Genomic DNA, 56,618 nt, shown 5'->3' with positions numbered 1-56,618 from the left:
CGGAACTGTTCGTAGATCTCACTGGAATCCTGCAGGCCGCGAGCGACGGTCGAGCGGTTCTCCTCCACCAGCCGCAGGCCTAAAAGGGTGGCATCCTCCCCTCGCTCCATCCAGACCCCCCGGCAAGAGAGGTCCAGTTCGACCTGTACCCTCTCCCCCAGGTAGACGTGGAACGGGAACTGCCGACAGTAGTGTGGGCGGTTGGGATAGACCGAGCATCTCCCTCCCTCCAAGAAAGTGCATGGACCTCCCCCTTTCTTCAGTGCCAGGGCGGTGTGCTTGTGCGGGGTCCGCCGGACCACCAATCTCTCAGGGAAGTGGTTCTTGAAGAAGGGGACTTCTGACGAGAGCAGTTCAGGTTGGCATAGGCAACATAGCTGGCACTGATCGACACAAACGAACTTCCTTCCCTGCAGTTCGGAAAGGTCAAGGGGTAGCTCGCGGTCTTGCAACAACCACATCCCTGCCTGTACGCTCGCCCACTATGGAGCAGTCCTCGGTGAGCAGCATGCCCCTCAAAAAGGTTGCCTTGGGGAATATCGCCTCCATCCCTTCGTAGGGGGTCCAGGCGCACTTGCTGTGCAGCCTGCGCTTGCTGATCTGACATACGTTTCGGGGATCGAACACCACCAGGTCGGCGTCGCGGCCCTCCTCGATCCTCCCCTTGTTCAGCCCAAATACTTCAGCCGGCCGCTCGCAGGCCGCGCGGACGAGAGCGCTCAATGGCAGAGTGTCCCTTTTCACGGACAACATCATCAATGGCAATGAGGTCTCCACCCCTGGCACCCCGGAAGGGGCGATGTCGAACTCCTGCTCCTTGTCCTCGATGGTGTGCGGTGCATGGTCGGAGGCCAGCATGTCCACCTGTCCTTGAGCGAAGGCCGCCAGAAGGGCTTTCTTCTCCTGCTTCGCCCGCAGGGGCGGATTGACCTTCAGATAGGCGTTCCGGCCACTGGAGGTGTCCAGGAGCATGTGATGGGTGGTGACCTCGCAGGTGAACCCCGCTGCCTTGGCCGCATCCAGACCGGCCTTCGATGTCACATGACATATGTTCACCTTGGCGCCCTTGGCCAGTTTGGAAAGGCGCTCGATGGCCGACACCTCCGCTTGGATCGGCCGGCGCTCATCGTGGTCCTTGAGGCTCCTCTCCTCCTTCTTCTCGATGAGGTGCTGGTCCTCGGCGTGCACGCTCACGACCTTGCCTAGCTTCATGGCCGTTTCCAGCACGCGAGCGATGTCCCGGTCCTCCGCCAGCAGGATATCCCCAGTGGTAGAGGACATGAATACCTTGAACCCCACCACCTCCAACCCTATGCGGAGCAGGTTGGAGGATCCGGTGCATCCTCCGAACAGGCCGTAGTCCACCCAAGCCTTGTGCCTGGCGATCGATTTCTTTTCCAGCAGGTCCTCCCTTTGAACCGTGGGCGGCGAGGTGTTCGGCATGTCGAAAATGCAGGTCACCCCTCCGCAAGCGGCGGACGCGGTACCGGTGGAGAAGTCCTCCTTCTTGGTCAGGCCCGGATCGCGCATATGCGTGTGCACATCGATCGCTCCTGGAAGGATGATCATGTCGTTGTAGTCGATGCGCTTGTCCCCGCCCCGAATGAACTTCTTCACCTTGACGATCTTGCCATCGTCGATGCCGATGCTCAATGGTTCCAGCTTGCCCTTGTAGTATGCTCGGCCCTCAATGACCAGGTCCATCGTATCACTTGAGCTCCTTGCGCATTGTCTTGCCCCGAGGGACTTCCTCAGTGAATATCTCCGCCTGGAAACCATAGACCTTGGAGCGCTTGTCCAGCCAACAGTCCGGGGTCAGGCCGGCCTTGACGCAGGTCTGGGCCAGGAAGGTCTCTGCGTCCCAGCCCCATTCCGAGGCCACCTGAGGCAGGAGCAGGCCACGGAAGTAGCCCATCTCCACGATGAGCCCGTCCCGTCCCACCTGCACCTTCGACGGAAGCTCCTTCCTGCTCTCCACCTTTATCTCCTCCGGTACGGTAAGGATGCTCACCTCTACTATGATATGCTCGAGCTCCTCTCTCCTCAGGTAAGGGAAACGGGGATCGTGGCAAGCACCTTGGGCCGCCTTGATCAATGCCTTCCCGAGCGAGAACACGGGTTCAGGATATCCAATACAGCCGCGAAGGTCCATCTGAGGATGGGTGTGGATAGTGACGAACACCCCCCGCTTCTGGCGGAAACTATCCGGGGCATCCAACCGCCCAGGTTCCTCATCGCTCGCCTCCGCTTCGATCGTCTTCCGCGCGATCCCGACCGCCGTCTCGCCCTCGCTATCGTTCATTGGGACCAACTTCGTCCAGCTATAGACCAGATTGCGGCCCGCCGGACGAGCTAGGCCGCCATCGACGCAGTGAAGTAGATTCGGGGAGGACAGTTTTAAAGGTTCGGATAGAACGTGCGCCAGCCCCAGGCCGTGCTTCACCTTGTGCATCTTGGGTGCTCTAGCAATCCCCGGGAGCCCCTTCGCAACTGAATCGCCCTCAAGAGCTGTGTAATGGTAGAATATTCCCCGGTACTGTAATTTATCCTTTGCCCCTCGGATGCGGTTTTCGGTTCTGATGCCCCATATCTCTCTTTGGACAATGATGCCAGTATCCCGTTAAGACAGAAAAGACTTAAGCCAGGGCGTCGCTAGTGACAACCATGAGAGAGAAGGCCAAGGACATCTACGTTGAGGAGGTCATGACCAAGGCCCCCAAGACCGGGAGGCCGGAGATGAGCGCTCAGGCCGCCGCCAAGCTGATGCGGGAGGAGAAGGTGGGCAGCCTGGTTATCATCGAGGACGGCTCCGCCGTCGGCATCCTGACGGAGAAGGACCTCATGGAGAAGATCGTGGCCGAGGGCAAGGGCCCAGCCAAGGTCAAGGTGCAGAACGTGATGTCCAGCCCTGTGGTCACCGTCGGACCGAAGGAGAGCGTGGCCGCCGCCGCTAAGAAGATGTCCAGCATGAAACTGCGTCGTCTGCCGGTGGTGGAGCGAGGGCGGCTGATCGGCATTCTCACGGAGAACGATATTCTAAGACTCTCTCCCGCGCTCATCGAGCTCACCCGGGAATACGCCCGCCTGGGAGCCTGCGGTCCGATCGGGGGCGCGCCCTCCTTCAAACCAGGATATTGCGAAAACTGCGGTGCCTACTCGGAAGAGCTCATGCTCCAGGACGGCGAGATGCTCTGCCGCGACTGTCGTGAGCAGAGGTGAGCGGTGGAAGATAGCTAAGGCTTCAAATAGCCACTAGTAAGAGCTATGGAAATCACTCAACTTTGATCTTCTTCAGACCGCCCGAAGAGCCCTTGGACCCTCCTTCCTCATAACCCTCTAGCTTGGCGTCTATGAGAGCGCGCACCATGAGCAGTATCTCCTTCTTGGCCGCTATGGCGTGCTCCTTGGCCTCCTCAGGCATCTTGCTCTTGGGGATCAGGGTGTCAAGGGCTATGGCCAGTTCGGTGCCCGCCTTGAACAGGTGCATTTGCGTATCCTTGGAGAGCATATGGTCCATCGAGCCCATGCTAGTTCTCCTCCTCCCCATCGGGGAGTCCTCCTCTGGCTTTTTTCTTTCTCCGGACTTTCTCTTTGCCGCCATGATTCTCGCCCCCTTCGAACCTGATCAGCAGGCGACCATCCTTGAACTCCGCTTTGGTGGCCTCTTTCTTGCCCAGGGTATATGGCAAGGTCACCGAGCGCTTGTACCAGCCTACCTGCACTATTAATGTATCGTTCGTCTTATATAATTCTACCTGCTCCTTTTGGCTGAATGGTAGTTTGATGGACAGCGTGTCCACGCCGTCGTCCTCGTAGATCGCCATGGCCTTTTCGGTGGAGTACACGACCGTCGGGTCAGTGTCCCCGAACAGCATGTCCGCCAGCTTCTCCAGGCTCGCCCGTCCCACCAGCTCCGTGTTGAACTGGGTGGCCTTCAGCATCTTCAAGGGGCTGAAGCTCTCCTCGATGACCTTCATGTAGAACTTCTGCTCCTCCAGCTTCTCTTTGAAATAGCCCCCCGTATCTTCCTCTGGAAGCAATCGATTGATGATCAACGCCTCCACGGTCAGATTGTAGAGGCTAAGGTAAGTGAACGCACGCTTGGTCTCGTTGATTACCATGCGCTCTGGATTCACCACTAGACGCACGCTGGTGATCTTCGGATCATCGAGGATGTTCTTCACCATCTTCAGTCGCTGGCGTATCTCATCGATGTCATTGAAAAGGTCATCGGAGGGCAAGGGGGCGCTCATCACCCTGCCCACCGTGGCCCGGGCCAGCTTGATTGTGTTCTTGAGCACTCGGTACATCTTGTCGAAGTACCAGTCGGATATGTCCGGGAAGGACAGCAGGCGCAGCGTCTCGCCCGTCGGGGCCGTGTCGAGGATGACCACGTCGTACTGCTTCGTCTGGTGATACTCCCATATGTAGAACAGGGCGGAGAGCAGTTCCATGCCCGGCCAGACCGCCATCTCTTTGGCTGTAACGCCTTCTATGCCCTGGGAGGAAAGGAAATCGGCTAGGTACTTGTCGATCTCCTTCCATCGGTGCTCCATTTCGTACAAGACATCGACCTCGAGCGCATCCAGGTTGGGCGCGATGTTCTTCGGTTGACCGGTCAGGGCGATCTCCAGGGAGTCTGCCAGCGAGTGAGCCTGGTCCGTGCTGATGGCGATGGTACGATAGCCGAGCTCGGCGGCCCGGAGAGCGGTGGCAGCGGCAACAGAGGTCTTTCCCACTCCGCCCTTACCAGTGTAGATGATCACGCGGATGATAGCACCAACCCGTGATGACGGGCGAGCCCCTACAAATAGGATGCGGGTTGAGTTCGAGCCCGTTCAGAACCGATCATCAAGCTAGTGGCTGAGAAACGAAGAGGGTAGGTGCCGGGGACGGGGTTCGAACCCGTGACCTTCGGATTTCCCTGGATGGGGTCTGGTCGACGAATCCCTATGAGTCCGACGCTCCACCAGGCTGAGCCACCCCGGCGCCGTGAGTCTCACTGCTCGCCGGTTTCCTCTTTCTCCTCTTCCAGTTCTTCTTCCTCGGAGACCTCTTCCTCGGTCTTGGCGATCTCCTCGGTCTCCTCTGGCTGCGGGACCTTCGGCACGGCTCCCTCGCCCTCGATGGGTTTGGGCTCCTCGGCCGGAACCTCGATGATGCTCTGGTCCTGCGCCGACCGGCTGCCCATCTCCAGCACCTCGGTCTTGCGGATCTCCACGCGCTTGATGGGGACGATGACCTTGGACACGGTGGACAGCCTCTTGGCCAGATCTCCGGAGATGACGGCCTTCACGAGTTCGGAGATGGTCATGTCCGCTCCGATCTTCTGCATCTCGTTGGTCATGAGGTTGCGCACGGCCGTCTCCTGCGACGCCTGGATGCGCTTGTCCGTGATGCTCATGGGTTTGATCCGGACCTTGTAGCCGTCCTTGGTGACGACGTCGATGACATGGTCGGTCTTGGTCTTCTTGCGCCTGGTGAGGCGGCGGATGTAGTCGCTGGTGAGGTCCTGGCCGACGAAGATGGTGTGGGCCTCGAACCCGCGAACGTCATCGACCTTGAACTTCAGCTTGACGTGCATCTTGGAGAAATCGCCCGTCAGGTCGTGGACCGTGACCTCGGTCATCCTTCCGATGAGGCTGGCGGCATCCGCGCTAGGTGTCTCTCCCAGGAGGGCCTGGTTGAACATCATCGGGGCGTGGATCTTGTACCACTCTTTTGCCTTCCACCTGTCCTTGACCTTGCGCGCCGTGGTCTTGGGCGCCGCCTTCTTCTTCTCAGCCAAATGAATTGCCTCCGTGTCTCAGGCACATTCGGAAACTCATCTACCTATTAAAGCTTTATCTGAGCAGGCCCGGGCCATTGTTCCTGCAATTCCCCACTTGCCAGATTCCCAGGCGCTCGCGTCGATGATTCCCGCCTCTTGACGACCGATGATGATTCTGAGATACTAGAAGGTATGTGCGAGAACCATGATGTTCCAGGCTACCCTGGCTCTGCGGACCGAGCATGTGGTCAGGACCAAGTGAAGCGCTGCATCTGCTTGACGCCCAATGCCCGATGATATCATCGGTCAAGTAAAGGAAACAACGCGAAATGAGATTGGGTCGAAGCAGAATTGGCGAGGGGGAAAGAGACAGTGGGCTACTTCCTGTGTCCTTTCAGCACCCTTTCCAAGGACCGACGGGATACTGGATTCAGTTCGCACTCCTGCTGCTTCAGGCGCTCCTCCAACTCCTCCACCGATCGCAGGGATTCAAGGAATGCGACGACATAGGAGGATGTGCCTTCGACCTGCAGCGCGGCGAACCGGTCGTTGAGCTTCAGCTCCCTCCGCTCGTGTTTCGCCTGGATATTGAGAAAAGGGCGCAGCTCCTCCGGTGTCTCCGCTACCGCGTACACGCCGACGAGCTGCGCTTTGTACAAGTCCAGTCCTCAGAGGTTGAACTTGACCTCGTGCGCTTCCAGGCCCAGCGATTCCCTCGGCATCCCGAAGGCCATGCCATAGAGCTGGGACAGGTGGATGACCGGAATGTCGAAGCCGGGCAGGTCTTTCTGTGATCTATCGTACTGCAAGTGGCAGAACGGGCACACATCGATGATCATCTGGCCGCCGACCTTCTTGATATTCTCCAGTTTCTCTTCGGTCATCTTGAGCGCGGTGGCGGAGTTGCGGGAGCGCACGCCGCCTCCAGCGCCGCAGCACATGATCTTGTCCTTGTAGTTGATGCTCTTGGCGCCCGTGGCCTCGACGAGGTCATCCAAGATGTGTGGCCTCTCTGAGTCATCCAGGTGCTTGACCCTCGAGGGTTTGATGAAGTGGCAGCCGTAGTGGACGGCCACGTTATAGTTCAAGGGGTTCTTCACCTGGGCTTTGATCTTCTCAATGCCGATGTCCTTGTATAAGACCTCGGCGAAGTGCCGGACCTTCGCGGTGCCGTTGTACTTCATGCCCACCTTGGCCAGGATCTCGTTGACCTCCTTGAGCTTCTCCGGGTGGTGCTGCACCACGTAGTTCGCCTCGAAGAGCGATCCGTAGCAGCCGTTGCAGATGGTCATGATGTCCGCGCCCTTCTTCTCGGCCAGGACGAGGTTTCTTGCCGCGAGCGCCAACCAGGTCGCCTGGTCGAATGAGCGAATGACGCCTGGAGCGGGGCAGCAGCCTGCGCCGTCTAGTTCCACCAGCTCGACGTCCAGAGCCTTGAAGACGTCGCGGGTGGCCTTCTCGATGCCCGGGTACCTATACGGTGCGACGCACCCCAGGAACAACGCGAATTTGGCGGACATCACTTCTTCCCTCCCTTCATGATCTTGTCAAAGCCAGTGGTCTCCATCACCTTGCGGAACTCCTCCATGGCCTTCTTGTCCGCCACGGTGGTCGGGGGCTCGGCTGGCAATCCCATCTTCACCCTCATCTTCTTCATGTCGTCCGGGAAAGGCACGGTGGAGCCGATCTTCATCATGGTCTCGCCGATCTTCTTGTGCTGCTCGGACATGAATCCCTCGCGCACGGCTATGTTCCTCAAAATGAACATGAGGTCGGTGATCTCCACCTCACGCGGACAGCGCTCCACGCACTGGTAGCAGGTGGTGCACATCCACAGCTCCTCAGTGGGCAGTATCTCATCCTTCAGGCCCAGCTGGGCCCTCCTGATCAACTGCCTGGTCCTGAACGCCGTCAGCCTTCCGGACGGGCAGGAAGCAGTACAGGTCCCGCACTGGTAGCAGGCCATCAAGGTCTCGCCACCAGGCCAACCTTTCTGAATCATCTTCGCGAACTCGGGATTGGGCTCCACGATCTTGGCCATAGGTCTACACCTGAGCCTTGAAAGGCAGGGGCGTTATTTAAATGTGTAACACGAGACCACCGTAGTATTACCTAAAATAGTAATACTATCATCCCAGCCGCTCTTTTCTCAGCTCTCGAAGGAGCCATTCGACCTCGGGGGATGTTCTCCCGAACAACGCCAGTATCCTGTGCTTGAGGAGCACCGGATCGGTGGCGCTGGTGAGCTTGAGCCCCTTTCTCAGGGCCAAGCTCTCGTTGATGAAGAAGCTCCGGTTCCCGCGCATGAGGGAGCCGATCGAGCGTGCTGTTCCCTCCACGGAGTATTTGAAACCAATGGAGTCAAGATGCCGGAATCCGATCCGCTGGGCACCATATCTGAAACGGACGAAGGCGGGGCCGCGGTCCACGTGCAGCAAGCGGTCCTCGGCCACCTCCTCGAACTGCACATCCTCCATCTCGTAGGCGGCCAATGGGTCGTCGAGAAGGACGACATCCATCATTCCTGCCCTATAGTCCTTAAGGTTGCGCCCGTCGTCGGAGATAATGAGATCATAGTTCGCCTCGTTGTCAAGGCGGGAGAGGACGTTCAACAGCAGTTCCTCCGTGACCATCGTTCCGCCCACGACCACCGACCCGCCCGTTCTCATGCGTTCCAGAAGGGCCGAATATTCACGCGCCAGCAGCAGGCCGTCCTGATTCAGCTTCGTGCCCGAGGACGAAGTGGTCAGCAGCTTGGTGCGGCACTTGGCCTCGATCTGCGCCAGGTAGCGATGAACCACCGGAACCGCCAGATGGAGTCTCTCCGCCGCCTTGCGCTGGCTGCCCTCCTTGTAAACGGCGAAGAGCACCTCAAGCTGATGAGGGGTCAGGGCAACCCCATTTACCCTTAATGATACAACCGGTTCCACATCCACGGAGACGAATCTGTTCTTGTCCTATTTTATGCATGCTTCTTGAAGCCTTTCCTCTTCTCCGATCCGAAGTAGCGGTTCAACCGATTCCAGTAGTGCTCGTGCCAGCCCTGGTCGTAATCATCCGCTTGCTCTTCCGGCACCTGCGAATGCATCATCACCAGTTCCGTGCCTTCCGGGTTGGCTTTGAGGCCTATCTCCAGCCTGGAAGACGGATAGCCCTCGGGCCACTCGGAGGTGGACCATTCCTGCACAATCCTCTTCCCCCGCTCCAATTCAATGTTCTTGGCGGTGATGTACCCGCCTCAGGCGATGAACTCGCCGCCCACCTCGGAGCTTCCGCTCGCCTCGTCCCCAGTGAACGCGGCATGCTTCTTCGGGTCCATGAGAGCATCGTACACCTCCCCCGGGTTGCGTTGATGATCACTTTCTGCCTGATCGTCCTGGTCTTGCGTGACATTCAAGGGTGTACTTTGGACGTTCCAGTATTTCATGGATACCTTGACCCCCCATTTATTGCATCGTAGGCTCCCAAGACAAGGCGTTTGAAGTTCTTCCGCTTCCTGAAACGATGGGATTTGAGAAGAATGACCCTCATCCAGAATCGTCCCTTACGGTCCATCGCCTCAAAAGGCTTTTATTCCCTGCCTTCTTCCTCCTGCCGATATGACAGAGAAGCGCGACCACCTGGTCATCGGTATCGGCAGCCCGGTCATCAGCGACGACGCCATCGGCATCCGCGTGGCCGAGGCGATAATGTCGATGAACCTGCCCAACGTCGACGTGGAAGAGGCGAGCATCAGCGGCTTGGACCTGATCGAGGTCATGCTCGACTACAAGCGCGTGGTGGTTGTGGATGCTATAGTCACCAGGGAGAACGAGCCTGGTACGGTGATGGTTCTCACTCCCGATGACATCTCTTCGACGGTCCACGGGGTCAACCCCCACGAAACCAATATCGCCACCGCCCTGGAGCTAGGAAGAACGCTCGAACCGCAGCGCTTCCCCAAGGAGATCTTCTTCGTGGCCATCGAGGCGCTGAACACCTACGACATCAGCGAGGAGATGACGCCGCCCGTCAAGGCGGCCCTTCCCGTGGCGGTCAAGAAGGTCCTGGAACTCCTGGAGTGATGGCTTAGAAGTCAAGCGTCTGCAAGCGCTCCACGATGCCTTTCCCTTCTTTCCCGTTGCCGTGCAGGACCAGTCCCATGTTCTTCCGCTGCAGCAATTCCCCGGCGGACCTGGCTAGGTCCTCTTCCTTCACCGCTTCGACCCGCTTGAGCACCTGCTCCACCGTAAGCGGCTTGCCCACCTGCAGGTAGGCCTCCCCTAGGAAGAACATGCGGTGCTCGGGGGAGGACTCCAAGCGCCGCACGATCATGCCCTTGGTCCAGCGCTTGGCCCGCTCCAGTTCACCTTTCTCCAGTCCATCTTCCTTGAGAGCCCTCAGCTCGGAGGCGATGACCCGCATGACCTTCTCTGTGTTCTCAGAAGAGGTGGAGAAGAAGAAACCGGTCGCGCCCACGTCGGTGTGGGCGTAGGTCATCGAGTATATGGAATAGACGAGGCCGTTCTCCTCTCGCACTTTCTGGTAGAGTCTGGAGGAGGTGCCGGCCCCCAGCACCCCGCCGACCAGGCTGTTGACGTAGCGGTCCGCGTGCGAGGCGTTGACCCCGGGAAAGGCCATGGCCACGTACACCTGGTCCCCTTCGCGCGGAAAGAGCTCGATGCCTGGGCGGAAGACAGGCGTGATGCGTTCTTTCCTCGGTCTGGCTCTCGGAAGCTCGTCGAAACGCTGGGTAGTCCATTCCACCACCTGCTCCACCTCCACCTGACCGGTCGCCACCACCACCATGTTCGGAGGACGATAGTTGCCCTCGAAGAAGACCTTGACCTTGGCCCGGTCCAACGTGTTGACACATTTGACGTAGCCAGCCTCCGGGTCGGCCATGGGATTGCCTTTCCAGACCGCCTTCATCAATAGATCGTGGCTGTAGGTGTCCGGATCGTCCTCGGACATCCGGATCTCCTGCGTCACCACCTTTTTCTCCGTCTCAATATCCTTGGCATCGATTGACGGCTCGCAGATGATCTCAGCCAACATCTCCTGAGCCACGGGGAAGGTCTCTTCCAGGGTGGAGACGTAGTAGGAGGTGATCTCCTTGGTGGTGTAGCCGTTCATCTCACCCCCCGCCGCCTCGATCTCTTGCGACATCTGCCTTGAAGATCGCTTAGCCGTGCCCTTGAAAAGGAGATGCTCGAGAAGGTGGGCTATGCCGTGCTGCCTCTCCGGCTCGTCCCTCGATCCCACGGCCACGTCCACGGCCACCGCCGACGCCTTGGACCAGGGGAGCACATCCACCAGGACCGGGATCCCTCCAGGGGTCGTCTCCACCCGCATCTCCTCCACCCTCTTCGTCGTGTCCCTTCCTCGGGCGTAGTTACACAAGGTGCGCGATTTGAAGCTATGGGTTTGCCTGCCCAGGCTGAAGAAGAACCCATCCAGGAGGCTCCGGGAAGGGTATTTGTATCTCTGACGCTCAATGGTCCACGGAGGCGAGAGTATGGAGAACGGAATGCTGCTGCATGAGTACAAGAAGATCAGCTTTCGGAGGCCGATGGTCATCGTGGGATTCCCGAGCGTGGGGCTGGTGAGCTCCATAGCCGCGAACTTCGTGGTGAGGAGCATGAAGTTGGAGAGGATCGCCACCATCCTCTCACCGGATTTCCCACCCTATGCCATAGTGCACGAGGGCGTGGCTTTGCCCCCGGTACGCATCTATGCCGGGCAGAGACAATGTGACGACCGGGGGGAGGAATGCGAGGAGCTCATCGTCGTCACCTCGGAGTTCATGCCTGCGCCCAACCTCATCCTGCCCCTGGTCGGGACCATACTGGACTGGTGCAAGAGCAATGAGGCGAACACCATCGTGGTCTTGGAAGGCAGGAACGTGGGGGACGCTCCGGAGAAGCATGAGATCGCGGCCGTGGCCACAGGAGAGAAATGCCGCAAGATGCTGGAAACCTATGGGCTGAAAGAATTCAAAGAGGGAATGGTGAGCGGTCTGTCCGGCGTCCTGCTTTACGAAGGGGAGAGGGCCGGCATGGACGTCATCTGCTTGCTCGGGCCGGCCCGATTGGACTATCCGGATGCTCGCGGCGCAGCTCGGCTGATCGAGCACGTGGCGAAGATGTTGCCCGAGCTGAAGCTCGATCCGGAGCCGTTGTTCAAGGAGGCAGAAGGCATCGAGAAGGAGATGAAGGCGGCCATGGAGAGCATGCGGCAGCAGGCCCGTCGGCCGGACGAATCGGTGCTCTATGGCTAAGTGCCATATGGAACACCAGCCAAGCGTTAAATAGCGCACACAGGGATACTTCGAACCAGCATGGAGCGGAAGCGTTACATCAGGAAGGTCTGCCTGCTCGGGGACGGCGGAGTGGGAAAGACCAGCCTGGTGCATAGGTTCGTGGAGGACGTCTTCAACGACAAATACATCGTCTCCTTCGGCACCAAGGTGTCGAAGAAGGTGCTGGTTTTCGAGGACGTCGAACTGACCCTGATGATCTGGGACGTGCTCGGCCAGAAGGGAGATGACTCGCTGCACGCCGCCTACTACAAAGGAGCGAACGGCGCCCTGCTGGTGGGGGACATGACCCGACCAGAGACGATGGAGCATCTAAAGGGATGGAGGGACGATTTCCTCAAAGTGGAGAAGGACGCCCGACTGGTCTTGGCCGGCAACAAGGCCGACCTGGAGGCCAGACTGACCGAGGATGAACTGGGTTCTCTGGCACAGGAACTGGGAGCGGACCTGGTCCGCACCAGCGCTTTGACGGGCGAGGGCGTGCAGGAGACTTTCGATAGATTGGGAAGGAAGCTCATGGGAGGTGCCTGAGGTGCCGACGTACAACCCGTTCTTCGTCATGCCCGGGTCAGCGTTGCTGGACCTGAGGGAGGAACTGGAGCTCATCGAGGACAAGGAGGCCGCCCAGACCCTGGCCCGCTATGGCTACCGGGCGGGAGTGGGGCTGATCAAGGCCTTGGGCGTGGAGACGAGGTCCACGGATGAGCTCAAGGACATGCTCCCCCAAATATGGTCGGAGACCGGGTTGAGCAGGATGAGGGTGGAGAGCGCCTCGGAGGACGAGATCAGGATCGCCTTCGAGGAATCGATAGAGGCGACGAAGGGAAGGAAGTGCGATTTCACCCGCGGCTATCTGTCCGGAGTGGTATCCACGCTGCTCAGGAGAAGATTCTCTTCCACCGAGAGCGAATGCATCGCCCAAGGAAAGGAGAGATGTGTGCATGTCCTGCTTCCGGTGGAGGAGGGGACGCAAGCGGCCGAGAAGCCTGTGCGAACCCCTTCGAAGTTCGAACTGGAGCGAGGGTATTCCTATCTGATCGAGTCCGAGGACCCCTACGCCGGCTTCGATGTCTTTGTGGACCTGGTCTCTCACGGAGCCACGGGAATGAGCATCGTGCGCGAATATCCAGAGAAGCTCAAGAAGCGCTTCGACCTCGGCCCCCCCTACATCTGGCTGTCCTACGAACGCGACATCAAGTACGCCCGGGAGCCGACGAACGTCCCGCTCATCTACTCGGAGGTGAAGAGCTTCCTCGATGAGGCGGAGGGGGGTGTGGTCCTGATCTCCGGACTGGAGTACCTCGTCAGCCAGAACACGTTCATCAAGGTGCTCAAATTCCTGCAGCTACTGAACGAGAATGTGGCCGTTAAGGATGCGGTGCTGCTATTGCCCCTCAGTCCCCAGGCGTTGAACACACACGAGGTCAAGATGCTAGAACGGGAGATGCGCATCTTCCGGTCGGACGGCGAAAAATAGTCCACCCTAGGGATAGACTTAAATTTCGCAATGGATTTACTTGGCCACTATGAACCTAGTCCCCAAGAAGTTCTTCATCACTTCTGGTTGCGCCGTGAGCAAGATCTCTGACCTCAACGCGTTCGATGAGGCTTTGAAGTGCGCAAGGATCGGAGAGCAGAACCTGGTCTCGGTTTCATCCGTGCTGCCCATCGGTGCCAAGCAGGTACCGGCCCGGGAAATGCCCATGGGCACGGTCACCTTCTGTGTACTGGCCCAGATGCGAGGGGGCGAAGGTGAGATGATCTCCGCCGGCATCGCCTACGCCTTCTGCAAGGACGGCAAAGGAGGATACGTCGCGGAAGGACATATGCACGGCACGAAGAAAGCCCTCAAGGAAGTCCTGGAGTGGAAGATGAGCGAGATGGCCAAGCTGCGCGGCATCGAGCTGCGCACCATCCACTATGCCATCGAGGAATTGTCCGTCCCCATGGACCATTACGGTGCTTGCATAGGCGCCTGCGTCTTCGTCGAGTATTGATGTTCGGCGTGGTGGTCTGCCCCAAGTGCCAGCGGGCTCGGGGCGTGAGACTGGGTTCGGCCCGAGCGAAGTGCGTGCACTGTGGTCATTCCATCGACCTCTCCAAGGCGAGGGTTTTCTACCGCACGGACTCCGAGCAGGAGCTGGCCGCCGCGGTCAAGAAGATGATGGAGAAGCTCGCCCAAGGCGTGGAAGGCATGCAGACGGAGAAGAAGAGGCGCCGCTCCCCCCCTCCGAAGGAGGATAGGGTGCATTTGGTCGAGGAGGAGCTGAGGGCCATCGCTCAGGAGCTGACCGAGAAGCAAGGCCTCTTCACACCGGAACAGTTCATGAGGCGCGTCGGTCTGAAGAGCGCGGAGGACGCGCAGGACCTCCTGGAGACGATGCTCTCCGAAGGAGTGATCCTGGAACCTAGGCCGGAACGGTATCGGACCGCCTGATCTCGGCCATGGCCATATTCTGGAACGGGTTCAGGTCGACGAGCCGTATGAACTCCGAGGAGTCGTGGTGCATCAGGCTCACGTAGCTCTCGCTGTAGATCGGCCCATCACCGATAGAATAGGTGCCCGGCTCGTATGAACAGTAGAAGGAGAAATAGTAGTCGCGCAGGTGCTCCCCGTTACCGTCGTCCGTGTAGTCCACGTACCGATTGGGGGACCATATCAAGAACTCCCTGTTCACGGTGTCGATGGTGACATATTCCCCGCTGCCGCCTTTGAGCGGGATGTATGTCTGGACCCAGCCATGCCCGCCCCATTTGTTGCCGGAACTGCTGTATAGAGCCCCCAGCTGCACCCAGGCCGGGATTCCGGATGCCCTGGCAAGGGCGCAGAAAAGCATGGCCTGGTCGTCGCAATCGCCCACCTTGCTCGCCAGGGTGTCGACGCTGCTCTGGGAATCGCGGTCCGCCGAGCCTTGCGGGTAGCGGATGTTGCCTATGACCCATCGATAGATCGATTCCAGGGCGTGGTGCACGTTCTGCTCCCCCTGGACTAGGTCCTGTGCCTGGGTCTGGATGCCTGGATCGTTCACCACGATCATCCATTCGTCTCCCGAGTACCTAGACACCAGCGGGGCAGGTATGTCAGAGATGTTGAGCGATTCCGTGCTGGCACATGACCAGACCTTGGCCTCCACCCGAAGATCGAAGGTGACCCTGACGGTGGATCTCTGCGAGCCTTGAAGGACGTCATGCTCCCAAACGGCCCATTCCATTCCTGCCTTTGACAAGAAGGTGGGAGCGGGATCATAGACCACATTCGAAACGAACTGCACTTGCCCGGTCCGGTTGACATCGGACAGGACCGGCACGTCGATGGTGAAGTTGTTCACCGTACCTCCATTCGCATCCACGATCAGGTCCCTCTGCACCCGGTACTCACTGTAGGTGGGAATGCGTTTCTGGAAGAACATTGCCAGCAGGTTCTGCATCACAGGGATCAGCAAGATGGCCACTACGACCAGGATGGCCACCGCCGCCACGATCGCGATCTTCCCCCGTTTGTTCATCTGACCGCCAACACTGGCCAAGCTAGGCCTTGTTCAGCTTTCTTGCTTTCTTCTGATATCGCGCCACTTCGTTCGCCACCATGTCCGGGATGAGCCGATCGTGCACGTACCAGTAGTAGTAGGCAACGATACCCGTGGCAGCGGCGAGGAAGAGGTAGTTGAGGCCTGTGCCTATCCAGAAGTACCCGATCATGACCAGGTTGAAAGCGATGTGGACCATGGTAGCCTGAGAGAAGTAGCCGAAGGGCAGACCTCGGGCCACCCCGGCACCGATGGTGGCCCCGGTCGAACCGTGCAGCAGGGAGAATTGCACCGCTATGAGGATGAGGATGAGATAGTCCAACGCATTGAGCTTGCCCACTTGGTTGCTCAAGACGAAGAATACGTTCCCAAAAGCCAACGTGCCTCCCATTCCGAGCCCTAGGGTGAGGCCGTAGAACTGCGTGTCCAGTTTTTTCTGGAATGACTTGTAGTTCAAGATGACCAGCTTGACGAGCTCTTCGATGACTGCGAAGAGCAAAGCGACCAGCACGAAGGAGAGGTCGAACATCATCTCCACGAAGAAGAGCACGGCACCTAGCACCAGCCCTACCGCCAGGATGAAGAAGACCCGGCGGTCATCGAAGAACGGCTTCTCCACCGCCGGATAGGTGTAGTCCTTGAGGGTCCAATACATAAGCGCCAGTGCCGGCCCCAGGCCGATGGCCCCGGCGATGAGCATGTCGAAGTTCATTTCTCGCCCCTCTCAGCGCGTTTCCCTACTTAATCCTGCTCTTTTGCGCGATGCCCCTTGGATCAGGTGACCAGCTTGTCGTAATAGTGGGCGACGACACAGGCCTCGGTGCACTTGCCGCACTGCGAGCAGAGCTCCTCATCCACCAATGGACCATCCTTCAAGGTGATGGCCCTTCGTTTGCAGTTCTTGACACAGATGCCGCACATGGTGCATAGCTCCGCCCGCAAGAAGGCCTTCACTCCCGCTTCGAAGGCATTCGCCGCCTTCTCCGGCGTCGCCCCTGTGGCCACGACCTGTCCTCCTCCGAACGCCTTGATCGTGGCCTCGTTCCCTTTGGTCAGGGCGATCTCGTACTCCTCCGAGCATCTGGTCTTGCCCACCGTCTTAAGCACCTCAGCCACCCGAAGGAAAGGCCGCCTTCGAGGCACGGCTATGACCCCTTCTATCGAGTAGCCACCAGTGATGCAAGGACTGATCCCCTTGACCATGGTCAGCTTGAGGCGGTCCGCCCGCTGCTTCGGCACCTGTAGCTTGAGGTTCTCTGCCAGCAGTCGCATCTTCGCCGGGAGCACCTTCCAGCGCCAAAAGCCGTACCTGACGAAATCATCCGAACCCCCGCTCTCCTTCGCCCAGGCCCGCAGGTGCTCGGTCCACTGCCTATGCAGATCGGGATGGATGTCCTTGGTCGTGCGCCACTCGCTCGCAAGGCATGAGGGGCAGAGGTAGCAGCCGATGCGTTCGAAATCCTGCTCGTAGAGGGGGTTGTACTCCAATCCCTTCCACCAGATGTAGGCCCAGACGTCCGCCGCTATCCAGCCTCGAATGGGATTGAGCACCACCTGGTTAGGGACGAAGGGGTTCCGCTCCACGAACTCCATGCCTGAGCGGGCGAAGGACTCGAGGGCGCGGTTCCCCTCTATCGTGATCGTGCCTTCCGCATAGGTCCGCTCGATGATATCGGTGAGGGGCGCAAGCTTGCACACCTTGCAGCACCAGCGGAAGTCCTTCGCCGGAGGTCCGAATGCCTCCACCTGCTCCCAGAAGATCGATCCTGCGTTGGCTTCCAGCAACTTGTCGCCGTGAGCCAAGGCGAACTCGTGCACGTATCGGATGGTCTCCGGGAACTCCAGCCCGGTGTTGACGAAGACGAGGGTCAGGTCCTTGACCGCTTTCTTGGCCAGCCCGTAGCAGGCCAGTGAATCCTTGCCCCCGCTGAAGGAAAGGGTCACGGGCAGCTTCTGCTGGCTGACGAAGGACTTGATGTCACTGACGCCTTTGGATTCCATGACCTTCAGATGTTCGATGTTCGCTTCGACGAAGGCCCGCGCCTTGCTCTTGCCTGCTTCCCAAGCACCCTCGGCGTTGGCGGCGCCGGCGATGTGCACCGTCTTCTCTGCCGTCCTCAGCTGCGAGGAAGAGACGCGGGCGCTCGCCGCGCATACGAGATTGCCAGTGAGCGCGATAAGGGGGTCTCCGGCGGAGAAGTCGCCGTTCGCCTCCAGCACTTGGTCACCGGCTAGATTCTTCCCTTGTAAGTGTCCTCCCAGGGGCTTGAGCTTGACGATGCCTTTCTTGGCATGCTTGAACAGCAGCAGCGCCCCGTCCTCTTTCAGATCGAGAAGGAGCTCTTGTCGTTGAACGTCGAAGCGCAGCACGGCGATGGTCCGCCCCTGAACGATGACCTCGTCCACCCGGTCCTCACCGGCGACCTTGTTCAGGAAAATTGCCACGCCGTTCAACCTCTCGCCGCAGCGGAAATGCTTCTCCACCAGCCTTCGGAGTTGATCCGCGCTTCCCGTGAGCGCCGGTCGGATGTCCCCGGGCCTGGAGACACTGAACTCACGCCCAGACGATGAGCAGATGGAACATTTTTGCCCGAGCAATAGGGTGTTGCAGTGATCGCACCAACGGTAGGTGACCTTGCCGTGCCTGGGGTCGCTGTGTGCCATGATATTTTCCGATTAGGCATGCCCCTACTTCAAGCTATGCAGATTCGCATAGTGATGACCTGGCATTGCCGATACGAAGGAGCATAGGGCTAAATAGCGAGGCCCGCCATCAGGCGAAAAAGGTAAGCGGAAAGATGTACGACGAATACGGCGCTCTGCGTGTATCATCGGGCAAAAGCAAGATCAGGTTCGGGCGAGTGGAGATCAGGCACATGGTCATCGCGGTGCTAGCTCTCACCCTGGCATTCACCGTGGTGTATCTTCAAGGCTATGGGCTCTGGGGTTCTCTCCCGGCGATTGTGGAGCTATTCGCGGTCTCGGGCATCGCTGTGGTTACTGGTTTCCTTCTGCACGAGCTGATGCACAAGTTCGTGGCGCAACGATACGGCGCCTGGGCGGAGTTTCGCATCTTCCCCTTCGGTCTGCTGATGGCCATCGTCTTCTCTTTCCTCGGTTTCGTGTTCGCTGCGCCTGGAGCGGTCTACATCCAAGGGAGGCTCACCCGCAGGCAGAACGGTCTGATCAGCCTAGCTGGTCCTGGAACCAACTTGATCATCGGAGGGAGTGCGCTGGCGGCCTGGTACCTGCTTCCAGAGTCGGGGATCGTTTCCTTTGTGCTCTATTTCGTTGGATCGGTGAACGCCATTCTAGCGCTTTTCAACCTGCTGCCAATACCACCCCTCGACGGCTCGAAGGTGCTCAGCTGGAACATCCCCATCTACATCGCCGCCCTGGCGGCGTCGGCAGTCATGTTCGCAGTGTCCTTCCGATTGATCTGATGGCCTAGGCCTGGTATCGTTCGCAGGGATAGCGCAACTTGGTGAGAATGCTCCCCTGCCACTGCATAATCTTGCCCGGGTTCAGGATGTTGTTGGGGTCCAGAGCGTGCTTGATCGCCAGCATCGTCTGCAGGGTGGATGCCCGCTCCTTCTGCATGTACGGTGCCTTGGATATGCCCACGCCATGCTCTCCCGTCACCGTGCCGCCTAGCGAAATGACCGCGTCGAACACCTGTCCCACCGCTTTCTCTCCCCTCTGCCAGTCGTCCGCCGATGTCGGATCGAGGAGCATTTTCGTATGTAGATTGCCATCGGCGGCGTGACCGTAAGTGCCGATGATGACCCCGTTCTCCTTGGCTATCCCCTGGAACGCCACCACCGCCTCCGGGATGCGAGAGATCGGCACCGCCATGTCGTCCGCCAACGAGACCGAGACGAGGCCGGTCCCGTAGCGGCTGAGCGAGGACATGATGCTCTTGCGGCCATAGGTCCACTTGGCCATCTGCTTGGGGTCGGCGGAGAGCTCCACGCTCTTGGCCCCTACCTCCCAGCATAGCTGCTGCACCATCGTCGATTCCTTCTCCACCATCTCCGGTTCCCCGTCCACCTCGATCATGCACAGCGCTTCCACGTCCGGGAAGCCCGCCTTGACGGTCTTGTTCACCGCCTTGATGCAGGTGGAGTCCATGAGCTCGATGGCCGAGGGAATGATAGGCTTGGCGATTATGCTGGAGACGCATCTACCAGCGAGCTCGAGGGTCTCGAAGGCCGCCACGATCATGGCCGCTTTCTTCGGTTTGGGAACGATGCGCAGTGTGGCCTTGGTGATGACGCCCAGCGTTCCTTCGCTTCCCACGAATAATCGTTCCAGCTGATAACCGGAGGCGTTCTTGAGCGTCCTGCCACCAACTTGGATGACCTCGCCGTCCGCCAGCACCACCTCCAATCCAAGAACGTAGTCCCGGATGGCGCCGTACTTGATGGCCCTCATGCCCGAGGCGTTCGTGGCCACCATGCCCCCCATGGTGCAGGCCTCCCCACTGCCTGGTGCCGTGGGAATGGAGAACTTGTGTGGGGCCAGAGCTTCCATCAAACGGTCATAGATTACCCCGGCCTCGCAAACGCATAGCAGATCCTCGACCCTAACCTCGAGGATGCGGTCCATCCTCGTCATGTCCAAGACCATGCCGCCTTCCAATGGCACCGCGCTGCCGCAGAGCCCTGTCCCCGCTCCCCGGGGGACGACTGGCACGCGCTCATCATTGGCGAGATGCAGAAGCTGGGATACCTGTTGCGTGGAGTCCGGTCGCACCACCACCTCGGGCGATCTGTGATGGATGGAAGAGTCGAAACCGTAGGTGTACAGGTCCGCCGATCTGGTGGAGCAATTGCTTTCACCCACGATCTCCGCTATCCGCCCGAGAACCCGCGGCTCCAATGATTCACCTTTTGGCGAATCCACTTCGCTCTATTAAATCCTGGGCAGCGGGTAGTGCATCGCGTCGCGATGTATGCGCAGGAGGACTGGACTAGAAAGCTTTTTAACTAGACGTGCTGAATAGCGGTCCGCTCAATCCGGCCGTGATATCAAATGGAAGAAAGCAGTTCCGAATCCGAAGATGGTGATAGTAGTAAACGACGGCCCGTCACGCGGGCCACTGGTTCTCATGCATGCGTGATTCGGTTCAGGGATGAGTTCTCGCACGACGCACTGCCTGGTGGAGCTACTTCCTGCGAGGGACTGGCGACCGGCCTATGAAGCGAAAGGCCGAGCGTTTCCTCAAGGAGGACGAGATCGTCTCTCTGCCAATGGACGAGTGCACGCACATCGTGAGCGAGAACCATTTCTACAAGAGCGAGGGCTACTACGCCCTGGTCAAGAACGAGGTCAATGGAGTGAACACCTTGCCTCGCAGCAGCGACGTGATCGATGCCTACGTGGTGCCGATATGCCTGGAGAAGGCGAAGCTGGAGGGTATGGACGTCTGCGACTGGGAGATCTCCTATTCCTATGCACCCGCTCCGTGCATCGTTTACGGCATGAACTACTTCTCCACACCGGATGAGTACATGGTGGCCCATGACCCTGAACAGGTCCGAAGGGCGGTCAAGCATACCACCAACAGCGGCCGTTATCCATTCTGCTACCAGCCGCTGTTGCCGGGAGAGGAACCTCTCAAGATCGCGGCGGTCTTCGGTAGACTGGCCACGGAAGGAGATGAGCAACTTGCCGCCTTGGCAAGGAGAACCTACGAGGTCTTCCGCATCCCTTTGGTGAGCATCGTGTACGTGAACCGGGAGGGCAAACCCTTGCTTTCGTCTATGGGCCCGGTCAAATACTCCAAGCTCGGACGACGGGAGCGAGAGGTCCTTGGTCAATATCTGCAGGCCAAGTGGCAACCCTTCCAAGGAGAGGGTGAGAGTGGCTAGTCTGGGAATATTCGTGAACCGACAGACCGTGGCTTCAGGAAATCAGCTGCACTCCCTCATCAAATGCCGCGACGCCGCCGAGGACCTCGGGCACAATGCCGATTTCATCTTCCCTACGGAGATAAAGAAGGTCCTCAAGACCGATGGTCTCTTCATTCGTCACAATACCGACCCTCTGAACATGGCCTTCGTGGCGGCGAAAATGGCTAGTCTGCACAACATCCCGGTCATCGACGATCCGAGCTCGATCCAGATCTGCGCGGACAAGATCAACATGTACTACCATCTGATGAAGAACGGAGTGCCGATCCCGCGCACCGAGTTCATCGGGCGCAAGGACGTCTGCCCTCAGAGGGCCACCGAGCTCTTCGATCGCTGGGGCACCCCCCTGGTGCTCAAGGAGCCGGGCACGAGCTTCTCCGCCCGGGTGGAGAAGGCCAATGACGCCGATGAGTTCGTTCGCCTCGGGAAGCGCTTCTCCCGCCTCTCGGACATCATCGTGGCCCAGGAGTTCATTCGCTCCAGCTACGACTGGCGCATCGGGGTGCTGGACGGACAGCTGCTCTATGCCTGCAAGTATCACATCCCGCCGGAGACGTTCAAGATCCAGGCCTCGGTGAACGGCCACATCGTCTACTGCCGCACGGAGAGCGTGCCGATGGACCATATCCCCTCGTCCGTGCTAGAGACAGGGCTGAAGGCGGCCCGGTCCATCGGCGGCGGCCTGTACGGAGTCGACCTCAAGGAGTCCCAGGGAAAGGTGTACGTGATAGAGGTCAACGACAATCCTTCCCTGGATGACGGAGAGGATGACCATTACCCGGGCATCTATCACCGCATCGTGCGCAAGCTTCTGGAATCGAACTGATCAATCCTGCAGGGGATGCATCTTCCGCCATTCGTTCCTGAGGATCGACATCACGACGTCGTCGGTGAACCTGCCGTCCTTGAAGCGGTTGTGGCGGAGCACCCCTTCCTTGCGGAAGCCACACTTGCGGTAGCACTTCTGCGCTCGCTCGTTGTCCCCATCGGCGTAGAGCCAGATCCTCTCCGTGTTCAGTTCGTCGAACATGTAACCAAGGATGACGACGAGGGCGTCGGTGCCATACCCCTTGCTCCAGTAGTCCTTCTCGCCGATGACGATGCCGATGTCGGCCTTGCGATTCGTATGGTCGATGTGGATGATGCCCAGGTTGCCGATCAGCTTGCCCTCCAAGGTCTCGATGCTGAATACCTTCCCCTCAGCGGTCAGCAGGGAAGAGAACCAGCGTTCCTCTTCCTCCATGCCCATGGGCGGGCTGCGCAGCAGGAACTGCGTCACCTCGGGGTCGTTGAACCATTTGACGAAAGAAGGCAGGTCCCCTCGTTCCGGAGCCCTCAGTCGGGTGAGCTTACCCTGAAGCATCCTTCCGCCCCCTGAACTCGTCCTCCAAGATGCTCATGCGCAGCGCATCCCTCCATCTTCCTTTATGGAAGTGGTCGTGCCTCGTCCTCCCCTCCAGCATGAAGCCGCATTTCTTGTAGCAGGATATCGCCCGCTGATTGTATTCCACCACTCGCAAATAGACGCGGTGCAGGTTCTTGACGTTGAAGGCGTGGTCGAGCAGCATCTGGATGGCCTCCGCTCCATGTCCCTTGCCCCACTGCCCCGGCTCTCCGATGACTATGCGTAGCTCGGCCGAAGCGGTGCGGGCGTCGAGGTTCGCCAGGCCTGTGATGCCAATCGCCTCGTCTCCCTTCAGCCTCTGAACGATGAACCAGAGGGCATCCTGATCGTTCACCATGTGCTCCACGATGCGACGCTCCTCCTCCATGGAGACCGCGAAGTACAGGTGTTCTGCGCCCAGGTCCTCCAGTACCCGCTGGTCGTTGAACCAGCGGTAGAGGAGCCAGGCATCCTCTGTCTCCAGTGGCCTCAACCCTACATTCTCACCCTTGAGCATCGGGCTTCAATATTCGGGATCGGTAATAAGCGTTCTCGCTGGAAGAACACCTTGTCCTAGCACCTCCGGGACGCATCGATGGAACTGAGATCGCCCTAAGAGACCGAGAGCGCCTCTGGCAGACCGCGCTCGTTCCCCGTAAAAGGTAATAAACGTGAAGGATGTTTGACCGGCACATGGACCAGAAGATCGTTCTCATGGGGCCGCCCGGCTCTGGCAAGGGCACGCAGACCGAGCGGCTATGCGCAGAGCTCGTTTTCACCAAGATCTCCACCGGGGACCTGTTGAGAGAGGCGGTCCGCCAGGGCTCGCCTCTGGGCCTCAAGGCAAAGGGCTTCATGGACGCGGGAAAACTGGTGCCGAACGAGCTCGTCATCGACCTCATCAAGGAGAAGATGAAAACGGTGAAGGGAGGGGTCGTCCTGGACGGTTTCCCTCGTAACCTAGAACAGGCGCAGATGCTGGACAAGATCACGAAGGTGGACCTGGCCATCGACCTGCAGGTGAATGAGGAGAATCTTGTGAAGAGGTTGACCATGAGGCGGACATGCAAGAACTGCGCTGCCGTCTTCCACTTGGAGTTCAATCCGCCCAAGGTCGCAGGCAGGTGCGACAAGTGCGGAGGAGAGCTCTACCAGCGCACAGACGATACGGAGAAGACGGTGCGTGAGAGGCTGAAGGTGTACAAAGAGTCCACCCTTCCCCTGGTCGAGTACTACAAGAGAAAGAACGTTCTCAAGACCGTGGACGCAGAGGGTGACATCGCGGAAGTGTATGTCCGCCTGGCGAAGGCGGTCAAGGGGAAGTGAGGACGCTTTCCCAGCGTCGCTCGGTTGCTGGACCGCCCTTAAGCAAAAAGTTAATTAGCAGTAATATTTTAGCGAGCAAGCGCAGCCCCGTAGTGTAGCGGTCAATCATGCGGGACTCTGGATCCTGCGACGGCAGTTCGAATCTGCCCGGGGCTACCACTTCTCTTCCCCCAAGGCTGCTGAAGGGCAGCTATCATTCCAATGATGCGCGGCAACAATCTATAAAGCGTTCTGAGTTTGTCTGAGGGGAGAGGGAAGTGCGTGATCGACCGGGACAAGGTGCTCGACAACCTACGCAGATACAGGCCAGACAAGATCAAGATCGGAGTGCTTGGCTCCCATTCTGCCTTGGACGTTTGTGATGGCGCGGTGGACGAGGGATTTCGCAGCCTGGCGGTCTGTCAGGAAGGAAGGGAGAAGACCTATTCCGTGTATTTCCGAGCGCACCGGGACATCGGCGGGGAGCTGGTTCGGGGGATGGTGGACGATGTCATCGTTCTCAAGAGGTTCAAGGACATCATGAATCCAGATGTGCAGCGACAGATGGTGCGAGACCATGTCCTCTTCGTGCCCAATCGTTCATTCACCTCCTATTGCGGCATGGATGCGGTGGAGAACGATTTTGAAGTGCCTCTCATAGGCAGCAGGAACCTGCTGCGCTCGGAGGACCGGGGGTTCGAGCGCGACTATTACTGGCTGCTAGAACAGGCTGGCCTTCCCTATCCCAAGAAGGTCGCTCGGCCAGAAGATATCGACCGTCTCACCATAATCAAGCTTCATCACGCCAAGAAGAAGTTGGAGAGGGGCTTCTTCACCGCTTCCTCGTTCGATGAGTACGAGCAGAAGTCCAAGCAGCTCATCGACCAAGGGGTCATCGATCAGGAGACGCTCTCGCAGGCAAGGATGGAGGAGTACATCATCGGACCGGTGTTCAATCTGGACTTCTTCTATTCGCCGCTCGAGGACCACTGCAGCAAGATCGAGCTGCTGGGCATCGATTGGCGCTTCGAGAGCTCGCTTGACGGCCATGTCAGACTGCCAGCGGCGCAACAGCTCGCGCTCAACGAGAAGCAGATGGTGCCCGAATACACGGTCTGCGGGCACAACTCGGCCACCCTGAGGGAATCGTTGCTGGAGAACGCCTTCGAGCTGGCGGAGAGGTTCGTGAAGGTCACACAGGAACAATACGCTCCGGGCATCATCGGGCCATTCTGCCTGCAGACCTGCGTGGACAAGGACCTCAACTTCTTCATCTACGACGTCGCGCCGCGCATCGGAGGGGGGACGAACGTGCACATGAACGTGGGTCATTCCTACGGCAACGCGCTCTGGCGTCGAGAGATGAGCACTGGGCGTCGCCTTGCCAAAGAGGTCCGCATCGCCATTGCCGAGGAGCGGCTCGAAGACATCGTCACCTAGGACGTACTAGGATACATGTCAAAGTGGGTTCTACCCATCCTATCGATGCGCTGTGCTCTGCCTTTCGAGAGCGAGCCAGCATATCCAAACGTCTAAGCAACCTTTATCTAGCATTAACGTATTCGGCACTACAATCCTTACTCAGGGGAAGACGTCAAGCACTTTGTCCATGAGGGAGGGAGCTGATGAAAGAAATGAAAGCGAGGAAATTAGCAACAGGCATGCTGGTGGCAGTCCTGCTGCTGTCATCTTTGGCCCTATTGCCAAGCACGACAGTTCAGGCAGCCGACACCAGTGCGATGATATCGCTCAACGTGGTGGATGCTCTGAACGTTCCGGTTCAGGGAGCGACCGTCACGTTGACTGAAACCCACACCTCAAAGACATACACGAGCACCTCGGACGCCGGCGGTCTGGCAACGTTCTCCCCGCTTCCTGGTTACTATATACTAAGAATAACCAAGACGGGTTACTTCACCCAGGAGTACTCGACCATCGTAAAGTTCGACGGAGTCAGCTCCAAGTCTCTGGGAGCTATCCAGATCCACGCGCTGCCGACTCAGACCGGGACCCTTTCACTCACGGTCACTCGGGCCTCGGACGGATTGCCAGCACAGAACGTGGTCTTGAAGACCGTCGATATCCTGGCCAGCCCGAAGATGGAGAAGACCTACCCGTCATTCACCGGATCGACCACCCAGATACCCTACGTCTCGACCTACCGACTGGTCATCAGCTCGGTTGGCTTCGAAACGGAAGTGCGTCGGGTGGACATCCAGAACGGCGTGACGACGACCGTCAGCGTGATCCTGAACAACTCCGTTCTCGTGAACGGTTTCGTATACAAGGCGGGAGTGCCGCCTGTGGGCATGAACGCGGTCCTGGTGTCCAATGACATCACCAAGTATGCGGAGAAGAGGATCATCCAAGCGAAGGTGCAGGGATCGAACTACTTCGTGTTCGATGCTTACCCGGGCACTTTCTCTCTGATGGTCGATGCCACGGATTCGCTGGCAAACATGACCACCTTGAACGTTCTACCCAATACACCCCAGTCGCTGACCGTGAACCTAGTGACCAACACCGGCCAGAGCGACGTGTCGCACGTCTCCTTCTACAACAACAACTGGAACACGTTCAACCTGACCCGCATCACCAACATGAACTTCGATGCGGCCGTGGCGAACATTGACTACAGCAACATCCCCAATATCCGGATGCAGATCGACTTTGCCTTCGGCGATGGCAACGGTCAGGTCTCCGGTCCGGAGTACGGCGCCTTCTACAACCGCATGAAGGCCTTCGGTCCGTTGAACGTCACCAGCGAATATCTGGTCAAGGTAAGCGCCACCAAGTACCTAGTCTCGACCGACTTCTCGCTACTATCATTCACTGGACTAGGCAACACCTCGGTGACCTCTACGAGCCCGTACACCGGGGTCATGCGCACCCTGTATCAGTCGACAGCGAGCATCGCGAACGGAGAGAATTCCTACAACGTTCTCGGTTACGCCAAGTACGACACCCCGTCCCTGGACTACAAGGTGACACTGAAGTGGCCTAATGGCTACGAGATGACCAGCAACGCCACCCAGACGACGAACGTCAAGGTGTCAGGCTACCTCAACGTGACCATCGACACGACCGTTTACACGGGCACGTTCGAGCAGGTCACGATTGGCATTCAGAAGTCCGTGGCCCCGGTCGCTGTGGGCGGAGCGAGTGTCCCGTCTGCCTACGCATACGCGGTCACTGGAACCGGTGGGAATATCCTTCACTACATCGTGTCCACCGCCCGTGATATAGCCTACACCGCCAACGGATCCTCGGACCCCAACGGTAACCCGCTCAAATACAGCTGGAACTTCGTCGGTCAGGGAACGATCGGACCGTTTGCCAGCCCCTGGACGACCTACCGCATCAACGCGGCCTCCTTCAATATCAGCGTAGTGCTGACCGTGACGGATGTCGCTGGTCTGACCAACACGGCCACCTTCTTCATCAAGACGGATGGACTCAATCCAGCGGCGGACTTCACGGTTCGTGACAAGACCATAGCCGCGGGCGTGCTTAACGTCGATCAGAACGAGGCCTTGGTCTTCAACGGCGCCAGCTCGGTGGATCACATCGCCAGCCCAACGGACGTGGGTCTGATCAAGACCTGGAAGTACACCTGGGGCGACGGCAACACGACCACCGTGGGGATCGGTGAGAGCCAGAACGTCAGCAAGACCTACGCCCAGCCGGGCACCTTCTACATGAACTTGAACACCACCGATGTGGCAGGCCATTACAATGTCAAGTCTATCACCGTGCAGGTGAAGGACAAGACCCCATCAGTGCCGAGCTATAAGATCACCAAGAAGAACTCCAGTGTGGAGATCGTCACCGCGCAGGAGAACGAGACTCTTGGCTTCAGCGCCAATGCCACCTATGACCCCTATGACCCGTTCAGCAACCTGAACTTCACCTGGGACATGGGCGATGGTACGAAGAAGTACGGCAACTACGTTGAGCACTACTACCAGAAGATCCAGGCCTTCAGCGTGAAACTGACGGTGAACAACTCGGCCGGCATCACTGCGAACCTGACCAAGACGCTGACCATCACCACCTCGCCTCGACCGGACCTGAGGATCGTTTCCATGGTCTTCGTTCCGAACGTGATGACGGAGGGCGAGCAGGGCACCATAAGGGTGAATCTCACCAATGTCGGCAACGACAAGGCTGGGGCGCCGAAGGTGCTGTTCTACATCATGCGCGCGGACGGCAAGAAGGACTCCATCGGAGAGAGTTCGGACCTGACCATCAACGGCAGTGCAACGAGCGAGCTGAAGGCGGGTCAGTATGGCCTGATCACCTTCAAGTGGACGCCAGAGGCCAAGGGCAACTACACCATCTTCGCCAACGCCGTGGTGGACCGGGAGATCAACAAAGCCGACAACACTGACACCATATCGGTGACGGTGAACGAGGCCGCCTGGAAAGCCGTCGCTCTGTATGGCGGAATCTTCGCGGTGATCATCGTGGTCATCGTTCTCTTCTACATGCGCAAGCGCCTGCCCAAGTTCCCCAAGCTCGGCAAAAAGAGCAAGGTCGAAGAGAAAGAGAAGAAGTCCTCTCCGTCGGATAGAAGGAAGTAGGCCAGTCAAACCCTTTTCCTAAATCCCTTTCACTTTCTTCATTTTTCATTCCCGAACAAGAAATGTTTTTATTCTCGCCACTAGCTCTCTTGACGATGCTCTGGAGGATGATCGACAGCGGGATGGCGGAACCCGTGTACACGGTGGCCTGCGACGAGGCTATGCTCATGGCCAGACACGTCCGCATCGTTCCCAACACCCTGCACTTGTACGTTCGCGATAGGCCGACCGTTTCCCTCGGTTATTTCGAGCATGTAGAGGAGGCGGTGGACCTGGAAGCGGTCGAGAGGCACGGAGTGAAGCTGGTCCGCCGAGTGAGCGGAGGTAGCGCCATCTACACCGATCCAGGACAGATCATCTATGCTCTAGCCTTGGACAATGAGGTCGTACCCGCCACCCCGGAGGAAACGTTCGCCTCCGTGTGCGCAGGCGTGATCAAGGCCTTGGACATCCTCGGCCTCAAGGGCGAGTTCAAACAGGTGAACGACGTCCTAGTCAACAAGCGCAAGATCTCCGGCAGTGCCCAGACGCGCAAGTGGGACGTGGTCCTGCAGCACGGCACGCTCATGGTGGACACCAACTTCGAGATCATGTTCGACGTGCTCAAGATGCGCAAGAAAGGACGTTCCAAGGATACCGTCACCTCTCTGGCCAAAGAGCTGGGCGAGGTGCCGTCCATGGACAAGGTGAAGCGCGCCTTGATCGCGGGCTTCGCCAGCACGTTCAACGTGGAAATCGTGAAGGGCGTGCTCAGCCATTACGAAACGAAGACCATCGAGTCGCTGATCGAAGAGAAATACGGCCAGGAAAAGTTCACGATGGGGCGCTGATCACTTGAGCGCTTCCAGGTCCAGGAACGCGATCTTGCGCGCGTCCATGAAGAAGCCCGCCTTCTTGTGCAACATGATGGACTTGGGGTTGTCCGGCATGATGGCGCTCTGCAGCGCCTTCGCCCCCTTCTTCTTGCTTTCTTGGGCCACCTTGCGCAGAAGCTGGTAGCCTATGCCCCGGCGACGATAGCTAGGATGCACGCCGATGTTCTCCACCCAGACCGCCTTGGGCAGGTTGCTCATATGCTCGACCACCTGAGCGAAGACGAAGCCAACGATCTGCCCATTCTCCTTCGCGATGAAACTCAGCCCCTGTTCAAAGTAATGCTCGAACGAACCCTTAGAGGAGGCACCGAGCTGGTCGATGAACTCCTGGCTCAGATCCTCCCACTTGCGGTGCAGGGTAGCTTCGAAGTACTCCTTCATGATGAAGAGCTCCAACGCTCGCACGTGCCCCTTGTCCTGTTCCTTGAGCTTGCTGATCTGCACCATCACATTTCCTCCGGAGCGGCAATGCCCAGGGAATCGAGTACGCCGCGGAGCGTCCACATCGTGGCCTCGACCAGAGAGAGCCTCGCGTCCTGCAGATCTCCCGATCGCAGCACAGGCACGTAGGCGTAGAACTGGTTGAAGGCCGACGCCACTTCGTGGCCGTAGGCGGGCATCAGGTGGACCCTCCTTTTCTCCCCGGACTCTCGGACAACGCCGGGGTATTGGGCGAGCACTCGGATAAGCTTTCGCTCGCACTCGTCCAGAAGCTTCTCCGGGGCGGCTATGTGCTTGTATTCCCCGGCCTTGCGCAGGATGCTGCAGCAGCGTGCATGTGAGTATTGCAGGAAGGGAGCGGAGTTGCCGTCGAAATTGAGCGCCTCCTCCCACTTGAAGACCAATGCCTTCTCGGCCTGCACCCGGACGATATTGAAGCGCAGCGCTCCTCGACCGATGTCCCGGGCGATGGCCCTCATTCTTTCTTCGGTGAGGTCGGTGCGGCGCTTCTTGACCTCTTCGTAGGCGCGTTCCTCTGCTTCATCGATGAGATCGTCCAGATAGACCACCAGTCCCTTTCGGGTGGACATCCGACCCTCAGGCAGTGAGACGAAGGCATAGAAGACGTTCTCCGGCGCCCTCTCCTCGCCCAGTATCTTGAGCGCCGCCGCGAGATGCGCCTGGCCGAGCTTCTGGTCCTCGCCGAGCACGTTGATGAGCGTGTCCGCGCGCTTGAACTTGTCCAGGTGATATGCCATATCCCTGGTGGTGTAGAGGGTCGTGCCGTCGCTGCGGGTGAAGAAGAACTTGGTATCCCGACCGTGGATGCCGAACTCCGACAGGTCCAGGTAGAACGCCCCTCCTTCCTCATGGCAATAGGGGGAGGCTTTGAGACGGTCCACAACCTGCTTCGCCTCGCCGCTAATGATGAACTGCGATTCCCATATGTAGCGGTCCAAGCTCACATCCATGTCCTGGAGCGAGGACTTGATCCCGTCCAACATGCGCTCTGTGGTCTTGCGGACGCGATTGATGACGTCAGCGTCGCCAACCTCGAACCGGCGCAACATCTCCGCTATCTCTTGGTCGACGCGGGGATCCGATTCGAGAAGCTCGTTCGCCTTCTGATAGTAGCCCACTAGCTGGTGATCGCCCTTTTGTCGGTCCGAGGCAGGGCTTACTTCCGAAGGGGGGATGTTCTCTAAGGCCCAGGTGAGCAGCACCACCTGCCTGCCGACGTCGTTGACCAGGTACTCGGTCGTGACCTGGTATCCGCAGACGCGCAAGCATCTGCCCAACGTATCTCCGATAAGCGGGTTGCGTGCCCGACCGACGTGTATCGGTCCAGTCGGGTTCACGGAAGTATGCTCCAGGAGCACCCTGTTCCCTTTGGGCTCTCCTTGTCCGTAGGCACCTTTCTGTTCCAGGATGGCTTCCAGAGTGTTTTTGGCAAGGAGCGCTTGGTCGATGCGGAAATTGAGATAGCCTCTCTCAGCGAAGACCTTCTCCACCAACGGAGAGGGGGGTATCTTTGATGCCAGCTCTTCGGCGATATCCGCAGGTGCCTTGCGCATCTGTTTGGCCAATGGGAAACAGGGAAAGGCGAAATCGGCACCGATCTGCGGATCTGGAAGCTCCATCTCCAGTTGTGCCTGGACACCTATCTGGGACAAGGTCTCCTGCAGCAGTCTGCGAACCTCCTGAGCGAACGGTTCGTATGGATCCATCCTATGCCCCCTTCCTGTAGCGGAGCATGGCGGCGATGCCCCCGAACGCCTTCAGCAGCATCTCCCCCTCCTCCGAATCAGCGGAAATGAGCTCGATCCTGGTGCCCGTCTTCTCCGTCTCATCGTAGAAGTCGTCCACCAGGTCCTTGCCCTCGCCCACCAGCGTGGCGCCCCCACAGGCGGGGCAGCGGACCGGTTCCGGCGCTCTGTCCGCCGTCACCACGTCCTTCCAACCGCAATTAGCGCATTCGATGGGATAGCGTTTCCTGCGCAACCCCTCGGAAAGCAGGAGGGTGTCCACCGCGCCCATCCTCAGCGCTTCCCGCACTTGGCTCTCTCCATACGTGGCGAGGCCGTCGTCAGGCTTGCGGATCTCTTCCAGAAGGCGGGTGATGAGACGTTTCTCGCGCATCAGGTCCAGGTCCATCAACTTCTCCTTGGCCCGTTCCACCAGCTCCTTCAGGCCGTATTCGTCGGTATAGCCGGTATCGAAGGTGTCCAGCACCTTCTTCTGCAGTTCGTGATGCAGGTACCCTTGGCCCACGAAGAAGTTCTTGGTCGCCCCCGGCCCTCCGACCAGAATGCCCTGCAGGTCGGCCCGGTTCAGGAAAGCGTCCGTGGCCGTGTCAGCGATCTTCTTGTAGAACTCGTGGGCGGCGATCTCGATGGAACGTTCGAAACGCTGGGCGGACTGCCCGCCCATACGGTGCTTGCTTGGTACCTGGGATTGGATGTTGCGGATGACGTTCACCCTCTTGCCGCCCAGCAGGCCTAGGGTGGCCTCGCTCCGATCTATGACGATCAGACCGTAGACCTTCTTCTCCAGGAGCATGCTCGACAGCGGCTCCAGGAAGAACTCCGAATCGCAGCGGTAGAGGAAGGTGGAAAATGGCTCAGGAGGCTCGAGAACGTACTGCACCATGCGGGTCTGGTCACCCACCGATGACACTTCGCCCACGAAGAAAACCACGCCGTTCGCGGGTGGCACCTTGAAGTACTTGAGCCGGGCCAGAATGGACTGGATGGCACCTTGCACGGCCTTGCGCGTGCCCTGGGATTTGATGTTGGAGGATTGCGAGTACTCTCCCCGCAAGTAGGCGGCCGCGTCGTAGATCTGCTTCTCTGGGGGGACGTAGAGCGATATCAGCTCTGTCCCTCGCCCTTTGAGGTTGCGCACCTCTTCCAACGACCGCTTGAAGTCGTACTTCTGCCTCTCGGTTAGCGTTTCACCAATCTTGCCCATCGTCAGTTCGACCTATGGTTTTTTATCAACCCAAATGGATTGGCGTTATAAATCTGTTGGTGTAGACATGGATTGCGTCGTGGTTTCTCTGGGAGGGTCCGTCCTGGTCCCCGGCGACGGCGACCTGGCATACCTACAGGAGCTCGCCGCTCGCCTGCGCTCGCTGTCGGGGGAGTTCGGATTGGTCCTGGTCTGCGGGGGCGGGAGGGTGGCCAGGTACTATATCTCCAATTGCAGGAAGCTAGGGGCGAGCCGGGACCGGCAGGACCGCTTGGGCATCGAAATCACCCGCCTGAACGCCCGCCTGGTGCAATTGGCGCTCGGCGATGCCTCCTCGCCAACCATCCCGACCACGGTCAAAAGAGCGACGCAGGAGCTTGCCAAGGGAAGAATCGTGGTCATGGGCGGAACGACGCCGGGGCATACCACTGACGCTGTCACCGCCATGGTCGCTGAGGCCGTGAAGGCCATAAGGATAGTGAATGCGACCTCAGTGCAGGCGGCTTATACGGCGGATCCGAAGAAGTACTCTGACGCCAAACGCCTGAGGGAGATCTCGCACAAGCAGCTCTTCGATCTGGTGAACAGGGGCCTTCATTCCGCCGGGCCCTCCGATGTCTTTGACAAGAAGGGAGCGTACATCGCCATGCGGACGAATATCCCGCTGTACATAGTGCACGGCCGGGACCTCGATGACCTTATCCATGCGGTCAGGGGCGAAAAGGTCAAAGGCACGGTGGTGCGTAACTGATTCGTCCCCGCTGGGATGCGCGGGGGGAGTGAGGGATCGGATTGGAAGAATCGCAGCGCAAATCGAAGAGGAAGGGCACGTCCTGGGAAGGCACCATCAAGCCAAAGACGCACACGGGGGTGCTCATCGGCACCTTGTTCTGCGTGGTCGGGGGCGCCATGCTGGCTGCCTCCTTCGTCCTGCCTTGGGCGCAGTACACCGACCCCATAAGCCACGAGATCAGCCGCACCTTCTACATCCATGACCTGTACAATTATCTGGCCACGCTCAACGGCCCGAACTACAAGTTCCTGGTGGCCTACGTGATAGCTTTGGCGGGGGTGGTATGCGCGATACTGGCCGCCCTTGAGCTATTGGGCGAGAGGAGCGTGGAACGGTTCAGGCGCATCTCGCCGCCGGGAGCGCTCGCTTCCGCCATCGTCGCCGCTGCATGTACGGTCCTGGTCATCTACTTCCTCAACGCGGACGTCTTCAGCAACAGTATGGAGCGCTCTGCCTATGGCTCGGCCGTTTTCCTGTCCGTCTTCGGCTCTGTGCTGGCGGTCGCAGGCGGCCTGGTCATGTCCATCGACTACCGCCACCGGATGGGCTCCGGCAGCGGCTTCCGCGCCACCTCTGGAGGCAAGGACCTGAAGGCCGCCCTCAAGCCCACCAAGCGCTACGGCCGCATGACCTGGGAGAAGGAAGCAGAGGACAAGGAGCTGAGGAACGAGATCCTCGCTTCCAAGGAGTCGAGAGATGCCAAGGAGGCACGCGAGGAAAGCGGCGAATGCTGTCCAGCCTGCAACTCCCCGGTACAATCGAACTGGAAGCTCTGCCCGATCTGCGGGACCGAGCTGAAGTGAGGCGGGTCAGAGGTCCTGCAGGTCGCCGCTGTCGACCGCTTCTCCGCCGATGGAGCGAACCAGCTCCTTGATATGCGTGGCGCGGGAGCGGCTCATGGACTTCTTGTGGATGTAGACCGCTCTCGCATCCTGAGTGCTGGCCATGGCCTGGCGCATCGCTTCCAGAAGCATCTCATCGGAGGCGTGATCGCAGAAGTAGTTGGGGATCATGTGACCGAAGGAGATGCGCTTGGAATCGATGACCTCACTGAAGCGGGGGGCGTAGTGTCCTCCCCCCACACCGATGGCCTTCGGTGCCTCAAGCACCTTCGTCTCCATGAGCGCTCTCGCGAGTGCTTCCGCTGCCGGTCGGTCTCCCCAGTTCTCTTCCGAGCTGCCGATCTCGATGAACATGGTCGGAGCGAGCAGGTAGGGTCCATGATGCGTCACCTCGAACGATATCTGAAAACCAAGTCCGCTGGCGTTGGCGCGCAGCGCCCGGAGCGTGCTGGTCATGAGATCGGGTGAGGAGGGGACCAGGGTACCCTCCCTTCCGCCAAAATCCGCCTTTCCATGATTGCCGATAGGATGCACGGTCAGAGTGGGAATGCCGGAGGCGGCCTTGTGGCGGGAAAGGAAGACGACGCTCGAGGGCTTTATTCCGGTCGCCTCCTCCATTTCAATATCCAGACCATCGGCGAAGAGGTGCAGTCCCTCGATAGCGATCATCCGGTCCTCGCCGCGCTCAAGGATCGGGCGTCCCTGGAACAAGCCCTTCTCCGTCCACTGGTACATTTCCAGCAGACGGTCTCGGATGTTGACGCTTGCGATATCGTCCAGACTGCAAACGAGAAGGCGCATCTCTCCTGCTAATCTCGATTCAGCGCATAATTCTTTGCCGGGAAGCGCATCTGTGCCCTGAGAACGCGGTCGAATACCGGTGGAAGAGCCCAGAGACTACTCTAGAAATCGGACAGGTCAAGCACCTCGACGAACCCTCCGCACATCTGGATGCCCCCGCCGCTCCTTTAATGGTAATATCACATGTAGTAGTCACCTACTTGGCGTTATATAGGCCGTCTCAGGATGCGATGGCAATGCCCGGATTGACGGTAGGCGAGCGGATCATCCTCTATGTCGGTCGATTCCAGATGCTCAAGGACAATTTCGACGTGCCTTTTGACGTCAGCCAAGACGGCATCGCGGGCAGCCTGGGCATCTCCCGGGCGCACGCGGCCATCGAACTGAAGAAGCTGCGTGAGTCTGGCGTGGTGGAAGAGAAGCTGGCGCACATCAAGAAAGGGAAGAACAAACGTAAAGTATACTTCTTAAGCCCCGCTGGCGAAACCAGGGAGCAGACGATCAGGGAGTACGCGGAGCGCGAGGGGTTGGACCTCGGTCCGTTGCTGGACATACGGCGGAGCCGAGGGCCAGAGCTCTACGCCTCCCTTTCTGACGAACACAAGATCATTATTGCGGGAGCATGCGTATTCCGCAAGCCCTTCAGAAGGGAAGCGCTCCCTGAGAGCAGCGCCATGATCCTGCCCGTCGACCGTCGGGGGATGGTGGACCTTCCTCCGGAGTTGAGGAGAGAGATCGAGGGGCTGCTGAGCAAGGACGAGAGGAAAAGATACCACAGCCGCGCTGCCGACTACTGGCTGGCCGAGGGCGACTATCGGGAGAGGCTATACCACCTGATCATGTCCGGAAGGACCAAGGAGGCTGAGATGCTCGTGGCCAGCAAGTCGCACCTGCTCCTCAAAGATCCGGATGAGAGATTGCTGCAGTCGGTGGCGATGATAGAATCGCCCTCGGAGCGCTATGCCCTCAGAGTGCGCTCGCTGCAAGGGGAGCTGGCTCGCATTCTGAAGGACTGCGGGTACTGCTCAAGCGTCTGCGCGGAGATGCAGGCCTCCTCCGATCCCGAGGAACGAGCGGCTGGCCTGGAGATACAGGGAAAGATGCTGCGCGACCTCGGGCAGGCGGAGAAAGCGCTGGAGGCTTTCGAACAGGCCGGGACGATGTCAGGTAACATCCCCGTTCATCTGGAACTGGAGAGGGCGGAGACGCTCATCCTTCTCGATCGGCAGAAGGAGGCTTGGGACATTCTCTCCCGGGCACTGCGGACCGCCGGATCGGACCCGGAGTCGCTGGACCGCTTATATTTCCTGGCCGGCATGGCGCACTTGAAGTCGAAGGAGGCAGAGGATGCCCTGCGATATTTGAGCAAGGGCCTTGCCATAACCAAGGCCAAGGACAGACGACCCTGGTATTCCGCCTTGTCCGAAGCGTATGCGATCTCTGGAATGGTGGAGAAGGCTAGGGAGTTCGCCGACAAAGCGAATCCACCTAAGAAGTGGGGGGAGAGCTGACCTACCGCGGCCTCGGGATCAGAAGATGCGGCTCTGCCTGAGGATGTCCATGTCGGTGGCGTATAGCTCGCGTATGTCCTTGAGGTTCCAGCGCAGCATGGCCAGCCTCTCGAAGCCCTGCCCCCATGCCAGCACCGGGTACTTGATGCCGTAAGGAGCGGTGACCTCAGGTCGGAAGATGCCCGCTCCCCCCAGCTCCATCCAGTTGCCGTTGAAGAACACCTCTACCTCCAGCGAAGGTTCAGTATAGGGGAAGTAGCCCGGACGCACCCGTATCTGATCGAAGCCCATCTTGCTGTAGAACTCCTTGAGCACGCCTACCAGCATATCGAAGCTGGCGTGCTCCTCCATGAGGATGCCTTCGATCTGCACGAACTCTGGAAGGTGGGTGGAATCGATGGCCTCCTTCCTGAACACCCGACTCAATGAGAATACCTTCACCGGAGGATCGGGATGCTTGGCCAGATAGCGGATGGTGTTCACGGTGGTGTGCGTGCGCAAGAGAGCTTTCTGCGCTTCCTCCCGGCTCCAGGGATATCTCCATCCCAGCGACCCGGAACTCCCTCCGTTCTCGTGGATGGCCTTTACCACCTGGACCAGCGGCTCGTCATCCAGCTCGATCTGGGCCGGGTTCTTCAAGTAGAAGGTGTCCTGCAGATCACGAGCTGGATGGTCCTGGGGCGTGAACAGGACGTCCATGTTCCAGAACGCTGGCTGCACATACTCATCGTCAATCTCCGTGAACCCCATCTGGAGGAAGATCTTGCGCACTTCGTCCGCGATCCTGGTCAGGGGATGCTTTTTGACCGAGGACTCGACGGGAGCGAACGTGTTGATGTCATACTTCCGGAAGGATGCGTCCTTCCATTTGCTCGATTGGAGTAGTTCAGGAGTGAGCTGCGCCACTTCCTCTTTGAGTTCGATGCCCATTGCGAGCACCTCGCGTCCGAGGTCGGTCGGCTCCAATTTGCGAGAGACCAAGAGCTTCTCCGCAATCAGGTCCTGGCGTCCCTTGAGCTGAGCGACCATTTCGGCGGCAACCTCGTTCTCGCTCAGGTCCTTTTGCGCCATCGCCTTCAGGACCTTCTCGTCCTCCATTTCCGCTTGCAACGCCGCCTTTCCTTGTTCCGTGAGGGTGATGATCGTCTCCGCGCCTTTCTCCATCTTCACCAGGTTCTTCCTACGCAGCCAGCCAATGGCCACCGGGACATCCGCCTTGCCGACGGTGGATTCCAGCTCCCCCATATTCAACGAACCGCCGTTCTTCTCGATAGCCATCAGCGCCCTCCTCTCCGGCAGGCCCTTCAATATGATATCTCTGTTGCGCAGCGAGAACCATTTCTGCGGGCTCTCCTTGATGAGGATGAGCCCTTTGGACTGCAGCCATGAAGCGCCGTTCATGACCTCAGCTTGATGCGAGAAACCGCCCGCCTCGAAGACCTGCTCCGGACTCACGCCGCTCCCCAGTTTTTGCAGCATGAGGAGCACCTTCCGCTCTTGATAGCTCAGTCCTTCTCGGATCTCCGAGGCGTTCATGCTGACATAGAAAAGCGCCGGCCTATTTGCAATTTATGTCTCGTTGGTCCCGACGTACCGCTGGCTTGATATCGATGACCGGCGAGCCGTTGAGCGCGTCTAGGCCTTCGACGAAAAGCGAGCTGCCTTCCCGCCGGACCACGTTGACTTGGGTCATGCCGATGGAGTTCGGACGCCTGGGGCTGCGGGAAGCGAAGACGCCGATGAGAGGGTTTCTTTCATCTCCTTTCGGATGCACCATCAGGTCGTAGCCGAGGGAACGGTGGAAAAGGAAGAATACGATGATCTCTTCACCGTCCTCGATACCCTCTAGGCCCTGGACGAACTCCGGCAGGACCTCGATCCTGGAGACGATATCGGAGAGGTCCGCCGGCGTTTCGGCGGAGTTGCGCACGTATCCGATAAGCAGGAGCTCGGTCATGCTTTCATCAGGAAATCGTCCAGCTTCCCCTTGGCCTCTTCCCGGCGCCTTTGATGCTCTTCCAGGAAGTGCACCAAGCGCTCGCTCAAGAGCTTCTTGCATTCCCCGCACAGGATCTCGCCTTTGCGACATCTTTCCGCCAAGGCTTCCACCTGTCGGTCGTCCTCCTCAAAGATGAAGTACTGGTACTTGTAGACGGAGCACACCTCGGGCTTTCCTCCGGTCTTGCGCTGCTCTTCCGCCGACACCGCTCCGCCCGTGAATGCGTTGGCGATTTTCTTCTTGACCACCTTCGGCGGGTCGGTGGTGAAGATGGTGGTCTCTGGCTGAGAGGACGACATCTTGTCGCTGCCCGTGAGCCCGGGGAACATCTTGCCGTGGACGAGGGCGGGCTTGTAGTAGCCGAGGGCTTCCGCCACATCCCTAGTGACGCGGAAATGGGCATCCTGATCTATGCCGCAGGGAATGAGCACCGGCACGTTCCTGCCTTTCAGGTCCGAAGGCAACAATGCCGGTGCGGACTGCATGCTGGTGTAGAAGATGCTGCCGATGTTGGTGGAGTTGTCGAAGCCGAAGACCGCTTTGGTCGTGGAAAAGGTAACCTTCTTCGCCACCTTAAGCGCCAACGGATAGAGGGTCTTGATGAGCTCGGTGTCGACCAGGATCTTCGTCTTGCTGGCATCGAATCCCAAGGCGATGACGTCCAATGCGTTCTCGTAGGACATGCGCAACGTGTCCTCGAGGCTCAAGTTCTCATTGAAAAGGTACTTCTCGTCGTCCGTCATCTGGAAGTAGAGCTCGGCGTCAAAGGTGTCCTGCAGCCACTTGGTGAATATCCAAGGCATCAGGTGGCCAAGGTGGGTGTGCCCCGACGGTCCCCTGCCGGTGTATAGGACGAACTTCTCTCCCTGGTCGTACTTATCCAGTATCCAATCGAGGTCCCTCTGGGAGTACATAATGCCGCGGCGGAGCATCAGGTGCAACGGAGCGTAGCCAGCCAAGCGCACTAGCATCTGCTCGTCTATCCGCTTGGTCCCGAACTTCTGAATCAGGAGGTCGTAGTCGATCTGGCCCGTGACCTCCCACGGGGTGACGGTGAAGTCTCCTTCCATCGAAGCACCGATGGCGCGCTATCGCTTTGAGGCTAATCAATCTTTTCCATTGCTGGCTTCCACTGGAGCATCAAAGAATGAAAAGGAGGAGGCTTGGTGCGAAGCCTCATTTGAACAGATTGGCCCCGCACTCGGGACAGAACTCCATGCCCTGCACGAAAAAGGAGGATCTGCCGCAGATGGGGCAGAGGACTGTGGGCGTGGGCACCGGCCTGGGCTCTGGTGTTGGTGGTGGCGGGGTCCCCGGTGGCGGCGGGCTCGCTGGCTGAGTGAACCCCTTATCCCTTTCCAGCTCTTGGTCACGTTCTCCCCCTGACAAACGGCCTGTTGCACGTGCTCGACCTCGTTGGTTCGGGGGGATTGGAGTGGTCTTGCCCCTCCTCTTCATCAGCAACAGGAAGACCACCACCACCGCGATTACCACGATGATGAGCATTATGGGCAGCAGCATGTCGCTCGCCGGCGGCTCCGTTGCCGTGACCTTCGTCTGGCCAGAGAGCGGGCCCTGGCCTTGAGCATTCACAGCCACTATCCAGTAGTAGTAGGTCTGACCCTTGGTCACCGTGCCATCGGTGTAGGATGTGCCGGTGGGGAGGCCGATGAGCACCAGGTTCCCCGGCACGGTGCTGCGGTAGACGCGGTACTGAGTGATGGCAGATGCTCCCTGTGACGGAGCGCTCCAGCTCAGGTCGATGCGGTTGTCGTGACCGCTGGTGCTGATCGAGGTCACCTTTTCAGGCGCTCCTGTGACCGCACCGGCGGTCGCCACCACTTCATTGGATCTCGGCCCTTCGATGGTGTTGACCGCGCTGACCCGATAGTAGTAGATGCCCACGGCAAGCCCTGAGTCCAGATAGTAGGTCGTTTCCGCTCCCGTGATGGTCGCAATCAAGCTGGAAGTGCCACCTGGCTGCGTGCCACGATATACCTTGTAGGCGGTTATGGGCGATGAGCCAGTGTTGCCCGGCGCGATCCACGAAAGGCAGACATAGTCTGCGCCTACGGGTGATGCGGATAGGCTCAACGTGGGCGAGTCTGGAGGCAAAGTACCGGAGCCGAAGACCACTATGGCTTCGTTCGATGCCAGGCTATCTCCCTTGGCGTTCCTGGCCTTGACGACGTAGTAATAGGTCGTGCCGGCCGTTACGCCGCTATCCGCGTAGGTGGTGGCCGTTGGTGCCACGGCCGCCGTCACCGCCGCAGAGTAGTCGCCCGAGACCAGCGAGCGGAGTATGCGGTACTCTATGATGGCAGAGCCACCATCATAACCGGGATGCCAGGAGACCACTACCTGCGATGCTCCGGCGACCGCGATCGTGTTCGTCGGCGCATCCGGGACGCTCACGATGACGAACGTTACATGGTTCTCCCTCACGTTCAAAGCTCGATCGTACGCCCTCACGCCGAGAGTATGCTGCCCTCCGCTGAGGCTTAGGGCATAGTGTGTCTGCTCGGAAAGGTTCACCCACGATCCATCGTCGACCTGCGCCTCGTAGTGCGAGATGCCCGATTGTTTATCCGATCCGCTCCAGGTGGCATCGATATCGCTGGTCATCACGCTCTGCCCTTCTGTCGGGGTGGTGATCGTCAGCTCGGGAGGAGTGGTGTCACTTACCGGGTAGCGGTCCTTGTTCTTGACACTTCCAGTGAGAACGTACGGATAATCCACTATGCCATCGTGGTTCGCGTCGGGATAGGTCCAATCACCCCAGTAGTTGCCGACGCCCGCGATGTTGTCCCAGAAGTTCAGGCCGTCCGCGCTGTCGTAGGCCTGCACATGACTGGAGGAGTAGACCTGGCCGGCACCTCTGTTGCCTACGAGCTTGTTGCCGAAGAAGAAGTTGCCATTGCACCCGGAGGTATAGATCCCGTACCACGAGGAGTTGAACAACCGGTTCCCGGTCACTGTCAGATCGTAGCAGGTTCCATATACGTACATGGCACAATACCCCCGCTCACAGGTGTTATCTCGTATGCTTCCATACCTGCAATTGTAGGCATATAGCTGGTAGGAGCCATGGGCGATCATATTGTTCGTGATGGTGTTGCCCAAAGAGTATTGCTGACCTATGGAGTAGTAGCTGGTATCCGTGCTGCAATTCGTGACCACGTTCCCGTCCGCGTATTGCATCCAAATTCCGTAATTGTTCGCAGCCGTCACGTTGCAGCCAGTGATAAGGTTGTAGTCCGACTCATACAGATAGAATCCGTATGGGCTGCTAGATGATCTGGAATTCGCTATCGTGCAGTGATCACTGAAGTAGGTGTAGACGGAGTACTTGTTGTTGGAGAAGCTCGAATGGTCCAAGGTGATTCCTGAGGAGTACACCATCAATACCGCCACAGAATTGTTCGCCAACGATAGGCCGGTGACTCGCGCATTGCGCACGTTGCATAGGATGAGCTGCCCTATGCCAGTGGTGGATATCGTGGCGTTATTGAGATCGGCGTTCTTCACATAGAGGAGGCTTCCACCGTTTACCGTGTTGCTTGTCTCCACTGAGGTAGAGGACATCTGGTCCTTGGTGCCTTTCATCATTAAAGAGCACTTGACGAAGGCGTTGGAGCTGAGGACGTTTCCCCCACACGAGTAGATTTCCACTCCATAATAGCAGTCCGTGAAGGTGTTGCCCAACACCTGGTTCGTCTGGGAGTAGCTGAGGTATATGCCATCGCTGTAGTCGCCGGTGAACTGGTTTCCTTGGATGGTATTACTATTGGAGGAGTATGCATAGACGGAGTAAGAATTGTGCATGAAGGTGTTGTCATGGATCTGGCTATTGCTCGTGCCCTTGATGAAAATGCCGTAATAGCAGTCGTGGATGTCGTTCGCGTCCACCTGGATGGCATTACAGTAGCCAAGCACCATGGCGACCTTGATATTGGAAATGCTCTGCCCTGTGACCCGGGCATTGGACACGTTTCCTAGGAATATTTGCCCGTAGTCTCCGACCGGGATGCTCGATCCTCCCAGGTCTGCGTTCGCAAGGAAGTAGATTGGCTTGCCGTCCACCGTGTTGCCGGCCATGGAAGTAGTGCTGAAGTCCTCAAACGGCCCTTCAGCGAGGAACGAACACCCAGACAACTGATTACTATTGAGCGTGAGGTAATTGCTATAGTACCAATACACCGCATATCGATATTCACTATAGAACGTGCAGCCCTCGACCGTGTTGTAGTCAGAGTAATACACGTAGATGGCATCGTAGTGCCGACCCAGGGAACACTGCTTGATCAGGTTTCCGTGGGATTCGTATAGGTAGACGCCTTCGCCATAGCCCCAATTGGAGTAGGTGGCGTTGACCTTGAAGATGGTATTCGAGTTCGAGTATTGCAGGTAGAGGCAGTAGTACGCCCGGGTGATGTACGAATTGCTGATCAGGCAATTGGTACTGCCGGTAAGATAGACGCCGAAGCTGCCGTCGTAAGTAGAGACATCGTCGACGGTGATGGTGGTGGAGTATTGTATGTAGATGGCATAGGTGACGGCCGAGAACATCGATGATCTGACCGTCACGTTGTCGCAGTAGCCCATGAGCACGCCGTAGGTGGAGTTATCCATGGCCAGCCCGCTGATGGTGACCCAGCTCACGTTGCCCAGGATGAGCTGCCCCACCACCGGCGCGAAGGTAGCATTCCCGTAGTTGGCGTTTGCCAGGTACAGTATCTCCTTGCCGTTTACCGTGTTGTTGGCGGGAATGATCTGGGTGGAGAATGTGAGTTCATCCTCCGAAAAAGCGATGGATCCCTTGGTGAGCACATTGCTGTAGAGCTCGCAGCTATAGCTGTACTGGATGTAGATGCCAATTGAGCTTTGGTAGAGCTGGTTGCCGATCAGCTTGGCTCCGCTGCAACTGTAGATGTATAGACCGGTGGATGATGAGGAAGCATTGTTGCCCTGGATAATGAGGCCAGGACACGACTCTGCCATCACGCCGGTGCTGCATGAGGTCATCCTATTGTTCTGAACGATCAGTCTCTCTGAATAGAAGGCATATATTCCATATGACGCTCCGCTGAGATCATTGTCCGTTAGTTGAACATCTTGGCAATAGTAGACCAATACCGGATAGGTCGTACCGCTCAGGTCCAGCCCGACCACACCTATCCAAGACATCTTGACCAGGATGACCTGGCCTGTGTTGAGGGGCACGGTGGCATTGGCCGCGTTCGCGTCCTTGTAGAACCGGACCGGCTTTCCGTTCACGGTGTTGGAGGCATCGATGGTCAGGGTTAGGTAGTAGGAGAGTACGTAACCTGTGATGTAGATGGAGCCCTTCCACATGGAGTTGTAGGCGAGGTCGCTGTATTGAGTGGATGACAGGTAGATGCCCGCGCTGCCCGCCCAAGAGCACTCATTCCCGATCAGGTGGTTCTTCTCCCCACCATTCACATAGATGCCGTAGCTGCTGCACCGCTGGCAAAGGTTATCGGTGGCGGTGTTGCCGATCGGGCTGCTGCTCAGGTAGATTCCATATGAAGAGTAGCTGCAGTCGTTGGAGGTCAGGTTGTTGCGCATGGCCGTGTTCAGGCGGATGCCGTAGTTGTCGTTATGGGAGAAATTGTTGTGGAGGATGAGGTTATCCTTGCAGTTGACGCCGTAGAGGCCATAGGAGTTGTACTTAGCTGAGTTGTCCTCGATGGTATTGTTGTTCGCCTTGCCGTCGAGCATCACCCCTTTGTCGCTGTTCCAAAGGAAATTATTTTGGACGGTGGCATGGGTCACATTGTAAAGACATATCCCCGACCCCTCTCTATAGGGGCTCGCCACGGATCGGGCGTTCGTTAGCTCGCAATCGCGGACTATGAAGTAGATGGTCGTGTTGCCGACGTAGATGCAGTTGCCCCCTCGTTGTCCGTCGATCAGGTAGCCTTGGATGATGTATGGCCACATTTCCGTTCCAGATCCGGACCAGCCTTCGGCGGAGGCCTTGGCGGCGAACTGCGCGTTGTTGTTGATTGTGATGACCGAATGCGAAGCGAGTATCACGCCGGATCTCGCCTGGTAGGAGGCCTCACTGGTCGCCGGAACAGGAGCGTCCAGACCGACCTCTGGAGCCCTCAGGTCCAAGGAGACCATGAGGGAGGGGACGATCATCAGAGCCGCGATCAAGATCACGAGCATCGGGAGAGCGGTCGCACCCGCTCCTCTGCCTGGGGAACTGGACTTCGAAGAAACATGCCGCGGCATATCGGCACACCCACCTGGCCTAGGGGCCGTGTGAATGAGGCCATCCTAGGTGATAATCCTATCTTCCGTAATGTTACGGGAATCGAGTCAATAGCCTTGCGACGGAGAATGATGAAAGCCTTTAATATTCACGAGGCATGGTCGGCAGACGATGGACGTCCTCCTGTTCCTGGTCAGCTTTGCCATCATCCTGGTGGGCTGCGAATACTTCACCAACAGCGTGGAATGGGTGGGCAGGCGCTTCAAGCTCTCCGAGGGAGCGGTAGGTAGCGTGCTCGCCGCCGTGGGAACGGCCATGCCGGAGACGCTCATCCCTCTCATAGCCATCCTCTTCGTGGGCGGGGACTCGGGACAGGATATCGGAGTGGGGGCGATACTAGGAGCGCCGTTCATGCTCGCCACCCTGGCCATGTTCGTTTGCGGGTTGGCGCTGCTGATATTCGCCAAGCGCCGGAGGACGCGCACTTTGCATATCAATGGCAAGCTCATCCGCCGAGACCTGAGGTTCTTCCTCCTGGCGTATCTTCTGGCGGTCCTGGCTGCGTTCGTGCCGCCAGAGCTGTCCATCCTCCGCTGGATCGTGGGCGTTTCCTTGATCCCACTTTACATCTACTACATGTACGTCACCGTCAAATGCAAGGACGGAGCGTGCGAGGAAGGCGACCTGAAATGCCTCCATTTCCAGAAGTATGTCGACCGGGTCAGAAGCGGTCGCACGAACGGCTCCGTTGACGAAAAGGAGATGTTGGCGGACGATGTGAGCGAGGCGTTCCGGAAGGCAGTTTATAGGACCGAGCCTCCCACCTACCTCATCTTCGCGCAGTTGATCATGGGCCTGCTGGCAATCATCCTAGGCGCAAGCATCTTCGTGCAGCAGATCAACGCCGTGGCGGAGGCAATCAGCCTCAATCCGCTCATTCTGGCGCTGATCATTGCGCCCATCGCGACGGAGCTGCCGGAGAAGTTCAACTCCCTGCTTTGGATACGAGAGGGCAAGGACACCTATGCCATAGGCAATATCACGGGCGCAATGGTCTTCCAGAGCTGCATCCCGGTGACCATCGGTATATTGCTGACGGACTGGCACATATCCTTGGATAACCCGGTCCAATTCCTGCAGGCCAGCGCCATCGGTATCGCCCTCCTGTCTGGCTCAATGCTCTACTGGCGATCGAGCCATCGCGAACTGCACATGTCCGGCCTGATGATGGGCGGGCTGTTGTACGTGCTATTCATGGCCCTGGTGCTCTTCAAGATCTAGTCGGTCGGGCGTGTTATCACGCACGCTACCTTTGGCCGAATGCATTTTCTAATGCCTCGGCATCGTGCAGACGATGCCAACCTCCCTCTTGGTCGGCGCTCAGGATGCGGACCGCTTCGAGCGCTCCCGCCGCGTGAGCTGGATCGACATGGAGGCGGTGCAGAGGAAGAAGTGCCTGGTTGTGGGAGCAGGTGCCTTAGGCAACGAGGTCGTCAAGGACCTGGTGCTCTCCGGCTTTCGCAGGATCACAGTAGTGGACATGGACCACGTGGTTCGCTCGAACTTGAACCGTTGCCTCTTCTTCCGAGAGAGCGATGTCGCAGGGGGAGCGTCGAAAGCATCCACGGTGGCAGAGCGCGCGAAGGAACTATATCCAGAGGTCGAAATCTTGGCAATAGAAGCTCGTATCGAAGACCTGGCGGAAGGCGAGTTCCGGGCGCACGATCTGGTCTTCGGCTGCCTGGACAACATCGCGGCGCGGATGCACCTGAACGCCCATTCTTATCTCTGTGGCGTTCCGTACATCGACGGCGGGACCTCGTCCTCCAGCGGAAAAGTGCAGGTGGTGCTGCCTCCCGACACACCTTGCCTGCAATGCGCTACCAATCGTACGCATTCTAGGGTGCTGGAGAAGCGATACAGCTGCTCTGGTTCAGAGGTCTCCTATTTCAAGCCAAAACTGGCGGCGGAGATCACCACCACGAGCGTCATAGCTGCCATCCAGGTGAGGGAGGGTCTGAAGATCGTGAGCGGCCTGAGGAACGAATGCTTGAAGCACATAATGTTCTACAACGGGCTGAAGAACACGAGCGAGGTCTTCGAGGTCCCCCTGGACGAGGATTGCCCCGTTCATCCGCGCTGAGATATCGAGCTCTGGCTTGCCGTTATTCGTATTATCAGCTAGGCTAACTGTGATAGATAAGATTAATGAACACCCTGCCGGTCAAAGGGCTCGTGATCGGATGTCTGTGCACATACGCGTGAGGAACGCCGAGACCGGCTCCACGGTGGACATGGAACTGGAGGGCGAGAACACGGTCCACGAGATCATCGAGGGGGCGGCCGGCTATTGGGAGAAGGACCCGGGAGCCTATGTCATCAGAAGGGGCAAGCGGCTGCTCAAAGGCCAGCACACCGTCCTGGAATCTGGCATCGCGGAAGCTGATGAGCTGGAGCTGCTGCCGGACCCCGAGGGCGGCTAGATGCCGTTGCCCAGGGATGTGCTGTTGGCACGCATCCGTAACGAGCTCAACATCTGCCAGAGATGCCTGAGGCATCCTATCGAAATACATGCTGAGGGGCTGAATGAGATGCCGCTGGACATCGAGGTCAGCCTGGTGCAGATCCCCGCCTGCGAGAAGGTCAACGGAGAGATCAGACGCCGCTTCCATCATCGCTTCCGCATGACCATCTCCGAGGATTACCCATTCGTCAAGCCCCAAGTGGTATGGTGCACCCCCATCTTCCATCCCAACGTGATGCTGCCTGAGGATGGAGGATTGCTATGCAGCAAGCAGCTGGATGGCTGGAGTTTCAATTCCACCCTGTTGATGTTCATCAAAGGCATCGAGTACTTGCTGCTCAATCCCAATCCAGGAAGCCCATTCGGCACCCCTTCCTGCACAGAGGCCGCGCAGTACTTCAACACCCGAAAGGTGCCGCAACCGCCACTGGCCACTCTCCCCCAGCCCAAGGTGGTGCGCGCCCATTGAAACCTCCGAGCGTCGTGGCAGCTAGCGAGGCCAAGATCGAGGAGCGCCCCCCTCCGCCCGGGGAGCGCAGGACCTCTCACAAATGGCTGGGCGAACGCTCTAAGCAGGAATACGAACGGAAGAACGACAGATTGGAGCTGTATGTCTCCAAGTTATCGGAAGAGAAGATACGGAACCATGCCATGAGCGCCGCCCAGGACCGGCTGGAGGTCATGGGCTTCCTCCTGGGCAACGTCTACCGGAATGGAGACGTGATGTATTCCCTGGTGCGGGACGTGGCCACCACGGACCTGGAGGCTTCGTCGGTCAGAGTGCGGTTCCAGCGGGAAGGCATGGAAAGGCTCTTTGCCTCCATCGATGACTGCGGTTTCAGCTACATCCTGTTAGGCTGGTATCACTCCCACCCAGGGCACAGATGCTTCCTCTCGCCCACGGATGTGGATACCCAGACCGCCATGTTCAGCGAGAGATATCATTCCGCTCTGGTGATCGACCCCATCCACAAGGAGATTGAGGCCTTCTGCATTGAAAAGGGAAGAGCGGTCCGCAGACCGTTCGCCGTCTACTGGGACCAGTACCAGAACCCTTACTTCGGGGAAACGGTGAAGAGGCGGAGGTTGAAGACGGAGGGCTCTTCGCCACCTGAGAATGAGTCGACTGGGCCCTAGACCCAGATGGCGTGCCGCCTGCGCATGGAGCTCTCGGTCTGCTTCAGCCTCTCCATGAGCACCGGCACCAGGGAATCGAGCAGTAGATATGATGCAGCCTCGAACAGCGTGCCCAGGGGCGCCAGACGAGGCCTGTTCTCGTCCGTGTGGATCGGCAATTCCACGACGATGTTGGAAGCACTACCGAGCTTGGAATGGCCCGAGCTGGTGACCAGCGCCACCTTGGCCCCGATCCTGCCGACGATGTTCGCCGTCTGCACCGCGGACATGGTCTCACCGGTGTTGGAGATGATGATGACCAGATCACCCGATTCCACGATCGGCGTTGTCGTTTCCCCGATGAAATGCACGTCCAGGCCCATCTGCACCAGACGCACGGAGAATGCCCGAGCGACCAGGCCAGATCTCCCCACACCGTAGACGAACACCTTCTTGGCGGCGATTATCGAGTCTACGAATTGATCTAGTGACTTGTCATCCACCCGGTCCAGTGCCCGCTGTGCCTCGTTGATGATGTACTTGGCGGCTTCTCTCATTCCTCGTCATCTTCCTCTTCTTCTTCATAGTTGCCCCGGTGAGAGCGCTTGGCCGGCTTGGAGGGCTTCTTGCCCTTCTTCTCCTTCTTCTCCTTCTCCTCTTTCTCCGGCTTCTCGGACTTGTCCTCTTTCTTCGTCTTGACGTCCTTGACCACTTTCTTAGTGAGGATGCGCTCGAAGATGACCTTCATGTACATGGCGTCGTGCTCTAGCAAAGGTGATGAAGAGATGATAGTGCAGTTGGGGTTCGCTTCTACCAGGTACTCGGCCAGCGGCTCGAACCTCAGATCGCCCTTCTTTATCGGCGTGACCCGTTTCTCATTCCCACCCTCGTGCTCCACGCCGGAGAAGTGGGTGTAGTAGAGCTTGCCCACGTGCTTCTTCGTCTTATCGAACAGCTCCGCGAAATCGGACGGTTCCCTCAGCTTCCCGTTCTCACGAGCGTGATAGTGGGCGAAATTGATGACCGGCACCGGTCCATCGACGTCATCGCAGAGGTTCAGGATCTCGTTCAGCGAGCCCCATACCTCCAGCCTTCCGGAGAGTTCCAGGCCCAGCTTGGGCCGGATCTTGTTCTGCTTCCACCAATCGGCTATGGTGCCGAGGTTCTCCTTGATGCTCTCGGTGGCCTTCTTCTTGCTCAAATGTCCGTAGAGGCCGATATGGGTGGTCACCATGGCCCCTCCCATCTGATCGGTCATGATGCCCGCCCAGCGGATGGAGTTCATGGACTTCTTGGTCAGCTCGCTGTTGCTGATCAGGTCCATGTAGTAGGGGGTGTGCATGGAGAGCTCAACGTCCAACTCCTTGCCCATCTTCCCCAGCGCCTGCAGCTCTCGGTAGTTCTGGACCAAGCCAGAGGAGAGGGTGATGAGGCTGTCCTCCTCTTTGATCTTCTCTTCTAGGTTGGTGATGTGCACCTCTTTCTTGCCCTTACGGCGCACGATCTCCACGATGAGGTCGCTCTCGATCTCCAGCGGCTTCATCCCCACTTCCCCCTCGTCCGGGAAGCGCTCCACCACATTGACGCGGACCATCTGCACCTCCATGGCGTTGAGGCCGAGGTTGTGCACGTCCTCGATGCCGTCCTTCAGCGTCCTTCCCTTGCAAGAAAGAGGAATGCCAGCGGGGCCAAAGCGGATCATGGGTACACCTGAGGTATTCCGTTATCAAGGACGGTCTATATAAGGGCTCTTTGATTCTCAGGGGATGCGCGGTTGTCGTCTTCCCTGCGACGTGCTGCCACCGAGCCAGCTGCCGTTCCTGGTCTCGTCCAGCAGGCGTTCCCTTCCTGCAAACCTTTATTAAAGACCTCTCTATTAGAGCCTCCTACCCAATGTCGGGAGAGTCAGAACCATGAAGGACAGTAAGAAGACGGACCCGAACCTGATGCTCCTCATCAGCAACCTGAAGGAGCAATCGCGGGAGAAGGGTGCCGATATCTGGCGAGACATTGCGCTTAGGTTCGAGAAGCCGAGCCGCAGCTGGGCCGAGGTCAACCTTAGCCGGTTGGAGCGCTACGCCCAGGAAGGAGACATCATCGTCGTACCGGGAAAGGTGCTGGGGGCGGGAAGCATCAGCAAGAAGCTGACCGTGGCAGCATACAGATTCTCCGGCTCGGCGGCGAAGAAGATCGAGGCGGCCGGCGGCAGGCAGCTTACCATCCCGGAACTGGTGCGCGAGGCGCCCAGCGGCCGGGACGTGCGCATCATGGGGTGAGAAGATGGTCACCGTTATCGATGCCGATGGCAATATCCTGGGAAGGCTGTGCACCACCGTGGCCAAGAAGATACTCCAGGGCGAGGACGTGGTCGTGGTGAACGCTGAGAAGGCCATAGTGACCGGTTCGCACGAGCATGTGTTCGCCTCTTACAAGCAGAAGAAGCGCCGAGGCAAGGTCATCCACGGACCGTTCTACCCCAGGCGGGCGGATCTGATATTCAAGCGCACGGTGCGCGGCATGCTCCCTTGGGACAGGCCAATTGGACGAGATGCCTACCGCAAGCTGAAGGTGTACGTCGGCGTTCCGAAGGAGTTCGAGGCCTCGGAGAAGGTCAAGTTCGAGGGTGCGACGGGCCGGTTCAGCCGGGACAAATATGTCACGCTGAGCGAGGTCTCCGCGTACCTAGGGTCCAAGGTGAGGTGAGCAGATGGCGGAAATCGTTAACACCAGCGGTAAGAGGAAGATGGCGGTGGCGCGAGCATCCGTGCGCGATGGCACTGGAAAAGTGCGCGTGAACCGCGTGCCGGTGGACATCATGACGCCGGAGCTCGCTCGCTTGAAGGCCATGGAACCATTGATGCTGGTCCCAGAGCGGGCGGCGAAGGTGGATATCGACGTGAGCGTGCGCGGAGGCGGGGTCATGGGCCAGGCGGAAGCGGTCCGCACCGCCATCGCCAAGGGACTGGTGGAGTTCTTCAAGGATGAGGAGATGGAGCGGAGCTTCAAGTTGCTCGACAGGACGCTCGTCGTCTCCGACCCGAGGCGCAAGCTGCCCAAGAAGCCCCTGGGCCGCGGCGCGCGCAAGAAGCGCCAGAAGTCCTACAGGTGAGGAGAAATGATCATACCTGTCCGCTGCTTCACCTGCGGCAAGGTCATAGGATCCTCGTACCAGACCTTCGTCAAGAGGGTGCAGCTGGGCGAGGACCCCCAGACGGTGCTGGACGATCTAGGCCTGTCCCGGTACTGCTGCCGCCGCATGATCGTGGCGCACGCGGACCTGGTGGACGATATCATCCCCCTGGGCTGAAACACCTTACAATCCAATCTTTATCCGGGTCTGTGGGGTAGCTTGGTATCCTTCCAGCTTGGGGTGCTGGTGACTCCGGTTCAAATCCGGACAGACCCACCACTATCCATATCCAGTACTTTCATTCTTCTGCGCAATTGGGAAAATAGGTTCTCTTTGACAATGGTCCGGGTAGCACCAGCCCTCCCACGATCATGCGGACCACCGTTTCACGATACTCGGGTGTCCGAGTGCCAAGTGGATGCTCAAGTCACGTTTTCGCAGAGGAAAGGAAATGATAAATAATTTGTGCACCACCTACTTCTTGCTCCTACGCTTGCGCAGGACGAACAGCACCGCCCCCAGGATTACGGCAATCGCGATCACTGCCACCAGTATCAGCACTGTATTATCGCTCGTCGGGCTGTTGGATATGACCGCACCCATCGTCAATCCATAGAAATCGCCCCCTGGGGCGGGGAAATTCGAGGCGACGTATGCATGGCCTCTCGCGTCCGTACCTAGGATCCAATTGGCACCAACGGTGGTCGGCGCAACGAGTCCTGAGAATGTTATTGATGCCAGGGAGCTGCAGTCGGAGAACGCATAGTCCTCGATGGTAGTGACGCCGCTTCCTATGTTTACGGATGTCAGGGAGCTGCAGCTGGAGAACGCATTGTTTCCTATGGACGTGACATTATTCGGGATGGTCACAGATGTCAGGGAGCTGCAGTCGGAGAACGCATAGTCCCCGATGGAAGTGACGCCGTTGGAGATGATCAAGGAGGTCAGGGAGAAACAGTCGGAGAACGCATAGTCTTCGATAGTTGTGACGCTGTTAGGGATTGTGAATTTCCCCCCAGACTTTCCGGTCGGATACTGGATCAGAGTGGTCAAAGCCTTGTCGTACAGCACTCCATCTATGCTGGCATAGTGCGCGTTGTCTGCGTTCACATCTATCGAGGTCAAAGAGCTACAGGCACCGAACGCATGATCTCCTATGAACGTGACATTGTTCGGGATGGTCACCGAGGTCAGGGAGCTGCAAAAGGAGAACGCATACAGCCCGATTGATGTGACGCCTTTCCCTATGGTCACGTTGGTCAGGGAGGTGCAGGAAGTGAACGCACCGTTCCCGATGGTGGTGACGTTGTCGGGAATGGTCACGGAGATCAGGGAGGTGCAGGCGTAGAACGCATAGCCCCCGATGGACGTGACATTGTCGGGAATGGTCACGGAGATCAGGAAGGGGCAATCGTTGAACGCCCCGTACCCGATGGAGATGACGCTATCCGGTATCGTCACGGAGGTCAGGGGGGTGCAATCTTGGAACGCATAGTCCCCGATGGCCACCGTGGGATAGCCACCTAGTGTCGAGGGGATCGTGATCGCTCCGCCAGTGCCAGTGTATCCCGTGATAGTGGCAAAGCCGCCGCTCACTGTATAGGTATAGTCGCCCTCTGAGTCTGCGGCCACCGTATCTGTGGCAACGACGAAGAACGCGCCCAATAACAACAGTAGCACGAAGATCGTGGACCTCACGTTCTTGCATGTTTTCTGTTTCATGAACGCACCCGATCTGACATCACGCCTCAATTCAATAAAGATTAGCTGGAATTAGTAAGTCTGATTGATGCCTTAATGATTTGTGGCTTTGGCGCTGAACCCCCACAATCCTATCTATTGGTAATAGGAATGAAACGACTCGGTGTTCCGACCATTAAAATTTGCTTGAGTCTCCCAAAAATGAGGGTAAGGTGTTTCCTGAAAAAAAGCCAGTAATCCGTTTCGGTCATCTGTGAGCAGGCAGGATTTCGTCCTTAATTCCGAATGTAGAATCGTCGTGCTGGATAGGTCCTTCTGTTGAGTTCGGACAGACCCACCATTCACATCACTCCGTGCGGGCATCTCATCGATGACTTGCCATCTCGTACACCGATCCTTAAGCTGGGTCGAGGACCGGTCCCTGAAGAAGCAGGAAAACCTATTATGTCATGCAGATTTATTGTCCCCAATATGGCGAATGCCTTCTTGTATCTCGTTGGGGTGGCGATCGCTATCGCTATCGCCCTGGTGTTTCTCTTCTGGGTGCGAAGGATGGAACTGTATCATCGAGAACCGTGGAGCATGGTGATCTACGCTCTTGTCATAGGAGCTATCGTCGCCGGTGCAGGTGCGGTGATCCTGGTTCTGCTCGGTCTTCCCCTGGACGACTTCGGCGACTTCCAACCTTTCAGCGCCACCCTGCAAGGAGTGCTCGTGGCCATCCTGGTCGCTCCAATCGTGGAGGAAACGGTCAAGGCGGGTTCGCTCGTTGCCTTGCGTGGGCGCGTGGTCGAACCTGAAAACGGTCTGGTGTACGGCGCGGCCATTGGACTGGGATTTGCCATGATGGAGAACATTCTCTATTTCTATGGCGAGGTCTACTCCAGCGGGGCGAACGGACTGGCAGCCAGCGTCCTGATACGTACCTTCACTTCGACCGTCATGCATATGAGCACCGCAGCCATCGCCGGGTTCGGCGTGGGCATGCTGCTGACGAAGAAGAAGACCGGCAAAGCCCCCTGGTTCTCCTACGTGATCGCCGCCATCATCCTGCACGCCATCTTCAACCTCTTTGCCTCCGCGTCCATCATGGCAAGCGATCAGCTGACCAAGGATTTCGTGAACCTGATCTCCAGTGCGATCGTAGGGGGTGCAGTGGCCTGGTACGCCTTGATCTTCATGCGCAACAAGATCAAGCAGCTTGACCTGGAGAAGGAGATCAGAGAAGAGATAGGGATAGGCTAGCCCGTTTCAGGCATTCCTACGGGCAATCCCCCCTCCCCGCCGGCGTCAACCAGCGGAGGAGCGGACGACCACGGCAGAGAAGGGTCTGATGTAGACGAAGTGACTCCCGACACCCGCAGGGGTTAAGACTCCGTACTGGATTCTCCTGCAAGATAACTTGTCGTCTCGTTCACAAGAAGCCTATGACCAGCTTGCGGCCAGGATGAAGGAACTGTACGTGATGCGCTCTGCGCTGATGGTCGTCTACTGGGACATGGAAACGATGATGCCCCCTAAGGCGCTGCAGTTGCGCAGCGAACAGCTGGCCATGCTCGAGCTCACGCTACACAAGATGCAGGTCGACCAGCGGTTCGCGGCCCTACTCGATGAGGTTGAGACAAGCGCAGGCTTCGCCTCACTATCGGCCGGCCATAAGAGAGCCGTCGAGCTGGCACGGAGAGACTACAACGAAGCGTCGAAGCTGCCTGATGATCTCGTCACGGACCTCGCGAAGCAGCAGGCCCTGACCGTGGGCATCTGGAAGAAGGCCAAGGCTGCCAAGGACTATGACATGTTCAAGCCCGAGCTGGCTAAGATGATCCAGCTGAAGAAGCGCGCCGCCGACATCCTCATGCAGGTCAAGGGGACCAAGACGCCGTATGATGCGCTCATAGACACGTTCGAGCATGGAATGACCGCCCAGCGCATCGACCAAGTGTTCTCAGGCATGAGGGATGGGTTGATACGCATCATGAGAAAGGTGGAGACCTCGGGCAAGAAGATCGATGACTTGATCCTCTCGCGCAAGGTATCCTTCGCAGCTCAGCGGCGCATCAGCGAAGCGGCGATGAAGTTCATCGGCTTCGACACCACCAGCGCGAATGCAGCCGGAAGGCTGGATGAGACCGAGCATCCCTTCACAACCGGCTACTACGACGACGTCCGCATCACCACTCACTACTACGAAGACCGCTTCGTCTCCAGCCTCTTCAGCGTGCTGCATGAGGGTGGGCACGCCCTCTACGATCAGAACCTTCCGCGCGAATGGATGTACCAGACGATTGGCACGCCGTGCAGCTACGGCATACACGAGTCGCAGAGCCGCTTCGTGGAGAACATGGTCGGACGAAGCCCTGAGTTCCTGGCCTACTTCATGCCCCGGCTGCGTCGCATCACCGGAAGATCGCTCCGAGGAGTGAAGCTCAATGATTTCGTGGCCGCGGTCAACGCCGTCCAGCCGTCGAAGATACGGGTGGAGGCGGACGAGGTGACCTACGGGCTGCACGTGATAATCCGCTTTGAGATGGAGCGCGACATCTTCGCCGGCAAACTGTCAGTGGACGATCTGCCCCGGGCCTGGAACGAGAAGTACGAGAAGTATCTGGGCCTGGAGATCGAGAACGATTCGGAAGGCGTCATGCAGGATACCCACTGGGCCGCTGGCTCGTTCGGCTACTTCCCCAGCTACGCCCTGGGCAACATCTATGGAGGCATGTTCCTGAGAAAGATGAATGCTGACCTACCAGACTGGAAGCAGGACATTCGGCGTGGTGACTTCTCGAACGTGAAGCAATGGCTCGTGAGCAACGTGCATAGCAAGGGCAATCTGTACGACCCAGGCGATCTGGTCAGAGTGGTCACTGGCCAAGACTTGACCATCGAGCCCTT

At 58.3% G+C, this 56,618-nt stretch carries 58 protein-coding genes and 3 tRNA genes (2 of these 61 only partly in view); 30 read left to right on the top strand and 31 right to left on the bottom strand.

Going from position 1 to position 56,618, the window contains the following annotated elements:
• The 3 genes in view from NT137_06220 to NT137_06210 are tightly spaced (at most 4 nt apart) and all read right to left on the bottom strand, a layout consistent with a single transcriptional unit that may run on beyond the window.
• A protein-coding gene (locus tag NT137_06220; protein MCX6652932.1) for a YkgJ family cysteine cluster protein crosses the window boundary here: on the bottom strand, window positions 1-452 show its start. It extends 670 nt beyond the left edge of the window; only the first 452 of its 1,122 coding nucleotides appear in the window; its start codon is at window positions 450-452; its stop codon lies off the left edge, out of view.
• Window positions 427-1,704, bottom strand: coding sequence for a dihydroorotase (gene pyrC / locus NT137_06215; GenBank protein MCX6652931.1), 1,278 nt, complete (start codon window positions 1,702-1,704; stop codon window positions 427-429). The genes NT137_06220 and pyrC overlap by 26 nt, the downstream gene beginning before the upstream one ends.
• A gap of 4 nt (window positions 1,705-1,708) precedes the next feature.
• The gene (locus tag NT137_06210; protein ID MCX6652930.1) at window positions 1,709-2,452 is read right to left on the bottom strand and encodes a TIGR00296 family protein; all 744 of its coding nucleotides are present in this window, start codon (window positions 2,450-2,452) and stop codon (window positions 1,709-1,711) included.
• A 212-nt stretch (window positions 2,453-2,664) separates the two neighbouring features.
• Here NT137_06210 and NT137_06205 point away from each other — a divergent pair, with 212 nt between their 5' ends.
• Window positions 2,665-3,219, top strand: coding sequence for a CBS domain-containing protein (locus NT137_06205; GenBank protein ID MCX6652929.1), 555 nt, complete (start codon window positions 2,665-2,667; stop codon window positions 3,217-3,219).
• Between the two features lie 52 nt (window positions 3,220-3,271).
• Here NT137_06205 and NT137_06200 read toward each other — a convergent pair whose 3' ends face one another.
• From NT137_06200 to NT137_06155, 10 genes are all read right to left on the bottom strand, one after another.
• Window positions 3,272-3,526 (bottom strand): hypothetical protein, encoded by a 255-nt coding sequence (locus NT137_06200; protein MCX6652928.1) that lies wholly within the window; start codon window positions 3,524-3,526, stop codon window positions 3,272-3,274.
• A gap of 1 nt (window position 3,527) precedes the next feature.
• Window positions 3,528-4,766 (bottom strand): ArsA family ATPase, encoded by a 1,239-nt coding sequence (locus NT137_06195; protein MCX6652927.1) that lies wholly within the window; start codon window positions 4,764-4,766, stop codon window positions 3,528-3,530.
• Window positions 4,767-4,884: 118 nt separating this feature from the next.
• Window positions 4,885-4,989: transfer RNA gene (locus NT137_06190), tRNA-Met, on the bottom strand.
• A gap of 10 nt (window positions 4,990-4,999) precedes the next feature.
• Window positions 5,000-5,788, bottom strand: a complete 789-nt coding sequence (locus tag NT137_06185; GenBank protein ID MCX6652926.1) for a 30S ribosomal protein S3ae — start codon at window positions 5,786-5,788, stop codon at window positions 5,000-5,002.
• 359 nt (window positions 5,789-6,147) lie between these two features.
• Complete coding sequence (locus NT137_06180; protein MCX6652925.1) at window positions 6,148-6,429, bottom strand: DUF749 family protein; 282 nt, start codon at window positions 6,427-6,429, stop codon at window positions 6,148-6,150.
• Between the two features lie 9 nt (window positions 6,430-6,438).
• Window positions 6,439-7,290, bottom strand: a complete 852-nt coding sequence (gene hdrB / locus NT137_06175; GenBank protein MCX6652924.1) for a CoB--CoM heterodisulfide reductase subunit B — start codon at window positions 7,288-7,290, stop codon at window positions 6,439-6,441.
• The gene (hdrC, locus tag NT137_06170; protein MCX6652923.1) at window positions 7,290-7,811 is read right to left on the bottom strand and encodes a CoB--CoM heterodisulfide reductase subunit C; all 522 of its coding nucleotides are present in this window, start codon (window positions 7,809-7,811) and stop codon (window positions 7,290-7,292) included. The genes hdrB and hdrC overlap by 1 nt, the downstream gene beginning before the upstream one ends.
• An 88-nt stretch (window positions 7,812-7,899) precedes the next feature.
• Window positions 7,900-8,706, bottom strand: a complete 807-nt coding sequence (locus tag NT137_06165; GenBank protein MCX6652922.1) for a LysR family transcriptional regulator — start codon at window positions 8,704-8,706, stop codon at window positions 7,900-7,902.
• 26 nt (window positions 8,707-8,732) lie between these two features.
• Complete coding sequence (locus tag NT137_06160) at window positions 8,733-8,978, bottom strand: SRPBCC domain-containing protein (protein MCX6652921.1); 246 nt, start codon at window positions 8,976-8,978, stop codon at window positions 8,733-8,735.
• A gap of 30 nt (window positions 8,979-9,008) precedes the next feature.
• Entirely contained in the window at window positions 9,009-9,197 is a 189-nt protein-coding gene (locus NT137_06155) for a hypothetical protein (GenBank protein MCX6652920.1), read from the bottom strand.
• Window positions 9,198-9,369: 172 nt separating this feature from the next.
• On the opposite strand from NT137_06155, the gene NT137_06150 reads away from it, so the two are divergent.
• The gene (locus NT137_06150; GenBank protein ID MCX6652919.1) at window positions 9,370-9,834 is read left to right on the top strand and encodes a hydrogenase maturation protease; all 465 of its coding nucleotides are present in this window, start codon (window positions 9,370-9,372) and stop codon (window positions 9,832-9,834) included.
• A 4-nt stretch (window positions 9,835-9,838) separates the two neighbouring features.
• Here the strand turns inward: NT137_06150 and NT137_06145 are convergent, their stop codons facing one another.
• Complete coding sequence (locus NT137_06145; protein MCX6652918.1) at window positions 9,839-11,299, bottom strand: pitrilysin family protein; 1,461 nt, start codon at window positions 11,297-11,299, stop codon at window positions 9,839-9,841.
• On the opposite strand from NT137_06145, the gene NT137_06140 reads away from it, so the two are divergent.
• Genes NT137_06140 through NT137_06120 form a run of 5 tightly spaced genes read left to right on the top strand, consistent with a single transcriptional unit; the run spans window position 11,268 to window position 14,505 of the window.
• Window positions 11,268-12,029 carry a PAC2 family protein gene (locus NT137_06140; protein ID MCX6652917.1) on the top strand — a complete coding sequence of 254 codons (762 nt, stop codon included), beginning with the start codon at window positions 11,268-11,270 and terminating at the stop codon, window positions 12,027-12,029. The genes NT137_06145 and NT137_06140 overlap by 32 nt on opposite strands.
• A gap of 60 nt (window positions 12,030-12,089) precedes the next feature.
• Window positions 12,090-12,599 (top strand): GTP-binding protein, encoded by a 510-nt coding sequence (locus NT137_06135; GenBank protein MCX6652916.1) that lies wholly within the window; start codon window positions 12,090-12,092, stop codon window positions 12,597-12,599.
• A 1-nt stretch (window position 12,600) separates the two neighbouring features.
• Window positions 12,601-13,545, top strand: coding sequence for a DUF835 domain-containing protein (locus tag NT137_06130; GenBank protein ID MCX6652915.1), 945 nt, complete (start codon window positions 12,601-12,603; stop codon window positions 13,543-13,545).
• A gap of 49 nt (window positions 13,546-13,594) precedes the next feature.
• Entirely contained in the window at window positions 13,595-14,065 is a 471-nt protein-coding gene (locus NT137_06125; protein ID MCX6652914.1) for a pyruvoyl-dependent arginine decarboxylase, read from the top strand.
• On the top strand, window positions 14,065-14,505 hold the full coding sequence (locus NT137_06120) for a DUF1922 domain-containing protein (protein MCX6652913.1): 441 nt from the start codon (window positions 14,065-14,067) through the stop codon (window positions 14,503-14,505). Before NT137_06125 ends, NT137_06120 begins: the two co-directional genes overlap by 1 nt.
• Here the strand turns inward: NT137_06120 and NT137_06115 are convergent.
• From NT137_06115 to NT137_06105, 3 genes are all read right to left on the bottom strand, one after another.
• Window positions 14,477-15,574: a transglutaminase-like domain-containing protein gene (locus NT137_06115; protein ID MCX6652912.1), complete on the bottom strand. Its 1,098-nt coding sequence runs from the start codon at window positions 15,572-15,574 to the stop codon at window positions 14,477-14,479. The two genes, NT137_06120 and NT137_06115, sit on opposite strands and share 29 nt — an antisense overlap.
• 22 nt (window positions 15,575-15,596) lie before the next feature.
• Window positions 15,597-16,307, bottom strand: a complete 711-nt coding sequence (locus NT137_06110; protein MCX6652911.1) for a hypothetical protein — start codon at window positions 16,305-16,307, stop codon at window positions 15,597-15,599.
• 62 nt (window positions 16,308-16,369) lie between these two features.
• The gene (locus tag NT137_06105; protein ID MCX6652910.1) at window positions 16,370-18,259 is read right to left on the bottom strand and encodes a phosphoadenosine phosphosulfate reductase family protein; all 1,890 of its coding nucleotides are present in this window, start codon (window positions 18,257-18,259) and stop codon (window positions 16,370-16,372) included.
• Between the two features lie 134 nt (window positions 18,260-18,393).
• On the opposite strand from NT137_06105, the gene NT137_06100 reads away from it, so the two are divergent.
• The gene (locus NT137_06100; protein MCX6652909.1) at window positions 18,394-19,038 is read left to right on the top strand and encodes a site-2 protease family protein; all 645 of its coding nucleotides are present in this window, start codon (window positions 18,394-18,396) and stop codon (window positions 19,036-19,038) included.
• A gap of 4 nt (window positions 19,039-19,042) precedes the next feature.
• Here the strand turns inward: NT137_06100 and NT137_06095 are convergent, their stop codons facing one another.
• Window positions 19,043-20,476 carry an FAD-binding oxidoreductase gene (locus tag NT137_06095; protein ID MCX6652908.1) on the bottom strand — a complete coding sequence of 478 codons (1,434 nt, stop codon included), beginning with the start codon at window positions 20,474-20,476 and terminating at the stop codon, window positions 19,043-19,045.
• 317 nt (window positions 20,477-20,793) lie between these two features.
• Here NT137_06095 and NT137_06090 point away from each other — a divergent pair, with 317 nt between their 5' ends.
• Complete coding sequence (locus NT137_06090; GenBank protein ID MCX6652907.1) at window positions 20,794-21,468, top strand: RimK-like ATPgrasp N-terminal domain-containing protein; 675 nt, start codon at window positions 20,794-20,796, stop codon at window positions 21,466-21,468.
• Window positions 21,461-22,336 carry a RimK family alpha-L-glutamate ligase gene (locus tag NT137_06085; protein MCX6652906.1) on the top strand — a complete coding sequence of 292 codons (876 nt, stop codon included), beginning with the start codon at window positions 21,461-21,463 and terminating at the stop codon, window positions 22,334-22,336. The genes NT137_06090 and NT137_06085 overlap by 8 nt, the downstream gene beginning before the upstream one ends.
• On the opposite strand, the gene NT137_06080 is transcribed toward NT137_06085, so the two are convergent.
• Window positions 22,337-22,873 carry a GNAT family protein gene (locus NT137_06080; protein MCX6652905.1) on the bottom strand — a complete coding sequence of 179 codons (537 nt, stop codon included), beginning with the start codon at window positions 22,871-22,873 and terminating at the stop codon, window positions 22,337-22,339.
• Complete coding sequence (locus NT137_06075) at window positions 22,860-23,411, bottom strand: GNAT family protein (GenBank protein ID MCX6652904.1); 552 nt, start codon at window positions 23,409-23,411, stop codon at window positions 22,860-22,862. Before NT137_06075 ends, NT137_06080 begins: the two co-directional genes overlap by 14 nt.
• Window positions 23,412-23,587: 176 nt before the next feature.
• On the opposite strand from NT137_06075, the gene NT137_06070 reads away from it, so the two are divergent.
• The 5 genes from NT137_06070 (at window position 23,588) to NT137_06050 (ending at window position 29,612) form a co-directional block, all read left to right on the top strand.
• The gene (locus tag NT137_06070; protein ID MCX6652903.1) at window positions 23,588-24,220 is read left to right on the top strand and encodes an adenylate kinase; all 633 of its coding nucleotides are present in this window, start codon (window positions 23,588-23,590) and stop codon (window positions 24,218-24,220) included.
• Window positions 24,221-24,303: 83 nt separating this feature from the next.
• Window positions 24,304-24,379 (top strand) — tRNA-Gln (locus NT137_06065).
• 102 nt (window positions 24,380-24,481) lie between these two features.
• Window positions 24,482-25,639, top strand: a complete 1,158-nt coding sequence (locus tag NT137_06060; protein ID MCX6652902.1) for a formate--phosphoribosylaminoimidazolecarboxamide ligase family protein — start codon at window positions 24,482-24,484, stop codon at window positions 25,637-25,639.
• Between the two features lie 185 nt (window positions 25,640-25,824).
• On the top strand, window positions 25,825-28,782 hold the full coding sequence (locus tag NT137_06055; protein MCX6652901.1) for a PKD domain-containing protein: 2,958 nt from the start codon (window positions 25,825-25,827) through the stop codon (window positions 28,780-28,782).
• A 107-nt stretch (window positions 28,783-28,889) separates the two neighbouring features.
• Window positions 28,890-29,612, top strand: coding sequence for a biotin/lipoate A/B protein ligase family protein (locus NT137_06050; GenBank protein ID MCX6652900.1), 723 nt, complete (start codon window positions 28,890-28,892; stop codon window positions 29,610-29,612).
• Here NT137_06050 and NT137_06045 read toward each other — a convergent pair whose 3' ends face one another.
• The 3 genes from NT137_06045 to prf1 are packed head-to-tail and all read right to left on the bottom strand — an operon-like array spanning window position 29,613 to window position 33,068.
• On the bottom strand, window positions 29,613-30,104 hold the full coding sequence (locus NT137_06045) for a GNAT family N-acetyltransferase (protein MCX6652899.1): 492 nt from the start codon (window positions 30,102-30,104) through the stop codon (window positions 29,613-29,615).
• Window positions 30,104-31,825 (bottom strand): arginine--tRNA ligase, encoded by a 1,722-nt coding sequence (gene argS / locus NT137_06040; protein MCX6652898.1) that lies wholly within the window; start codon window positions 31,823-31,825, stop codon window positions 30,104-30,106. Before argS ends, NT137_06045 begins: the two co-directional genes overlap by 1 nt.
• A gap of 1 nt (window position 31,826) precedes the next feature.
• Window positions 31,827-33,068 (bottom strand): peptide chain release factor aRF-1, encoded by a 1,242-nt coding sequence (prf1, locus tag NT137_06035; GenBank protein MCX6652897.1) that lies wholly within the window; start codon window positions 33,066-33,068, stop codon window positions 31,827-31,829.
• A gap of 67 nt (window positions 33,069-33,135) precedes the next feature.
• Here prf1 and pyrH point away from each other — a divergent pair, with 67 nt between their 5' ends.
• A complete protein-coding gene (gene pyrH / locus NT137_06030) occupies window positions 33,136-33,819 on the top strand; it encodes a UMP kinase (GenBank protein ID MCX6652896.1) in 684 nt (227 codons plus the stop codon).
• A 41-nt stretch (window positions 33,820-33,860) separates the two neighbouring features.
• Window positions 33,861-34,664: a zinc ribbon domain-containing protein gene (locus NT137_06025; GenBank protein ID MCX6652895.1), complete on the top strand. Its 804-nt coding sequence runs from the start codon at window positions 33,861-33,863 to the stop codon at window positions 34,662-34,664.
• A 6-nt stretch (window positions 34,665-34,670) separates the two neighbouring features.
• Here the strand turns inward: NT137_06025 and NT137_06020 are convergent, their stop codons facing one another.
• A complete protein-coding gene (locus NT137_06020) occupies window positions 34,671-35,504 on the bottom strand; it encodes a hypothetical protein (GenBank protein MCX6652894.1) in 834 nt (277 codons plus the stop codon).
• A 236-nt stretch (window positions 35,505-35,740) separates the two neighbouring features.
• On the opposite strand from NT137_06020, the gene NT137_06015 reads away from it, so the two are divergent.
• The gene (locus NT137_06015; GenBank protein MCX6652893.1) at window positions 35,741-37,015 is read left to right on the top strand and encodes a hypothetical protein; all 1,275 of its coding nucleotides are present in this window, start codon (window positions 35,741-35,743) and stop codon (window positions 37,013-37,015) included.
• A gap of 18 nt (window positions 37,016-37,033) precedes the next feature.
• Here the strand turns inward: NT137_06015 and NT137_06010 are convergent, their stop codons facing one another.
• The 4 genes from NT137_06010 to NT137_05995 form a co-directional block, all read right to left on the bottom strand.
• On the bottom strand, window positions 37,034-38,551 hold the full coding sequence (locus NT137_06010; protein ID MCX6652892.1) for a phenylalanine--tRNA ligase subunit alpha: 1,518 nt from the start codon (window positions 38,549-38,551) through the stop codon (window positions 37,034-37,036).
• Window positions 38,552-38,573: 22 nt separating this feature from the next.
• On the bottom strand, window positions 38,574-38,972 hold the full coding sequence (gene tsaA / locus NT137_06005) for a tRNA (N6-threonylcarbamoyladenosine(37)-N6)-methyltransferase TrmO (protein MCX6652891.1): 399 nt from the start codon (window positions 38,970-38,972) through the stop codon (window positions 38,574-38,576).
• Window positions 38,969-40,084 (bottom strand): tryptophan--tRNA ligase, encoded by a 1,116-nt coding sequence (locus NT137_06000; GenBank protein ID MCX6652890.1) that lies wholly within the window; start codon window positions 40,082-40,084, stop codon window positions 38,969-38,971. The genes tsaA and NT137_06000 overlap by 4 nt, the downstream gene beginning before the upstream one ends.
• 106 nt (window positions 40,085-40,190) lie before the next feature.
• A complete protein-coding gene (locus NT137_05995; protein MCX6652889.1) occupies window positions 40,191-45,209 on the bottom strand; it encodes a right-handed parallel beta-helix repeat-containing protein in 5,019 nt (1,672 codons plus the stop codon).
• 217 nt (window positions 45,210-45,426) lie between these two features.
• On the opposite strand from NT137_05995, the gene NT137_05990 reads away from it, so the two are divergent.
• From NT137_05990 to NT137_05970, 5 genes are all read left to right on the top strand, one after another.
• A complete protein-coding gene (locus tag NT137_05990) occupies window positions 45,427-46,536 on the top strand; it encodes a hypothetical protein (GenBank protein MCX6652888.1) in 1,110 nt (369 codons plus the stop codon).
• 73 nt (window positions 46,537-46,609) lie between these two features.
• The gene (locus NT137_05985) at window positions 46,610-47,398 is read left to right on the top strand and encodes a ThiF family adenylyltransferase (GenBank protein ID MCX6652887.1); all 789 of its coding nucleotides are present in this window, start codon (window positions 46,610-46,612) and stop codon (window positions 47,396-47,398) included.
• A 100-nt stretch (window positions 47,399-47,498) separates the two neighbouring features.
• The gene (locus tag NT137_05980; GenBank protein MCX6652886.1) at window positions 47,499-47,738 is read left to right on the top strand and encodes a hypothetical protein; all 240 of its coding nucleotides are present in this window, start codon (window positions 47,499-47,501) and stop codon (window positions 47,736-47,738) included.
• Complete coding sequence (locus NT137_05975) at window positions 47,739-48,248, top strand: hypothetical protein (GenBank protein ID MCX6652885.1); 510 nt, start codon at window positions 47,739-47,741, stop codon at window positions 48,246-48,248.
• Window positions 48,245-48,916: a hypothetical protein gene (locus NT137_05970; protein MCX6652884.1), complete on the top strand. Its 672-nt coding sequence runs from the start codon at window positions 48,245-48,247 to the stop codon at window positions 48,914-48,916. The genes NT137_05975 and NT137_05970 overlap by 4 nt, the downstream gene beginning before the upstream one ends.
• Here the strand turns inward: NT137_05970 and NT137_05965 are convergent.
• Together NT137_05965 and NT137_05960 are read right to left on the bottom strand one after the other, a co-directional pair.
• Window positions 48,913-49,452, bottom strand: a complete 540-nt coding sequence (locus NT137_05965) for an SIS domain-containing protein (protein MCX6652883.1) — start codon at window positions 49,450-49,452, stop codon at window positions 48,913-48,915. The genes NT137_05970 and NT137_05965 overlap by 4 nt on opposite strands.
• Window positions 49,449-50,597: a TIM barrel protein gene (locus tag NT137_05960; protein MCX6652882.1), complete on the bottom strand. Its 1,149-nt coding sequence runs from the start codon at window positions 50,595-50,597 to the stop codon at window positions 49,449-49,451. The genes NT137_05965 and NT137_05960 overlap by 4 nt, the downstream gene beginning before the upstream one ends.
• 211 nt (window positions 50,598-50,808) lie before the next feature.
• On the opposite strand from NT137_05960, the gene NT137_05955 reads away from it, so the two are divergent.
• The 5 genes from NT137_05955 (at window position 50,809) to NT137_05935 (ending at window position 52,304) form a co-directional block, all read left to right on the top strand.
• Complete coding sequence (locus NT137_05955; GenBank protein MCX6652881.1) at window positions 50,809-51,171, top strand: 50S ribosomal protein L18e; 363 nt, start codon at window positions 50,809-50,811, stop codon at window positions 51,169-51,171.
• Window positions 51,172-51,175: 4 nt separating this feature from the next.
• Window positions 51,176-51,598 (top strand): 50S ribosomal protein L13, encoded by a 423-nt coding sequence (locus tag NT137_05950; protein MCX6652880.1) that lies wholly within the window; start codon window positions 51,176-51,178, stop codon window positions 51,596-51,598.
• Between the two features lie 4 nt (window positions 51,599-51,602).
• Window positions 51,603-52,004: a 30S ribosomal protein S9 gene (locus tag NT137_05945; protein ID MCX6652879.1), complete on the top strand. Its 402-nt coding sequence runs from the start codon at window positions 51,603-51,605 to the stop codon at window positions 52,002-52,004.
• Window positions 52,005-52,010: 6 nt separating this feature from the next.
• Window positions 52,011-52,202, top strand: coding sequence for a DNA-directed RNA polymerase subunit N (locus NT137_05940; GenBank protein MCX6652878.1), 192 nt, complete (start codon window positions 52,011-52,013; stop codon window positions 52,200-52,202).
• 26 nt (window positions 52,203-52,228) lie between these two features.
• A tRNA-Pro gene (locus NT137_05935) sits at window positions 52,229-52,304 on the top strand.
• A gap of 195 nt (window positions 52,305-52,499) precedes the next feature.
• On the opposite strand, the gene NT137_05930 is transcribed toward NT137_05935, so the two are convergent.
• Window positions 52,500-53,747 (bottom strand): leucine-rich repeat domain-containing protein, encoded by a 1,248-nt coding sequence (locus NT137_05930; GenBank protein MCX6652877.1) that lies wholly within the window; start codon window positions 53,745-53,747, stop codon window positions 52,500-52,502.
• A gap of 465 nt (window positions 53,748-54,212) precedes the next feature.
• On the opposite strand from NT137_05930, the gene NT137_05925 reads away from it, so the two are divergent.
• Entirely contained in the window at window positions 54,213-54,971 is a 759-nt protein-coding gene (locus NT137_05925) for a PrsW family intramembrane metalloprotease (protein MCX6652876.1), read from the top strand.
• A gap of 202 nt (window positions 54,972-55,173) precedes the next feature.
• Window positions 55,174-56,618: the 5' portion of a carboxypeptidase M32 gene (locus NT137_05920; GenBank protein ID MCX6652875.1), read on the top strand. 40 nt of this gene lie beyond the right edge of the window; only the first 1,445 of its 1,485 coding nucleotides appear in the window; its start codon is at window positions 55,174-55,176; the stop codon falls past the right edge of the window.

This window comes from Methanomassiliicoccales archaeon, assembly GCA_026394375.1.
In the GTDB taxonomy this organism is placed as follows: Archaea; Thermoplasmatota; Thermoplasmata; order Methanomassiliicoccales; family UBA472; genus JAJRAL01.
This window is presented reverse-complemented; position numbering and strand designations above follow the sequence as displayed.

Bases quoted from the DNA above. Each gene is read 5' to 3' on its own strand.
- pyrC (MCX6652931.1), bottom strand. From the start codon at position 1,704: ATGGACCTGGTCATTGAGGGCCGAGCATACTACAAGGGCAAGCTGGAA.
- NT137_06210 (MCX6652930.1), bottom strand. From the start codon at position 2,452: ATGCACAAGGTGAAGCACGGCCTGGGGCTGGCGCACGTTCTATCCGAA.
- NT137_06205 (MCX6652929.1), top strand. From the start codon at position 2,665: ATGAGAGAGAAGGCCAAGGACATCTACGTTGAGGAGGTCATGACCAAG.
- NT137_06200 (MCX6652928.1), bottom strand. From the start codon at position 3,526: ATGGGCTCGATGGACCATATGCTCTCCAAGGATACGCAAATGCACCTG.
- hdrB (MCX6652924.1), bottom strand. From the start codon at position 7,290: ATGTCCGCCAAATTCGCGTTGTTCCTGGGGTGCGTCGCACCGTATAGG.
- hdrC (MCX6652923.1), bottom strand. From the start codon at position 7,811: ATGGCCAAGATCGTGGAGCCCAATCCCGAGTTCGCGAAGATGATTCAG.
- NT137_06155 (MCX6652920.1), bottom strand. From the start codon at position 9,197: ATGAAATACTGGAACGTCCAAAGTACACCCTTGAATGTCACGCAAGAC.
- NT137_06150 (MCX6652919.1), top strand. From the start codon at position 9,370: ATGACAGAGAAGCGCGACCACCTGGTCATCGGTATCGGCAGCCCGGTC.
- NT137_06140 (MCX6652917.1), top strand. From the start codon at position 11,268: ATGGAGAACGGAATGCTGCTGCATGAGTACAAGAAGATCAGCTTTCGG.
- NT137_06135 (MCX6652916.1), top strand. From the start codon at position 12,090: ATGGAGCGGAAGCGTTACATCAGGAAGGTCTGCCTGCTCGGGGACGGC.
- NT137_06125 (MCX6652914.1), top strand. From the start codon at position 13,595: ATGAACCTAGTCCCCAAGAAGTTCTTCATCACTTCTGGTTGCGCCGTG.
- NT137_06120 (MCX6652913.1), top strand. From the start codon at position 14,065: ATGTTCGGCGTGGTGGTCTGCCCCAAGTGCCAGCGGGCTCGGGGCGTG.
- NT137_06115 (MCX6652912.1), bottom strand. From the start codon at position 15,574: ATGAACAAACGGGGGAAGATCGCGATCGTGGCGGCGGTGGCCATCCTG.
- NT137_06110 (MCX6652911.1), bottom strand. From the start codon at position 16,307: ATGAACTTCGACATGCTCATCGCCGGGGCCATCGGCCTGGGGCCGGCA.
- NT137_06105 (MCX6652910.1), bottom strand. From the start codon at position 18,259: ATGGCACACAGCGACCCCAGGCACGGCAAGGTCACCTACCGTTGGTGC.
- NT137_06100 (MCX6652909.1), top strand. From the start codon at position 18,394: ATGTACGACGAATACGGCGCTCTGCGTGTATCATCGGGCAAAAGCAAG.
- NT137_06090 (MCX6652907.1), top strand. From the start codon at position 20,794: ATGAAGCGAAAGGCCGAGCGTTTCCTCAAGGAGGACGAGATCGTCTCT.
- NT137_06080 (MCX6652905.1), bottom strand. From the start codon at position 22,873: ATGCTTCAGGGTAAGCTCACCCGACTGAGGGCTCCGGAACGAGGGGAC.
- NT137_06075 (MCX6652904.1), bottom strand. From the start codon at position 23,411: ATGCTCAAGGGTGAGAATGTAGGGTTGAGGCCACTGGAGACAGAGGAT.
- NT137_06070 (MCX6652903.1), top strand. From the start codon at position 23,588: ATGGACCAGAAGATCGTTCTCATGGGGCCGCCCGGCTCTGGCAAGGGC.
- NT137_06055 (MCX6652901.1), top strand. From the start codon at position 25,825: ATGAAAGAAATGAAAGCGAGGAAATTAGCAACAGGCATGCTGGTGGCA.
- NT137_06050 (MCX6652900.1), top strand. From the start codon at position 28,890: ATGATCGACAGCGGGATGGCGGAACCCGTGTACACGGTGGCCTGCGAC.
- NT137_06045 (MCX6652899.1), bottom strand. From the start codon at position 30,104: ATGGTGCAGATCAGCAAGCTCAAGGAACAGGACAAGGGGCACGTGCGA.
- argS (MCX6652898.1), bottom strand. From the start codon at position 31,825: ATGGATCCATACGAACCGTTCGCTCAGGAGGTTCGCAGACTGCTGCAG.
- prf1 (MCX6652897.1), bottom strand. From the start codon at position 33,068: ATGGGCAAGATTGGTGAAACGCTAACCGAGAGGCAGAAGTACGACTTC.
- pyrH (MCX6652896.1), top strand. From the start codon at position 33,136: ATGGATTGCGTCGTGGTTTCTCTGGGAGGGTCCGTCCTGGTCCCCGGC.
- NT137_06020 (MCX6652894.1), bottom strand. From the start codon at position 35,504: ATGCGCCTTCTCGTTTGCAGTCTGGACGATATCGCAAGCGTCAACATC.
- NT137_06015 (MCX6652893.1), top strand. From the start codon at position 35,741: ATGCCCGGATTGACGGTAGGCGAGCGGATCATCCTCTATGTCGGTCGA.
- NT137_06010 (MCX6652892.1), bottom strand. From the start codon at position 38,551: ATGAACGCCTCGGAGATCCGAGAAGGACTGAGCTATCAAGAGCGGAAG.
- tsaA (MCX6652891.1), bottom strand. From the start codon at position 38,972: ATGACCGAGCTCCTGCTTATCGGATACGTGCGCAACTCCGCCGAAACG.
- NT137_06000 (MCX6652890.1), bottom strand. From the start codon at position 40,084: ATGGAAGGAGACTTCACCGTCACCCCGTGGGAGGTCACGGGCCAGATC.
- NT137_05995 (MCX6652889.1), bottom strand. From the start codon at position 45,209: ATGCTCGTGATCTTGATCGCGGCTCTGATGATCGTCCCCTCCCTCATG.
- NT137_05990 (MCX6652888.1), top strand. From the start codon at position 45,427: ATGGACGTCCTCCTGTTCCTGGTCAGCTTTGCCATCATCCTGGTGGGC.
- NT137_05985 (MCX6652887.1), top strand. From the start codon at position 46,610: ATGCCAACCTCCCTCTTGGTCGGCGCTCAGGATGCGGACCGCTTCGAG.
- NT137_05980 (MCX6652886.1), top strand. From the start codon at position 47,499: ATGTCTGTGCACATACGCGTGAGGAACGCCGAGACCGGCTCCACGGTG.
- NT137_05975 (MCX6652885.1), top strand. From the start codon at position 47,739: ATGCCGTTGCCCAGGGATGTGCTGTTGGCACGCATCCGTAACGAGCTC.
- NT137_05965 (MCX6652883.1), bottom strand. From the start codon at position 49,452: ATGAGAGAAGCCGCCAAGTACATCATCAACGAGGCACAGCGGGCACTG.
- NT137_05960 (MCX6652882.1), bottom strand. From the start codon at position 50,597: ATGATCCGCTTTGGCCCCGCTGGCATTCCTCTTTCTTGCAAGGGAAGG.
- NT137_05955 (MCX6652881.1), top strand. From the start codon at position 50,809: ATGAAGGACAGTAAGAAGACGGACCCGAACCTGATGCTCCTCATCAGC.
- NT137_05950 (MCX6652880.1), top strand. From the start codon at position 51,176: ATGGTCACCGTTATCGATGCCGATGGCAATATCCTGGGAAGGCTGTGC.
- NT137_05945 (MCX6652879.1), top strand. From the start codon at position 51,603: ATGGCGGAAATCGTTAACACCAGCGGTAAGAGGAAGATGGCGGTGGCG.
- NT137_05940 (MCX6652878.1), top strand. From the start codon at position 52,011: ATGATCATACCTGTCCGCTGCTTCACCTGCGGCAAGGTCATAGGATCC.
- NT137_05930 (MCX6652877.1), bottom strand. From the start codon at position 53,747: ATGAAACAGAAAACATGCAAGAACGTGAGGTCCACGATCTTCGTGCTA.